Source organism: Fructilactobacillus sp. X2R6C1, assembly GCF_059901295.1.
The window spans coordinates 57,672-115,342 of sequence record NZ_JBWXUZ010000005.1; the positions used below are offsets into that span (position 1 = coordinate 57,672).

A 57,671-nucleotide genomic window follows, 5' to 3' on the forward strand; every position below is an offset into this window, starting at 1 on the left:
TGTGTTTAATGGCTTTTCGTGGCATTCCTAGTCCCTGATCAGAAATACTCATGATGATGCGGTTGTTCTGTTCGTACAGCCGACAGGTAATGACGCCACCGTCTGGTGAATATTTGATCGCATTATTCATAATGTTATCAATGACCTGGGTAAAACGGTCGGTATCGATGTCAGCCCACAGATCCTGCTTAGTAAAGTCTCGTTTAATGGAATAATTCTTCTTTTTCGGATCGTCATCGGTCTTAATGATCATGTCAAAACGATCCAAGATGTAGTTAAAGAGCTTGTTGATGTTAACTAGTTCCGTATCATACTTCTGGGTCCCAGAATCCATCCGCGATAGTGTCAAAAGGTCGTTGATCATTCGAATCATTCGGTCGGTCTCGTCCTGAGTGACCTTCAAAAATTTGGGTGCCAACTTTTTATCCTTCCAAGCGCCGTCCTGCAAGGCTTCAATGTAGGAATGCACACTGGTTAAGGGCGTTCGTAGTTCGTGTGAAACATTGGATACAAACTGCTTCCGATCGTCATCAATCTTTTGTTGCAAGGTGATGTCATGGAACACGCAAACAAGCCCATTAATAAAGCCGGATTCACGCTGAATCAACGAAAAATGAGCTGATAAAATCAGCTTATGGTCGTGATCAGAAAAGTCCAAGTTGACCTGTCCTGGGTCTTCAATCAAGTTTTTAAGGGTGAACCGGTCGCGTAAATGCAAGACATCTAGGATGGACTTACCGATGACCTGTTGCTTACTAACGCCTAGAAAACTAAGTGCCTCATCGTTAATGATGATGACGTTTCCGCGACGATCCGTGGCAACCACACCGTCGGTCATGTTATCTAAGACCGAATCCAGACGCCTTCGCTCTGACTCAGTTGACTCCTGAGACTCTTCAACCCGCACTGACAGGTTGTTAACGGCTTTCGCTAGTTGACCCAACTCGTCATTTCCGTAGACCTTAACGTGCCCCGAATAATTTCCGCGAGCAATCTGTTCCGTCTGCTTCTTCATCGCGTCGATTGGCTTCGTAATGGCCCGAGAAATAATAAACGTTAAAAGTAATCCTAGAATAATGGCGACGATCGCCGCAAACAGATAGATTAAGGTGATACTGTTGATGTTTTGATAAACCGGGTTCAGATTAGCCCGAACGTAGACGACCCCTTCCATGTTGTTTTCGTTGCCCTGACTATTAATCAAGGGTGTAATCATGGTGTAGTAACGGTTCCCATCACTGTAAGTGTTTTTCTCGATGGTTTTACCGTTATTTAAGGCATTCTTGATGTCATTGTCGGTGGTCTTTTGCCCCACTAACGACTGGTCGCTACTCTGATTGGTTCCACGGATGTTTCCCCTGGAATCCACCACCAGAATATCATCAGAATTGTTGGTATCAACGTCTTCAAGGATCGTCTGGATCTGCTTATTAGCCTTGGTTTGGTTCTTTTTGGCTAACTGCTTTTTAAGGGATGTATTAACGTAGGGCTTCAGTTGGATGGAGTCCTTAAACGTATTCAAATTTTGGTACTCGAGTTGACGCACAAAAACGGCACCCACTACTTCCAAGGTAATGATCATCATTAAGGCGAAAACTAACGCAATCTTAAAATGAATGGACCTTAAAAAGTGCCAACGTCTTTTCTTCTTCATTACATGAATACCTCTAAACTAATCAATTTGGGTTATTCTTCTTTTTCGGAATCCCGCAGGTAATAACCAACCCCACGTCTGGTTACTAACCACTTGGGGTGACTTGAATCATCTTCAATTTTTTCTCGTAAACGACGTACGGTCACGTCGACGGTTCGAACGTCACCGAAGTAATCGTAGCCCCAAACCGTCTGAAGCAAGTGCTCTCTGGTCATCACTTGACCAATGTGTTGGGCTAGGTAATGAAGAAGTTCGAATTCTCGGTGGGTAAGATCCACACCCTTTCCGCGTTTAGTAACGGAGTAAGAGTCAGGATGAATCACCAGGTCACCGATTTCGATATCGTGATTATCGTCTTTTCCTTCCCCAGCTGAGCCGGTGATGTTTTGCCGTCTCAAGTTGGCCTTAACCCGTGCCACTAATTCACGGTTGGAAAATGGCTTAGTAACGTAATCATCGGCACCGAGCTCTAGACCGAGCACCTTGTCGAGTTCAGAATCCTTGGCAGTCACCATGATAATTGGCATGTTGTGGGTCTTTCGAACTTCCTTAGCAACTTCTAAGCCATCGACCTTTGGCAACATGAGATCAAGAATAATGAGATCGGGTGTATTACTATCAACCTTATCAAGGGCCTCTTGCCCATCGTGTGCGACGTCAACGTCAAATCCTTCTTTGGTTAAACTAAATTTTTCAATGTCTGTAATTGGTTTTTCATCATCGACAACTAGAATTTTTTTCTTCATAATATTATTTGTCTCCTTTGAACTGCTGGCAGTCCCTATATCAATCAAGTTTGGGATCAAGGCTTATTTTACGCTCAATCCTAGTTAAATTGTAACACATCAAATTACTCGCTTCACGTTATTCAACAACTGTTGTTAATTAATAACAGCTCTTTTCAGTATTTCTTCCGTATCTGCAATTTCGCCTTTTTTGTAAATTAGTGTTGCATGGGGTTTTGCGGTATGCTATTATAATAAATGTACTTTTGATTTGGGCAGTTAGCTCAGCTGGCAGAGCAACGGACTCTTAATCCGTGGGTCCAGGGTTCGATCCCCTGACTGCCCATCACATATCATGATCATGGTTAACGCCATGATCTTTTTTTATATCATTAATTTCACTAAAAAAGGAAAGACCATCTTCGTTAATTGCGAAGGATCCTTCCTTTTTTATTTTTTAATTGCTAAAATCTCGGTTAAAATTGCTAAAGCAGCACAAAAGCCGGCCATCGCCAGACCAATCCAAATCAAGCTTTGATCCTCAATAAACGGAACGAGGATCAAAAACATTGCCGCCAAAAAGGCCAAGATTAACGATAGGACATGTTGCTTCTTCACGCTTAACACCTCTAATCCTTGAACACCATGGGATTACATCAATTGTTTCACGTGGAACAATTATCATTTAAAACAGTGAAACCTGTTGATAGGCAACTTCATCTAATTCTTTCAACTGATTAATCACAACTTGGACACCTTTGGTGGTAAAAGCCGCGTTTACGTATAGTTTATCCGCTCCACATGGTTGAGGCAAGTTAAAATGACCAATTTTTGGTACCATTAACTGCTTTTTCACACTCAGGTCACTGGGGCTATTATTTCCCTTGAGCCATTTGATGGTGTAGTGATGGGCTCTTAAGAACTGGTAAAACTCACGTTTCGTCATTTCCATCCTACTTACGTGTAACTCACCGTAAACGTCATCAATTGATTTAGTGATCTGATTCTGCTTTAAACTATTTCCGTAACGCAACACGATTGGTTTTACCTGCTGCTGAATCCAGCGCATTAGTCGGTCAGCACGTGGATAATTACTAAGGGAAGCAAGACGACACGTTCCCGCCACGGTTAATTGGTTAACTCCATTTTCATCAGCCACTAGTTCACTGTCTGAAAGTGAAACCATTTTGGGCTTCAATAAATTAATTACATCTAAGTAGTCAAAATAGACGTTCGCCCCATCGAAATAAACGGTCAGTGGATGCCCCCGAAAACCACCTACATCAATTACCTGCACGTTCTCACCTCCAACTAGTCCTTAATGTCGTTTAAGATCCATACTGAGATTGCCGCCAAAACCATGGTAACCGCCGCAATCGCAAAGATGTTAGCAATGGATCCGATTGCCATCACAACTAGTGGACTGGCAAGCGAAGCCACAATTTGGGGAATACAAATTTGAACGTTAAACAGTCCCATGTACACACCAATGTACTTTCCTGGAATCTCACGGGTTACAAAAGTCAACGGGTAGACCGAAACGCCAGCCCATCCAATGCCAATCAAAATAAACGCAAGCACCTGCAAGAAAACGGTGTGGGAGAATGCTGACATCAAAAAGCCGACTCCGCCAATTACCAAACTAATTGAAAAGAGCAACTTGTACTTTCGTTGGGGGATTCTTGATAGTAAAAGTGAAAAAATAACAGCTGATAAAGCATAAACGGCCGATAAAATTCCAAATAAATTACCACCGGACTGATAACCACTGCTCATCGGATTGGTTGTGTTGAAAACGTTTTTGGCAATGATACTCGTCCCGTACATCCACATGTAGGCAAAGCCAATGTAGGCAAAAAGTTGGATGATGGATACCACCCAGAAAACGCGTGGAGCATCTTTTAAAAGCATCCACGTACTCTTTTTGGCCAGTTCGCCATTCTGCTCCAGTCCATGATAGTCATTAAACTGTTTAGGGGGGTACTCATCAACCTTCATGACGGTAATAAACGTACAGAAGATTAAAACGATCACCGCAACGTAGAACGAAAAAATGACTGAATTAGGAATCATCCCTTTACTAGCGGTGTTACTGACCCCGAGCTCGGTGAAAACCCACGGCGATAAACACGCTAACACACTCCCAATGTTTAAGAAAAAACTCTGAATTGAGTAAGCAAACCCACTCTGGCGTTGATTAACCATGTCACCAATCAACATCTTGTAGGGTTGCACACACATATTGAACGCAATCATCAAAACCAACGTGATGACGGCAGCCAGTGAGATCGTAATGACGCTCGGCCAGCCAAAATCACCAACGTTTGGTAAAAGAAACAGGGTAATGGCGGAAGCAACGGTCCCAATAATGAGGTAGGGAATTCTTCTTCCCCATTTTGGCACCCAGGTTCGATCGGACCACGCTCCCACTAACGGTTGGACAAATAATCCCGCAATTGGGGGAATAATAAACAGAAGCCCTAAAAGACTCGGAGAAGTCCCGAGGGTCTGAAAAATTCTTCCCAGTTGCGAATTCATTAAGCCAAACGCCATTTGGACTCCAAGAATTCCAAAGGATAGAAACCAGATTGCGGCCGTGGTAAGTTTTGGCAACCCTTGTGTCTTTTCATTGTTATTCATTGAAAATCCTCTCAATCATTCTTAATTTTAATAAAAAGACCACTTACTCTGTAAGTGGCCCTTTACTGTACACCATCGTTTGAAGCGTATGAAATCGATGAAAACTTATTATACGATTTAATAAAGAGCAGTTTAACCGTTCCACGTGGACCCGAACGGTTCTTTTCGATAATAACTTCAACTTCGCCAACGTTATCATCGTCATTTTCAACATCGGAACGTGGATCTTGGTCATCATCGTCTGAATCGTGTTCATAATAATCCTCTCGGTATAAGAATGCAACAATGTCAGCATCCTGTTCGATTGACCCCGATTCACGGATGTCAGACAGCACCGGACGCTTGTCCTGACGCTGTTCCACCCCACGCGAAAGCTGAGATAACGCAATCACTGGCACCTGTAATTCATTGGCCAGCTTTTTAAGTTGTCTGGAAATCTCAGACACTTCCTGTTGCCGGTTTTCTTTATTACCACCCTCAATTAACTGGAGGTAGTCGACCACAATCAACCCTAAATTCCCCGTTTGTTTTGCCAAACGACGACAGTTGGCCCGAATTCCAGCCATTTTATTGCCGGGAGTATCATCAATGTAAATGTGGGCCTTAGAAAGACTACCCATCGCGATGACTAGGTTCTGCCATTCCTCTTCGGTCAACTGACCCGTTCTAAGGTGATTGGCGTCAATGCTACCTTCAGCACACAACATTCGGTTTACTAACGATTCGGCACTCATTTCCAAACTGAAAATGGCCACCGTCTTGTCGGTCTTGGTTCCCACGTTTTGTGCAATGTTTAGCGCAAAGGCGGTTTTACCAACGGCCGGTCTGGCAGCTAGAATCATCAATTCGCCGGGATGAAGTCCGGTCGTCATCTTGTCGAGCTCATGATAACCGGTCGCAAGTCCCGTAATGTCGTCGCCACCATTTTGAGAAAGTTGGTCAATCTTTGTAAATGATTCGTTTAAAACGTCCTTGATGTTCTTAAATCCCGACTGATTACGGTCCTCGGAAACATTCATAATGTCACGTTCGGCATTATCTAAGAGGTCTTCGACGTCTTCGGACTGTTCGTATCCCTGAGTGGCAATGTTAGTAGCCGTCTGAATCAAGCGCCTGAGCACGGCTTTATTTCTTACAATTTTCGCGTAGTAGACCAAGTTAGCGGCCGTTGGCACGGCGTTGGTCAGATCAATGATGTAAGGCACACCACCAACGTCTTCCAGCTGGTCACGCTGCTTCAAAAGATCGGTCACGGTCACGGCATCAATGCCCTGATCGTCATCATTTAGATCCAACATCGCCTTAAAAATTAATTGATGCGCCCGCTTATAGAAGTCATCTGGATTCAGATATTCCATCGCGTCAACTAAACCGTCGGTACTCAGAAAAATGGAACCCAAAACGGCCTTTTCGGCCTCAATATTTTGTGGTGGCGTGTGATCATTTAAAGTATCGTTGTTCATTATCGACTCTTTTCTAACTGCAACTTACGACTATTTTTCGCTGACGTGAACCCGAATTTGAGCGGAAACCTGGGGATGAACCTTAACGGGAACATCGGTGTACCCCATGGTCTTGATTGGTTCACTTAATTCAATCTTCCGTTTATCCAGTTTAATGTTGTATTGATCCAAAAGTCCCTGAGCAATCTGTTTACTGGTAATAGAACCGAACAAGCGACCGTCAGATCCGGCCTTGGCCTTCAGTTCAACGACGGTTTTGTCATTTTCAAGTTCTTTTTTTAGTTTCTTGGAATCTGCTAATTCCTCTTGCTCGTGCTCCTGTTCAACGTGTTGTTGAGCCTTTAATTCACTGATAGCCTGCTTGGTAGCTTCTTTAGCCAAGCCCTTCTTAATCAAAAAGTTGTTAGCATACCCAGATGGCATGTCCTTAACGTCGCCCCGGTTGCCCTTGCCTTTAACATCGCTTAAAAAGATTACTTTCATTTTAAATCCCTCCTTGTTTACTAATAATTTAACAGATTTAAACTAATTCTGCTATTGGTCGGTTTTATCATCGTTATTAACGATTTTATCAATGGCACCTAGCAGTGTCTTCTTAACCTCTGAAACACTTTCGTCGGGAATTTGCGTAGCTCCCGCTGATAAGTGGCCACCTCCACCAAGTGCTTCCATAATCAACTGAACGTTAATGTTACCATTACTTCGCGCCGAGATTCCAATGTTCCCGTTCGTCCGCTTAAAGACGATAAACGAGGCTTCCACTCCGTCAATCGTCAGTAGCGAATCAACGGCTTGCGCGGCAATGACCGAATCATATTCCTTATCATCTTCAGCGGTAATCAGAGCCATGTTCTCATCAATCTGTTCCATCATGGAAATCAGGTGGTTTCGGGCCATGTAATTATTGATACTTTCCTTCATAAAGTCGGCCATTTCGTCAGCGTTGGCACCGGCTGACCGCAGATAACTCGCCGCATCAAACGTTCTCGTTCCCGTTCTAATCGTAAAGGATTGGGTGTCAACCACAATCCCACTCAGCATGGCGGTCGCCTCTAACTGGTTGATTGGATCGGCGTCCTGAGACTGGTACTCAAACATCTCGGTAATCAGTTCGCAGGCTGACGAAGCGTAGGGTTCAATGTAAACCAGGATCGGATTCTCAGGAAAGTCCTCACCACGCCGGTGATGGTCGATGATGACCACGCGGTTCTTTAAGCGTTTGTAAAGATCCCCAGAAACACCCATGTCCGGTTTGGAATGATCAACCATAATCAGCAAACTGTTGTCAGTTGCCTTTTTCAACGCCTTATCTGGAGTAATAATTGACTCTTTAATGTCTGGATAATCATCAATCGCGTTTAATAACCGCTTGATGTCTGAGTGCGGTTCTTCGTCATCCATCACAATCCAACACTGCTTCCCGTTCATCTGGGCAATCCGTCTGATTCCCATGGCGGCTCCCATCGCGTCCATGTCAGGTTGAGCATGACCCTGAACGAAAATCTGATCCGATTCTTTCATTAACTCTTGTAAAGCGTGGGAAATCATCCGCGCCCGGACCCGAGTTCGTTTCTCCATTGGGTTCGTCTTTCCACCATAGTAGCGGGCCTCTTTATCCTTGGCCTTAACGACGACTTGATCTCCACCACGACCGAGGGCTAAATCAAGGTTACTCTGAGCCTGGTCGGCTAAGTTGTTCAGGTTATTATCATCGTATGAAATCCCGATACTAAGGGTCAAAGGAAGGTTCTGTTTCGAGGTATCCTCTCGAATCACGTCTAAAATCTTAAATTTATCCGCCTCAATTTGATTCAACGCGGAAACGTACAACAGAATAAAGTAATGATCGGCATCAATTCGCTTTAGAAAAATCCCGTATTCCTGCGCCCACGAGCTCAGTTCGTTGGTGATGTAGTTTCTAAGGTTCGAGACGTCCTGGTCGCTCATTGACTGCGTAATTTCGTCAAAGTTATCCAGAAAAATCTGGCCGACCGCAATTTTACCGTTTTCGTACTTCTTTTCAATCTCAGCATAGCGGGTAATGTCCATCATATAGACGGTGTTGTACTCTCTTTGAATCAACATATCGAACATGTGACCGCGCCAGGTGACCTCAATTGGCTTGGTCTGGTCAAGGTTTGCCTGAATGATGTCAAAGAGGTCTGGAGCAGAATGGTCAAGTGGATATCCGACCACCTCCGTACTATCAAAGTATGGCTGTAAATATGGATTAATCCACTCCACCACGTGGTTATCATCAAGGATTAAGATCCCAATCGGCATCTCAAGCAGTGACTCCTGTTGTCCGCGCATGATTTGATAGGACAAATCGTTGATGTACTTATCGGACTCTTCACCCACGCGGTTCATCGTGTTAATGGTATAGACAAGTCCCACACAAGCAATCAGTAAAAGAACGATTCCGATAAAGAAGTTGTAGAGAAAGGCAATTACTAGTCCCAAAATCAATGAAATTGCAATAAAAATCGTAATTTTTCTTAATCGTGTATTTTTTAAAAATGGCGGCAACGTCATTTGTGAAAAGAATTTCTTCATAGTAACTCCCATCTTTGCTCCATTATAGCTTCTATTTTATCACATTGAGGCAACCCAATAATCGGATAAAAAAAAGACCTAACTAAATTAGTTAAGTCTCAAATTCTTAATTAGTCACCAACTACGAATGGCATTAAGCCCATGATGCGGGCACGCTTGATCGCAATGGTCAACTTACGTTGGTTTTTAGCGCTTGTTCCGGTAACTCGACGAGGTAAAATCTTACCACGTTCTGATACGAAACGTCTTAACAAATCAACGTCTTTGTAATCAATGTATTCAATGTGATTAGCGGCGATAAAGTCAACCTTACGGCGACGATGGCCACCTCTTCTTTGTTGAGCCATGTGTAATTCCCTCCTAAAACATTAATCAAATCGTTCCATTAAAATGGAAGATCATCATCGGAAATATCAATCTGGTCTCCAGAGTTAGCAAACGGATCCTTCGAATTGTCGTTACCTTTGCTATTGTTAGGAGTGGCCTGACCACTCGTCTTTGGAGTTCCAAATGGATTTTCGCTAGGAGCGTGATTGCCACCGTTGTTAACTTGACCCTGACCATTTCCGTTCTGTGAACGTGGTTCAAGGAGAGTGAAGTTCTCAACGACTACTTCGGTAACATAAACCCGTTGGCCCTGCTTGTTTTCGTAATTTCGGGTCTGAATTCGACCTTCAATTCCAACCAGGGAACCCTTATGCACGAAGTTGGCAAAGTTTTCAGCTGATTTGCGCCAAATGACACAGTTGACGAAGTCAGCTTCCCGATCACCATTCGAATTAGTGAAACGACGGTCAACAGCTAGCGTAAAAGTACCCACTGCTGCGCCGTTTTGGGTGTATCGCAAATCAACGTCTCGTGTTAAGCGTCCAGTAAGAACTACTGTATTAATCATACTGAAAAACTCCTTTCATTCTAAATTATTTGTCGTCTCTTCTTACGATCATATGACGTAAGATGTCTTTGTTAAACTTAGCAAGACGGTCAAACTCGTCTAGACCTTGGTCGTTGTCGCCTTCTTCAACGTTAACAATGTGGTAAGTACCTTCATTGTAACCGCCGATTTCGTAAGCAAGACGACGTTTTTGCCAGTCTTTTGAATCGATTACGTTTGCACCGTTATCAGTCAAGATCTTATCGAAGCGGTTTACCAAGTCAGTCTTGGCAGCATCGTCGATATCTGGTCTGATGATGTAAGTAATTTCGTATTTGTTTTCCATGAATTACACCTCCTTGTGGACTGTCGGCTCTCCAGTGATTTGGAGAGCAAGGGGAGTCAATTAAAATCTAATTAAACTCACAACGATTGATTATATCATTGATTGTTTTTTACTTCAACAGGACATTCGAGACGTTGACTTGCGATACATGATTAAATACGAAGCTTTTTTTAAATCTTTTTTTTAATCACCATTATAAATTGAATTTTTTACGACCACGTAATCAACTTTTCTAATGGCATCAATGTCTTTTCCACCAGCATAAGAAATTGATGACTGCAAATCTTCCTGCATTTCTCTTAAAGTGTCGTAGATGCTACCCTTAAACGGAACCAACAGCTTCTTCCCTTCGACGTTTTTGTAAGCACCCTTTTGAAATTGCGATGCGGAACCAAAGTATTCTTTGTACTCTTTGCCGTCTTTTTCAACTTTTTTGCCGGGTGACTCTTCGTGGCCCGCAAACATCGATCCAATCATACACATTGTAGCACCAAAGCGAATTGATTTGGCGATATCACCATCAGTCCGAATCCCACCGTCAGCGATGATCGGCTTTCTGGCACCTTTCGCACAGTAACGAATGGCAGCTAACTGCCATCCTCCCGTTCCAAAGCCGGTCTTAATCTTGGTAATGCAGGCTTTCCCGGGTCCAATTCCAACCTTGGTAGCGTCCGCTCCGGCATTTTCAAGTGCCCGCACGGCTTCTGGCGTTCCAACGTTTCCAGCAATCAGGAGGGTGTCAGGCATCTGTTCTTTGACGAATTTAATCATATTGATGACCGAGTCCGAGTATCCGTGAGCAATGTCAATCGTAACGTATTCAGGAAGCTGGCTGGCTTTGACCAACTCCTTAATGAAATCATATTCGCCAGGCTTGACGCCAATGCTGATAGAGGCAAAGACCCCGTCAGCGTGCATCTTTTTAACAAAATCAAGTCGTTTTTCTGGTTGAAAACGGTGCATGACGTAAAAATAACCGTTTTTTGCGAGGCTTTCGGCTAAATCAGCATTAATGACCGTCTGCATGTTGGCTGGTACGACCGGAATCTTGAACTTACGGCCACCGAATTCCACGGAAGTATCACATTCACTTCTAGAATTGACCACACACTTATTCGGAATCAGTTGAATATCTTCGTAATCAAACACGTCCATCTTCATAACTCTCCTTGATTATTTTACGAACTATTTTGTCAAATTTAGTTTAAATGTTTCAAACACAACCAATATCATAATCGAATTGCACCATTTAATCAACATGAAAGTGCCAATTTACGAATGTTAACCATAAATTTAGGCAAAAAAATAGCACTACCGTTAACGTAGTGTTATTTTAAAGCATTATTCTTCGGATTGATCGGTAGATGAAGCTGGTTCATTGACCTTTGATTCATTCTCTTCATCCTTAGCAACGACTGCCATCGTCGCAACTTTGGCATTATCGTCGACCCGGATTAAGTGAACTCCAAGGGTGGCACGTCCGGTTTCTGAAACGTTATTAACCGCAAAACGAATCATAACACCCATGTTAGTGATTAACATGATGTCTTCATCACCCGTTACGGTACTTAATCCCACTAGGGGACCATTTTTCTTGGTAACGTTTGACGTCTTGATTCCTTTACCACCGCGACCCTTGATCGGGTAGTCGGAAGCTTTCGTGCGTTTCCCGTATCCATTTTCAGAAATGACAAACACGTCACTGTCAGGTGTCAAGATGGCCGCTCCAACCACATAGTCATTTGGTCTGAGTCGAACTCCTCTCACTCCTGAAGCGGAACGTCCCATGGACCGAACGTCATCAGCCTTAAAGCTAGCGGCGTAGCCCAAATGAGTTCCAATGATCATGTTATCGCCGTTATCCACGATGGATACGCCAATCACTTCATCATTATCGTGTAAGTGAATGGCCTTTAAACCATTCTTTCGAATGTTCAAAAAGTCAGAGACTGGGGTTCGTTTAACCGTTCCCAATTTCGTTGTAAAGAACAGGTACTTGTCCTCGTCATTATGCTGGGACGAAATACTGATAACCGTTTGAATCTTCTCATTTTGACCCAAGTTTAAGAGGTTAACAATTGGAATTCCCTTCGCGGATCGTCCGTACTCTGGGACTTCGTAAGCTTTCATACTATAAACTTTGCCAGCGTTCGTGAAGAACAGGAGTCGATCATGGGTTGCCGTTGACAGGAGATGTTCAATGAAATCGTCCTTATTGACACCCATTCCTTGAATTCCACGACCTCCACGATTTTGGGCCTTGAACTCATCGGTTGGTAGTCGTTTAATGTAACCGTTGTGGGTCAAGGTAATTACGACGTTTTCCTCTTCAATTAAATCTTCGTCCTCAATACTGGTAATTTCACCAACCAGTAATTCGGTCCGCCGTTTGTCACCAAACTTCTTCTGAATCTCAAGGAGTTCATCGTAAATAATGCCGTTGATCCGATCCCGACTGTTTAAAATGTCTTTGTAATCTTTAATGTTAGCCAGTAATTTATTGTGCTCGTCGGTAATCTTGCCACGTTCCAGTCCAGTTAATCGAACCAGCCGCATGTCTAAGATCGCTTGGGCTTGCTTGTCGTCTAAATCAAAATTACTAATCAGTTCGTTTTTGGCGATATCGCCGGTCGCGGAATTACGAATAATCTTGATGACGGCGTCAATGTTGTCAAGGGCAACCAGTAACCCTTCCAGAATGTGAGCGCGAGCTTGTGCCTTTCGCAGGTCAAACTTCGTTCTTCTGGTAATAACTTCCACCTGATACTCCAGGTAGTACTGCAGAATTTGTTTCAGACTCAAGACTTTCGGTGCACCATCAACAATCGCCAGCATGTTGAAACTAAAGGAGGTTTGCATCAGGGTTAACTTGTACAGATTGTTCAAGATAACTTCAGCTGAAGCATCCCGTTTGACATCAATCACGACCCGCATTCCGTCCTTATCGGACTCATCGTTAATGGCGGTAATGCCTTCAATTCGTTTGTCCCTTACTAGCTCCGCAATCCGTTCGATTAACTTGGCCTTATTGACCATGTACGGCAATTCAGTCGCAATAATGCGCTGCTTGCCGTTTTTTTGTTCCTCAATGTCAACCTTGGCACGAACGATGATGCTACCACGACCCGTTTCGTAGGCCTTTCTGATTCCAGATTTGCCCATGACCACTCCCCCAGTTGGGAAGTCAGGTCCAGGAAGAGCTTCCATCAGATCATTGGTGGTGGCGTCTGGATTTCTCATCAAAATGTGAATCGCACTAATTACTTCGCTTAAATTGTGAGGTGGAATGTTAGTGGCCATTCCAACCGCAATCCCAGAAGCCCCGTTTAAAAGGAGGTTCGGAATTCTAGCCGGTAAGACCACCGGTTCACGTTCGGTGCCATCGTAGTTGGGTTGAAAATCAACGGTGTCCTTGTTGATGTCTCGCAACATTTCCATCGCAATCTTGGAGAGTCGCACCTCGGTGTAACGCATGGCAGCGGCACCATCACCGTCGACGGAACCAAAGTTTCCGTGTCCGTCAACTAACATGTAACGATAACTAAATTCCTGAGCCATTCGAACCATGGCCTCATACACGGAACTGTCACCGTGAGGATGAAACTTTCCTAGAACATCCCCAACAATTCGCGCGGATTTCTTGTAAGGCTTATCCGGTGTAACTCCCAATTCGTGCATATCGTACAGAATTCGACGATGAACCGGTTTCAAACCGTCACGAACGTCAGGAAGAGCACGGGACACAATCACACTCATTGCATAATCCAAGAATGATGATCTCATCTTCTTCGATAATTCAATGTTTTGAACTCGACTTGGTTTATTATTTTCTTCATTTGCCAAGAGATTTTGCCTCCATTCCTTGTTAAATCAGTCAATTAACCTAATTGTTTCACGTGAAACAATTTATACATCCAGGTTTTCAACAAAGGTTGCGTTGTCTTCAATAAACTTCCGTCTTGGAGCCACCTTTTCACCCATTAACATGGTGAAGGCTTCTTGAGCAGCCGAAGCATCATCAGAAGTAACCCTTAGAAGCCGACGATGATCTGGATTCATGGTGGTGTCCCACAACTGCGAGGCATCCATTTCGCCTAAACCTTTGTATCGTTGAATTTGTGGTTTTGGTGAAGCCGGTAGTTGAGCTAACAACTCTTGGAGTTCCTCATCAGAATCAACGTATCGCTGGAACTTATTTCCTTGACGAACTCGGTACAACGGTGGCTGGGCAATGTAGACGTATCCAGCATCAATCATTGGACGCATGTAGTTATAAATTAAGGTTAGAAGCAAAATCTGAATGTGGGCCCCATCGACATCGGCATCAGTCATGATGATTAACTTGTGATAGTTAACCTTACTAATGTCGAAGTCACTGCCAAAGCCAGTCCCCATCGCGGTAAACAAAGAACGAATTTCTTCGTTAGCCAGAATTTTTTCCATCGTGGCCTTTTCAACGTTTAAAATCTTGCCACGAATTGGCAGGATGGCCTGCGTCAGTCTAGAACGGCCCTGTTTAGCAGAACCACCAGCCGAATCACCTTCGACGATAAACAATTCGGAGACTTTCGGGTCCTTACTGGTGTTGTTAGCCAACTTCCCGGGTAAACTATTGATTTCAAGTCCGCTTCGTTTTCTGGTTACTTCTCGAGCTCGTTTTGCGGCGGCTCGCGCTTTAGAAGCTACGGAACCCTTTTCAACAATCTGTTCGGCAATCTGAGGATGTTCCATCATGAACTTGGAAAATTCCTGACCAAAAATGTGATTCGTAGCGGTTCTCGCATCAGAGTTACCAAGTTTGGTCTTGGTCTGACCCTCAAATTGAGGATCGGGATGCTTAACCGAAACGACCGCGGTCATTCCTTCTCGAACATCGTCACCAGAAAGGTTCGGTTCGCTATCCTTAATTAAATTATTGTTTCTCCCGTAGTTATTGATAATTCGGGTCAAAGCCTGCTTGAACCCTTCTTCGTGGGTTCCACCTTCATAGGTATTGATGTTATTAGTAAACGTCAAAAGAGTGCTGTGATAATCGTTAGTGTACTGAATGGAAACTTCGACCGTGATGCCATTTTCCTGACCCTCAATGTAAATCGGATCTTTGAAAATCGGAGTGCGACCCCGATCGAGGAATTCAACGTAGTGCCGAATTCCACCTTCGTAGAAGAAATCGTGTTCCACGGGTTTTTCGGGACGATCGTCTCTAATTGTGATTCTTAACCCCTTGTTTAAAAAGGCCAGTTCTCTGACACGCGTGGTCAAAGTCTTCATGTTAAAGGTCGTGGTCTCGGTGAAGATGTCTGGATCGGGAACAAAGTGAACCTTAGTTCCGTGAGCATCTCTGGGTGCGTCCCCAATGACTTTCATTGGCGTCTTGACGTGACCCCTTTCAAAGTCCATGTAGTACCGCTTGCCACCTTTAGTAACAACAACGTCCAGTTCCTTTGACAAGGCGTTTACCACTGAGGCACCAACTCCGTGAAGTCCACCGGACACTTTGTATCCGCCACCGCCGAATTTACCACCAGCGTGGAGGATAGTGAAGACGGTCTCTAGTGCCGACTTACCGGTATCTTTTTGGGTATCCACGGGAATCCCCCGACCGTTATCAACGACCGTAATACTGTTATCTTTTTCCACGGTAACATTGATTTCGTCAGCAAAACCCGCCAACGCTTCGTCAATTCCGTTATCGATAATTTCCCAAACTAAGTGATGGAGTCCCTGTTCGTTAGTAGCTCCAATGTACATTCCGGGACGCTTTCTGACCGCTTCTAGTCCCTTTAGGACTTGGATTTGACTAGCGTCGTACTCCCCGGCCCGTTCTCTTTTTGCTTCTTTTTCTTGATCAGTCACTACAATTCCTCCTCAACTACGTTACTCGGATACAATGACTCCCTTTTCAATGTGAAAAGTCTTGGGATTGTTGATTAAATCAGATGCGACCCCACTCATACTTGTGGTGGTTAGAAAGGTTTGAACCCGATCCTGAATGGCAGTCAACAAGTGGGTCTGTCGACTTTCATCAAGTTCAGACAAAACATCATCAAGTAGTAAAACCGGGTATTCACCGGTTTCTTCTTTCATTAAATCGATCTCGGCCAACTTCGTGGATAATGCCGCCGTCCGCTGTTGACCCTGCGAGCCAAAAGTGGAGACATCCTTGCCGTTAACCATGAAGTGTAAATCGTCACGATGCGGTCCAAAGATCGTCGTTCCTTGCCTCACTTCTTTATCTCGATTGGCCTTAAATTTAGCCAGCAGACTCTGATAGATTCGTTCCACTGACGTTAAATCGGTCTTTTTTAGCGCGGTGACGTATTTAAATCGCAACGTTTCTTTTTGCTGTGAAATTTCGTAATGGATGGCCGAAGACCATTTCTGTAATTTGGCAATCAGTTGGATGCGTTGAAAAATAATCTTGGCCGCATACGCTGAAAGCTGGTCTGACAATACATCCAGGTAGACCAGATCACTCTGTTTGTGAAGTAATAGTTCACGTAAATAGGCGTTTCGTTGTTTCAAAATTCGACGGTACTGGGTCATGTTGTATAAATAGCGATTACTCATCTGGCCAAACTCCATGTCCATAAAGTGCCTTCTAATCTGAGGCGAACCCTTTACAATCGACAAATCTTCGGGAGCAAACAAAATCACGTTCAGCTGCCCGACGTAAGACGATAGCTTGGGCTGTTCAATGTGATTGACCTTAGCTCGCTTGCCATTTTTACCAAAATCAAGCTCTAGTTCAGTGGTAGTATGGTTCTTTTTAACTCGACCCCACAATTGCGCATGGTGTTCTTCCCAATTAATCAAATCACGATTGGTAGTGGTCCGATGACTTTTGGTAAGGGCGAGCGCGTAAATTGCTTCAAGTAGATTGGTTTTGCCCTGGGCGTTTTGTCCAAGTAACACGTTCACTCCATCTGAGAAATGAACGTCAGCATCTTTATAATTACGAAAATTGCGTAATTTCAATTCTTCTAGCTGCATGCTTAACCCTACTTTGTCTTAATAAAAAACATCCCTACGTCTGGAATTGAGACCGTATCACCCTGGTAGAGTTTCTTGCCACGTCGATTCTCAGGCTCATCGTTTAGATACACCATATTTTCCTTTAGGTACCACTTCGCTTTGCCACCTGATTCAACAATGTTCTCTTCTTTTAAGAGTTGCCCTAAAGTTATGTACGGAGTCGTTATGAAAATGTCTTTTTTCATGAATTCACCCACTTTCAATCTATTTCTATTATACGCTAAAATTTGGTAAAAGTACATAAATCGGGCGATTTTATGCGTTTTATGCGCGTGTACGCATTTCTAGACAAAAATGCCTCAAATGATCTAAAAAGCTCATATTCGTAAATAAATGGAAATATGAGCTTTTTTAATATTTTGAGGTCTTTGGTAAATATAATTTGGTTTCATTTTAAAGACATAAAAAAAACGACCTCAAAATGAAGGTCGTTAATAATCATTCTTAATTAAAAGGTTCGAACTGGGGTAATCAATTGGATGAAATCTTCTTTATTTTCGGTTGGAACCAGCGTGAACGGACGAAGAGCTGAGGTAAACGCAATCTCAATGTCAGTTTGCCCAAAAACTCTGAGAGCTTCCTTCATGTAATCGGGGTTAAACGAAATTTCAAGGTCATCGCCCTCTGAAGTCTTTGGCTTTAAATCCTCTTCAACGGTTCCAACGTCAGGAGAATTCCCCGAAATGGTAACGACCTGGTCGGTTGGTTTAATCGTCAACTTAATGACGTTATTTCGCGATTCATGTGACAACAGCGAAGCCCGCTCGATTGCGGCGAGCAAGTCACCGGCCGCAAACTCCATCTTAGTACTTGAAGTCTTTGGAATCAGACGCGAAGTATCCGGATAATTGCCCTCAAGTAAACGTGAGTAGAACCGGGTGTCGCCGAGGGTAAAGAGGACCTGATTCTCTGACAGGTTCATCTGGATGTTTTGATCGATTCCGTCAAGCATGTGTGAGAGTTCTTTTAAACTGTCACCTGGGATGACCACGTCAAACTTACCGTCGTCATCAGCTGGAAGACTAACTCTTCGTTGGCTTAAACGGTGACTGTCGGTTGCAACCGCAAGCAACTTATTGTTAGCAAGCGTGAAGTGCACCCCAGTCAAGATTGGCCGACTTTCCTGTTTTGAAACCGCAATGACCGTCTGGCCGATAACCTGTCTGAAAATATCAGCCGCTAAATCAACCGTATTCTCGGAATCAATTTCAGGTAGATGTGGGTAACCGTTCGCATCAAGACCGTTGATTGTAAATTCTGAGTTGCCTGACTTAATCGTGGTCTGAAAGTTGTCACCAACTTCTAATGACATGGTTTTATCGGGTAACTTTTTAACGATCTCACTAAAAAAACGAGCTGGTAAGACGATGCTACCAGTTGAGTTAATCGTGAGTTCATTATCTGGATTAGAAGCTTGAATGCTCGTTTGAATTGAAACGTCAGCGTTACTACCAGTTAGTAGAATGTCACTTTCTGATACGTCTAATTTTAAACCCGTCAAAATTGGAATGGTCGTTTTTGATGAGATTGCTCTTGATACGGTATTTAGTGCTTTGATGAAAGCATTACGGTTAATTACGAATTTCATTGCCAAATTTCCCCCTCAAAATGTGGTGCATGTTTATTTACTTAATTAAAAAGATAAAAAACAGTAGAAGCAGTAGGCACTGTTAATACTGTGGATAACTCAATGATTAGTTACGGAATAAAAGTTATCAACTGTGGATAACTTTGTGGGTAAATCAACGGTTAAATTCCCGTTTATCCACACCCGTCATTATAACATTTTTAAACCGAGCAACGCTTAGTGCTGGAGTTCCGTCTTGATGTCTGAGATTTGCTTACTCAGATCAGAGTCATTTGCGGCCATTTTACTAATCTTGTCGTAGGCGTGAATGACGGTAGTGTGATCCTTACCACCGAATTCGTCGCCAATCTTTGGAAGCGAATTGTCGGTCATTTCACGTGACAGGTACATGGCAACCTGTCTAGGAACCACGATGGCCTTGACCCGTTTGGTGCCCTTAATTTCCTTTACACTAATGTGATAGTAAGAGGCGACTTTCGAGATAATGTCTGATACGGTCAGAGCCGAGCGCGCCTTGGCCAACTTCAGCGGCCTTAGGGCGTTTGCCACTAGTTCAGTGTCAATGGGAGCGTTATTGAGTTTGGAAAAAGCCTGCACCCTTGATAACGCCCCCTCCAGTTCTCTGACGTTAGACTCAATTTGACTCGCGATGTAGCCTAATGCGTCCGCTGGAATGTTCATGTTGTCAGCTTTGGCCTTGGCCCTAAGGATAGCGGTTCGTGTCTCTAAATCGGGAGCAGTAATGTCAACGGATAGTCCCCACGCAAATCGTGATACCAACCGGTCTTTTAGTTTTGGCACTTCGTTTGGCAAACGGTCAGACGTTAGCACAATCTGCTTGTGATTGGAATATAACGCTTGAAAGGTGTTAAAAAACTCATCCTGAGTTCCTTCTTTATTACCAAAAAACTGGATGTCATCAACTAAGAGGACGTCGACGTTTCGGTAAACGTTTCTGAAATCATCCATCTTATTGTTTTGGATGGCACCGATAAAGTCGTTGGCGAATTTCTCACTTGTAACGTACATCACCCGCTGACTCGGGTCGTGTTTGATAATGTTGTTGCCAATCGCGTGCATCAAGTGGGTCTTACCTAAACCAACTCCACCATATAAGAAGAGTGGATTGTACAATTTTCCGGGTGATTCACTGACCGCTAACGCTGCGGCCTGAGCCATCTTGTTACCCTGTCCAATCACGAAGGTTTCAAAGGTGTAATTGGGCTCTAAGTGCGTGTCGGTGTAACTATATGATTTTTCGTTCTCATCTTCCGGTGTAGGAGCTGGGGTTTGCTTCTTTTTTAATTCTTCTTCTAGAACAAATTTTGGTGAAATGTTCTTGTAAGTAATGGCATAAGCGTACTCAACCAGCTGACTTTTAAGCATTTTCTCCCAGTAGTCACGGTGAAGCGAGGATGGTAATTCGAGTGTTAGGGTATCGCCCTCATATGAGATTGGGTTCACGGTGGCGATCCATGTATCATATGTCGTTCCCTCAAATTTCGGATCCGCTTTAAATTTACTTTTAATTTTGTTCCATAATTCGTTTTGATCCATTGAGAGTGACTCCTTGTGTTTAAATTATGAATGTATAATATCATTTTTAAAAAAAGTTTTCCACAGAAAAAACAGGGTGTGGACAAATGTTTCACACCTTGTTTACTGTTTATCCACAGCATTGTTAATAAATATCAAAATCACGCGAATATTTTAGGTAATTAACACGAAAATGTGGACAACTAATTATTAATGTGACGGGGATGTCAGCGTGATTATTGATTTTATCCACAGATTGTGGTTAACGTTGTTAACATGCTGTGTTTTTGTTTAAAAACGTGTTGAATTCGTGTTAATTACGGGATGAGTTATCCACAATAATCCACAAGTAAATTTTATGAAACTTTTTTGAATCGAACGGAGTGTTACCTATGAATTTAAAATCCCTATTTGAAGATTGGTCGATTTGTGATACTATAAGTTAGAAAAGCTATTGAATAAACAATTTAATATAGGCGATTAATTAGTAAGGAGGGTTAGTAATGAAAAGAACTTACCAACCAAAGAAACGTCGTAGAAACCGCGTTCATGGATTTAGAAAACGTATGAGCACTGGCAAAGGTCGCAAAGTGTTAGCACATCGACGTCAAAAAGGTAGAAAAGTATTATCGGCATAGGCCACTGACCATTCAGTGGTCTTTTTCATTATTTTTTGAAAATACTTGGAGATTATTCATGAGAAAATCGTACCGTGTCAAAAAAGAAGCTGACTTTCAAAGGGTTTTCGAAAAACATGATTCGGTTGCTAATCGACAATTTGTCGTGTATCAACTGGAAAAGCCGGGACAAAAACACTTCCGCATCGGGATTTCCGTTGGAAAGAAGATTGGAAATGCCGTGCATCGCAACTGGGTTAAACGTAGAATTCGCCAGTCGATCACCGAATTAAAGCCAGACCTAAAAACGGACGTTGATTTTTTAATCATTGCGAGACCGAGAGCGGATGCGATGTCACAAAAAGACGTTAAGGCAAGTCTAATTCATGTTTTAAAGTTAGCTCATTTACTAGATTCTGATTATAGCGAGGAATAAAATTGAAAAAACTTAAACGAATCGCTACTACACTTGCGATTGCCAGTATTGGTCTGGTGCTCACGGCATGTAGTAACGCCCCAATTACTAGTCATAGTAAAGGAATTTGGGATGGCTTAGTTGTCTTGAATTTCTCAAGAGTGATTATTTGGTTATCAAAGTTCTTTGGCGATAACTATGGAATTGGAATTATCCTCTTCACCATTTTGGTTAGAATTATTCTTCTTCCATTAATGATGTATCAGACCAAGAGTATGAAGAAGACCCAGGAAATTCAGCCCCAATTGAAGGCCCTGCAAAAGAAGTACTCCAGTAAAGATTCAGAGACCATGGAAAAACTGCAGACCGAGCAGCAAAAGCTCTATAAGGAAGCAGGAATTAATCCATGGGCCGGCTGTTTGCCAATGGTAGTCCAGTTGCCAGTGATCTTCGCCTTGTATCAAGCCATCTGGCGAACTCACATTCTTCGAACTGGTCACTTCTTGTGGTTACAGCTGGGAACTCCAGATCCGTACTACATTCTGCCAGTTTTGGCCGCCGTGTTCACGTTCTTTAGTTCGTGGTTGTCAATGAAGGGTCAACCCGAATCAAACGGAATGACCACGATGATGACGATTGGGATGCCAATCATTATCTTCTTCACCGCGTTAAACGTGCCATCAGCTTTGTCACTATACTGGGTGGTAACCAACGCGTTCCAAGTAGTTCAAACGTTATTGATTCAGAACCCTTGGAAGATTAATCGTGAACGTGAAGAAAAAGAACGTGAAAAGCGTCAACACGATCGCGCCGTTAAAAAGGCCATTCGAAAGGCCAAGCAGAGTAAACATCACAAATAGATTACTAAACAAAAAGCAGACGTTGGTCTGCTTTTTTTATTTTTGTGACAAATGTAATATTACATCTCTAAAATCCTATTCCAACAGCTATTTAATTTGTGCTAAGATTAATAGCGTTAGACGTTTACAAAAATAGGAGAACAATAATGACGAAATACACCGGAGCCACCATCGAAGAAGCCGTTAAAAATGGCTTAAAATCACTTGATACTAATCGAAATAATGTTGAAATTAAAGTTATTAAAACCGCAAGTAAGGGATTTTTCGGACTTTTTAAACATCCCGCAGAAGTTGAAATGGAATTGAAATCATCTGCTCCAGACCCAAAACCAGCAGGTGGCAAGTTAAAAATTAAAAGAGAAGCGAGCACAGCGGTTGCTAATCCAGTTCAAACAGAGGATCGTCACGCTAGAAACGTTGAAGCTATTAGTGGACTAATTAAATATTTACAAGCAATTACTGATCAGATGGGGATTGAGGCCGAACTAAGTTATGAGATGCCCAACAATCGGCACGTGATCATTAATTTTGATACGCCCAAAGAGGGGCTTTTGATTGGCAAACACGGTCGGACCATCAATGCCTTACAGGAATTAAGTGGGATTTATTTAAATAATATGGGGATTAGCTACCTTGAAGTTGAGCTGGATACGGCTAATTATCGCAGTCGGAGACTTCAGATCCTTACCAGTCTAGCTGAGCGAACCGCAAGAGAGGTCGCTGCCACCGGCAAGCCGGTCTATCTGGACCCGATGCCATCTTTTGAGCGCAAACAGATTCACGTGACGCTGGAAGATAACCCCTACGTGATGACATATTCGGCAGGACGGGAACCCCATCGTTCAATCGTAGTAGCTCCACGGTAAAATGATTGACAAAATAAAACTTTCGTCCTATTATGTGTAGGATTGTAAATTCGAATAGGTAAAGTAGTGAAAGTACTTTATCCACGCAACGGGCGTGGTTTAAGTACTTTTTTTATGCGATTAAAAATGAGAAAGGAGTTTTCAAATGGCACTGACAACGACTGATTACGATACCATTGCGGCAATTTCGACCCCACCTGGTGAAGGTGGCATTTCGATTGTTCGGGTTAGTGGATCGGATGCAATGAAAGTGGCTGAAAAGATTTATCGGGGCAAGAACCTCGAAAAGGTGGCGTCAAACACGATTAACTATGGTCACATTGTTGATCCAGCAGACCACAACAGTGAAGTTGATGAAGTGATGGTATCGGTCATGAGAGCGCCTAAGACGTATACCAAGGAAGATATCATTGAGATTAACTGTCACGGTGGGATTGTGGCAACCAACAAGATTTTGCAGTTGGTTTTAAGTAACGGTGCCAGAATGGCAGAACCCGGTGAATTCACTAAGCGGGCCTTTTTAAACGGACGTCTGGACCTTTCACAATCGGAAGCCGTCATGGATCTGATTGAGGCGAAGACTGACGAATCGATGAAAGCGGCTTTAAATCAGCTCGATGGGAACCTGTCTCATTTAATTAAGCACCTGCGTCAAGACATCTTAGACGTGCTGGCTCAGGTCGAAGTCAACATTGACTACCCGGAGTACGATGACGTGGAGACGATGACGTCGAAGCTTTTAATGGATAAGTCCAAGGAACTAAAGGCGCAGATTGACCAATTGCTAAAGACGGCTAAACAAGGAAAAGTCTTACGAGACGGTTTAAACACCGCTATCATTGGACGTCCCAACGTGGGTAAGTCGAGTTTATTGAACCGTCTCTTACACGAAGAAAAGGCGATTGTAACCGACGTGCCGGGGACTACGCGGGATGTTTTAGACGAATACGTGAACGTTTCTGGCGTTCCCTTGCACCTAGTTGATACCGCTGGGATTCGTGATACTAACGATAAAGTTGAAAAAATTGGAGTCGATCGTTCTAGAAAAGCCATCAAGCAGGCTGATTTGGTACTACTAGTGTTAAACGCTAGTGAACCGTTGACTGACGAAGATCGGGAACTTTTGGATCTGACGCAGCACAGCAAGCGGATTATCCTATTGAATAAAACGGATTTACCAGAAAAAATTGATGTTGATGAGTTAAAGAACCGCTATCATGCTGATAACGTGATTAAGACCCAAGCCGTAAAGGATAACGGAACCAAATCCTTAGAGGATACGATTTCGAAGATGTTCTTTACTGGTGGCATTAAGAGTTCTCAAAACGACGTCATGGTTACTAATGCCAGGCATATTAGTCTCTTACAACAGGCCAGTGATTCCCTTCAGTCCGTTGAAAATGGGTTAAATAACGGGATGCCCGTTGATTTAGTTCAGATTGACATGACGAACGCTTGGGATTTACTTGGTGAAATTACCGGTGATAGTTACGATGGCGAATTACTGGATCAATTATTTAGTCAGTTCTGTTTGGGTAAATAAGACTTTGACTCAATGGAGGTTTTTAAATGAATAAAATGATACAGCAAGAAGTGAAGCAGACCTACAATGGTGGCGATTACGACGTCATCGTCGTTGGAGCTGGCCACGCTGGCTGTGAAGCCGCACTAGCCGCTGCCCGCATGGGTCAAAAAACACTGCTTGTGACAATTAATCTTGATATGGTGGCGTTTATGCCATGTAATCCGTCGGTTGGTGGCCCCGCTAAGGGAACGGTCGTAAGAGAAATCGACGCCCTTGGTGGTGAGATGGGGAAAAACATCGACAAGACCTACATTCAGATGCGGATGTTAAACACCGGGAAAGGTCCCGCCGTCAGAGCTTTACGGGCGCAAGCTGATAAGCACGCCTACCACCATGAAATGAAAAACACCCTGGAAAAAGAGCCCAATTTGACGCTCCGCCAGGGAATCGTAGAACGTCTGATCGTGAAAGACGGTCAGGTTGAGGGTGTGGTTACCAATACGGGTGCCAAATATCACTCCAAAGCCGTGGTCATCTGTGCTGGTACGGCCGCTCGTGGTAAGATCATTATTGGTGAACTGATGTATTCCTCGGGCCCAAACAACTCAATTCCAGCCATTCATCTTTCAGAAAACCTGGAAGATTTGGGCTTTGAACTAAAACGATTTAAGACGGGAACGCCACCGCGTGTCAACGGTGATACCATTCACTACGATGAAGCGGAGGAGCAACCGGGCGACGAAACGCCCCATCATTTCAGTTACACCACTCCGTATGCCGATTATTTACCGGTTTCAAAGCAAATTTCGTGCTGGTTGACGTACACTAATGAAGAAACCCATCAGATTATCAAGGATAATTTGGATCGCGCACCGATGTTTACTGGGGTCATCGAAGGGGTCGGTCCCCGTTACTGTCCATCAATTGAGGACAAGGTCGTTCGTTTTGCGGACAAAAAGCGCCACCAGGTCTTCTTGGAACCAGAGGGACGCCATAATGAGGAGTGGTACGTTGATGGGATGTCAACCTCTCTTCCAGAAGAAGTTCAACAACAGATGTTACATTCTGTGAAAGGTCTTGAAGACGCGAAGATGATGCGTCCTGGTTATGCGATCGAGTATGACATTATCTCTCCATATCAATTGAAGCCAACGCTTGAAACCAAGAAAGTTAGTGGATTATTTAGCGCGGGTCAAACCAACGGAACCTCGGGATACGAAGAGGCCGCGGGACAAGGCTTGATCGCTGGAATTAATGCCGCTCTTAAAATTCAGGGGAAAGACCCGTTGATTTTGCAGCGAGACCAAGGATACATTGGCGTTCTAATCGATGACCTGGTTACGAAGGGAACTAACGAACCGTACCGTCTCCTGACGAGTCGGGCTGAATATCGACTCCTGCTTAGAAACGACAATGCTGACATGCGGCTGACGCCAATTGGTCACCAGTTGGGTCTGATTTCAGATGAACGTTATGACAAGTTTGTTGAAAAACGTAATGCCGTTGAGGATGAAATCAAGCGTTTGAACACCGTACGGATTAAACCAAGTGAAAAGGTCAACCAGTTCGTTGAAGCTCAGGGTGATAAACCGTTAAAAGACGGGATCATCGCAGCCCAGTTCTTACGTCGGCCGTACGTAAATTACGAAAAGTTACTTGATTTTATTTCGGGACCCGACGAAAAATTGGATCCAGAAGTGGTGGAACAGGTCGAAATCAGAACGAAGTACGCTGGCTACATCAAAAAAGAAGAAGATAAGGTCGCCCGCATGAAGAAGATGGAGTCAAAGAAGATTCCTGATAAGATTGATTACTCCGTAATTGATGGGATCGCAACTGAGGGTCGCCAAAAATTGGAGAAAATCCAACCGGAGACGATCGCACAGGCCGCCCGAATCAGTGGGGTCAATCCTTCTGACATTGCCATTCTCTCCGTTTACATTCAACAGGGAAAAATTGCGAAGAAAAAATAAGATCAAGCTGGACTACGTGAATAGTCCGGCTTTTTGTTATTTCTAAGTTAAGTTTTTAACAATTTTTATGATAAACTATTGCAATCAATATGTAAGCGCTTTATACTATTAACAATAAACGATACAAAAAAATGGCAAAGGGGATCATTTTTATGCGATATGGAAGTATTGAAGCAGGTGGAACAAAGTTCGTTTGTGCGGTTGGTGATGACGATTTCAATATTGTTGATAGTGTTCACATTCCAACTACGACACCAGAAGAAACGTTAGCAAAGGTCGTTGAGTATTTTAAGAAGTTTGATCACATTGATGCATTTGGGATTGCATCATTTGGACCAATCGACGTTCGAAAAGACTCTGACAAATACGGTTGGATTATTAAAACCCCTAAAAAGGGTTGGAGTAACGTCAATTTTGTTGGAACCATGAAACGTGAATTTGGGGTTCCAATTTACTGGACGACCGACGTTAACGGTTCAGCTTACGGTGAATACATCAAACGTAAACAGGCTAATAAAAATATTGAAGCCGTTAGTTACATCACTGATGGAACTGGGATTGGTGCTGGAACCGTCATCAAAGATGAATTCTTAGGGGTTCGTGGAACTCCTGAATTTGGTCACATTCGAGTTAAGAGACACCAAGATGACATGAACTTTCCTGGGATTTGTCCTTATCATGGTGACTGTCTTGAAGGGGTTGCTTCTGGTCCTACTTTTGAAGCTCGAAACAACATTAAGGGTCAAGATACCCCGCCAGATGATCCAGTTTGGAACATCATTGCGTACTACATTGCCCAAGGGGTTATCAGTTTAACGGTTAACTTCCGTCCCGACCAAATTGTGCTTGGTGGAGGTGTATGTACTCCTCAATTTGTTCAAAAGGTTAGAGACCAATTCAATCTGTTATTTGATAACTATTTAGACGTTGGTCCTCTTGATGAATACATTAGTCGTCCAGTCGTACCACACAACGGTTCCGCTACTTTTGGTGATTTCGTATTAGCTAAAAAGGCTTTAGACGAATCAAAGAAATAATTAATTAAATTGTTTGAAAGGGATGCCTGCGGGTGTCTCTTTTTTTGTGTAAATTGGCATTTATGGTATCTTAAAAATAAGGAGGATTAATCATGATGTTTATTAGTAGGTCACAAATTAGTTTTAGAGTAGATGCTGAAACAAAAAACAATTTGATGCTCCAAATGAACGTTTAACTAAAGCAATTAAAAGTAATGATTATAAGAAGTTTGATAATCCTGGTGAAGGGTTGAAGTGGCTAAATGAGTGAAAATTCATATGTTTATAAACTTGCTATTGAAAACAAGTTTAAAAAACATCATTTTAGCTAAATCTATATACAACTATTTCTCGCAATGATATGATATACATAATGAAAGCGGTTGCAAATAGGGAGGCAGTAAAATGAGTAAAAAAGTTGTTGTGATTGGATCTACCAACGTTGATAAGGTTCTAAACGTTGACAAATATGCGTTACCTGGTGAAACCTTGGCGGTGAAGAATCACCAAGAATCTCATGGTGGCGGAAAGGGTGCCAATCAGGCAATTGCTGCGGCAAGATCTGGCGCCGATACCACTTTTATCACTAAGTTAGGTGATGACGAAGACGCTAAGTTCATGATTGAAGGATTTAAAAAGGACGGGATGAACCTTGATTCCGTGATTACTACGAAGGAGCAACAGACTGGACAAGCTTACATTACCGTTGATAGTACTGGTCAAAACTCGATCTATGTCTATGGTGGAGCCAACATGGCCATGACACCGGAGGACGTTGACCAACACGAAGACGCCATTAAGAATGCGGACCGTGCGATTGCGCAACTAGAAATTCCAGTACCAACGATTATCGAAGCATTTAAGATTGCGAAGAAAAATGAGGTTCAGACCATTTTGAACCCAGCACCAGCCAAGAAGTTACCAGAAGAATTACTTCAATTGACTGACATTATTACCCCTAATGAGACTGAAGCAGAGGCCCTCACTGGGATTAAGGTGATTGACGACGATTCCATGATGAAGAACGCGGAGTACTTCTTTAAACTAGGCATTAGAATGGTCATCATTACCGTTGGTGACAAGGGTTCGTTCTACGCAACCCCAGCCAGTCATGCCTTCATTCCAGCCTTCAAGGTCAAAGCTGTTGACACGACTGCTGCTGGTGATACTTTCATTGGAGCCTTGGCATCACGATTAGATTTAAACAGTGCTAACATCAAGGATGCAATGTTGTACGCCAACCACGCCTCATCACTGACGGTTCAAGTGGCTGGAGCGCAGAACTCCATTCCTTATGAAAAAGACGTCTTGGATGTCATCAGCAAAACTTCCAAGACCAAAGAAGTGATCGAAAAAGAGAAGAAACAAGCTGCTGAATACGCCGCTGCTCAAGTTCCAAATCACATTGTGCTAGGACTTGGATCTGGTAGTACGGCTGCCTACTTCGTCAAATCCATTAACGAACGAATCAAAAAAGAAGGCTTAGACGTTCAATGTGTCGCCACTTCGGTTGGTACCGAAAAGTTAGCCGAAAGTCTTGGCATGCCGATGCTTGACGTTAATACCATTGATCGGGTGGACTTGACGGTTGATGGCGCCGACGCCGTTGACGACAAGCTCAACGGAATCAAGGGTGGTGGAGCTGCCTTACTCTTTGAGAAATTGGTCGCAACCATGTCAGACAAGAACGTTTGGATCGTTGATTCGACCAAGTACCACAAGACCTTGGCTGGCCAAAAGTTGCCGGTTGAAGTCATTCCGTTCGGTGGGATGGGTGTCTTCCGATACTTAAACGAAGCTGGATACAAGCCAGAGTTCCGCTTCAGAGATGACGGTGATATTCTTCAAACTGACTCAGGAAACTACCTAATCGACATTACAATTCCAGAAGATGCTGACTTACAAAAGTTAGCTCACAACTTGAAGAACTACACCGGAGTTGTTGAACACGGTCTGTTCTTAAATATTTGTGATCAGTTAATTATCGGTGGCGATAAGGTGAAAGTAATTGATCGTCCGAAAAAAGAAGAAGCTAAGAAATAGTTGATAAGTAAATTTCCGGATTGGCGATAAAGCTGGTTCGGTTTTTTATTTTGATTTTAAAGGTATAATGATTAGAAAATGGGTTGAGGTGATGTTTAATGACAATTAACGTTATTTTAAGTAGTTCAAGAAAGGTTAGTCTGGGACGTCGGATCTTTAAGTACTTACGTAATCGACAGGGTGATTTTGAGCGGATTAATGATGCTGATTTCAATTTTATTAGTTTGGCGGACTACGATTTGCCGTTTTTCTACGAAGATGTTGCGCCAATGGACAATCAAAATCGAAGTTTAAAACCTAATGAACAAAAATGGGTGGATGACATGCGAAACGCGGATGGTTATCTCTTTTTGGTTCCTGAATATAATCATTCGTTTCCAGCTGTACTAAAGAATGCGCTCGACTTTTTGGCGTTTGAAGCCAAGGGCAAACCGGCCAAGATTATTACCTATTCTAATAATTCACGAGGTGGCCAATCTTCCTATCCAGCTTTGTTACCAACGCTTGGACAACTGGGCCTATTTACCCTGCCAAAGCCAACTTTAATTCGAAAGGTCGATAAAAATTTTGCTGACGATGGGAGCTTTTTAAAAGACGCTCCCGGTAAAACTGTGGACATAAAGAAATTAAATCGGGCTTTTTCCGAAATCGCGTTTTACAGTCAGTTATTTAAGGACCATCCCTTTAAATATGATGCCAGTATTTATGATAAATAAACAAAGTTAAGATAGTTTCACATGAAACAATTTGCCAAAGCTCCTGTCACTACTGGCTTGAAGTGACGTGGTACACTTATTAACATAAAAATAAATTGAAATGAGGAAATTCAAATATGAAAGCAGTTGCAGTATTTTGTGGTGCGGCTCCTGGCAATGATCCAGCATACCAAGAAGCCACCAAAAAATTGGCAAAATGGTTGGTTAACCATGACTTAGCGTTAGTTTATGGTGGTGGCGGTGTTGGTCTCATGGGATTGCTTGCCAAGACAGTTTTAGAACTTGGTGGAGTAGTTCACGGCATCATGCCAAAAGAGTTAGTTGAGCGTGGGGCCAGCATGGACGGGCTGACTAGTTTGGACGTAGTGCCTAATATGGATATTCGCAAACAAAAAATGTTGACTCAATCGGATGGTTGTATCGCACTTCCAGGTGGTCCTGGGACTCTAGAAGAGATTTCTGAAGCTTTTTCATGGGCTCGAATTGGCGACAATGATGATCCATGTGTGTTGTATAACGTTCAGGGATACTACGATCCGCTTAAACAAATGTTTGATGAAATGACCGAAAAGGAATTTTTGACGGTGGAAGATCGCAAAAAGTTACTTTTTTCGGATTCGTTGTCTGAAATCTATGAATTTATGACCACATACACAGCACCAAAGATTAGAACCTACACAAAATAAGATACGAAAAACATCCTCACTTTTTTGGAAGGGGGATGTTTTTTGAGTTTTATTCAATTATTAATAATAAATAATGTGTATATCATGTTTTCATTGTTTACATAATGCCTTACTATTGATTTAAGGGGATGGACATTATGATAAGAAGAAAAGCTGAAAGTAATATACGCGATGATAAAGATACTTTAGCAAATATTCAAGCTAGAAATGATGCTCTTAACGGCAAAACTAATAAAATTGGAAATATTGATGATTTTGATAAGTGGGCAGACAACTTATGATGAAGAGGTGAGTCGCTTGAATACAGAATAAAGTAGGTTACTGGGATTGTACCACTAGCAATAGTGGTTCTTATTATCTCGTGTGCGACCATTAATTGTGCTAAGGCATACGCGATAATAAAAAAGCTAACCGCAAAGATTAACTTTTTACCCAAATAACACATAAATCTGCGCGGGAAGAGATGGTAACGACATCTCTTCCTTTTTTATTACTCTTCAATTCTATTTCTAATTTATAAATCTGTCAATTATTTTATTATTTGGCATGAAATAATCATCAAAATAGTTTCACGTGAAACAGAAAATAATTTTATCTACCAAAATTTTCTTAAGGACAACTCGTACTTATTGGTGTTGTCTTTTTTGTTTGCTCTAATTACACTGATTACTAATATTCGTTAATTAATTAATATATTGGAAAACAAAGAATATATTGAGTGCATATTTAAATAAAATACGAACAATTAAAAGATATTTATTGAAAATTGTATGTATCATGATATGATTAATTTGTCTGGTACAACAATTTTTTGGGAGGGACTCGTAATGAAACTCAAGCAAGCTTTGAAATGGATCACAGCAGGTGCTGCCATTACATTTTTGTCGGTTGGATTAGTTGCATGTGGGAAACAATCTAGTAACTACAAACCAAAGAAATTGACGGTTGGTTTTACGCCGTCAGTGAACGCTGGGCAGGCCAATGCCGAAGCCAAGCCGCTCGCCAAACAGTTAGAAAAACAGCTCCATATCCCGGTCACGGTCAAGGTTTCAACTGACGGGAATTCACTTATTCAGGCCATGGGTTCAAAGACGTTGGATGTTTCTGAAATGAATCCTGGGGACTTTGTCTTAGCGCAAAAGAATTACAAGGTGGTTCCCCTCGTTCAAGCGACGCGCCAAGCACGCGATCCGAAGACTTTGCAACTTACTAACAAGTCATCAGATCACTTTTATTCCACAATTGTTGTCAGAAAAGATAGTGGTATCAACAACATTAACGATTTAAAGGGCAAAAAGATTGCCACTGGTACTACGAATTCAACGGCGGGTTATATTTACCCGGTCGTTGAACTTATGAAACACGGAATTAATATCAACAAGGATGGCATCAAGACCGACGTTATTAATGGTTATGATCAAGCTGTACTGTCCGTTTTAAACAAGAACAACGATGCTGCCTTTACTTTCCAAGGAGCTCAAACCTTAGTCCAAAAGGACAATCCGAACGTTATGAAGGATACCAAGGTTATTTACACGACTAAGGCTATTCCAAATGACGTGGTTGCTTGTCGAAGTGACATGTCGAAGTCGTGGCAGAAGAAGATTGCCAAAGCCTACGAGAACATGGCGAAGACTAAAGAAGGTCATGACGTTATCTTTAAGATTTATCAAGAAGAGGGCTACGTTCCGTACAAGAAGTCAGAATTTAAGCAACTTCATTCATACATGGACAAAGCCAACAAGATTAGTAAAACCAAAGAATAGGCGAGAGGGATTAAATTGAGCGATTCGGATATTTTACAAGTTAATCATGTTACCAAAACTTATCCTAGTGGTATTAAAGGATTAGATGATATTAGTTTTAACGTCAAACGCGGTGAATTCATCGCTGTCGTTGGACTTTCAGGTGCGGGGAAAAGCACCCTGTTTCGTTCCCTTAATCGGATGCAAGATATCAGCGACGGCAAAATTATCATCAACGGGACTGATATTTCTAAATTGAAGGGGAAAGCGCTCCGTCACTTTCGCCGAAAAATTGGAATGATTTTTCAAAGTTTCAACTTAGTGAACCGGCTTACGGTTCAAAAAAACGTTTTAAGTGGAAGAGTTGGTTACTATCCAGTATGGAAAACACTTCTCGGTTTGTATAGTAGAGAAGACAAGGAAAAGGCGGTTCGATCACTGGACCATGTTAACATGCTCAAAAAATTATACGATCGAGCGGACTCCCTTTCTGGAGGACAGATGCAGCGGGTCGCCATCGCACGAACAATGATGCAAGAACCTGATTTGGTTCTGGCTGATGAACCCGTTGCTTCCCTCGATCCCAAGACTAGTCACGGAGTTATGCAGGATTTGAAGAATTTAAACGTCAAGGATCACGATACTGTTCTGGTGAACCTCCATTCAGTTGAACTAGCACTTGAATTTGCGGACCGAATTATTGGAATTCGGGATGGAAAATTAGTGTTTGACAAGCCAGCGGCTGATTCTACTCCAGAAGATTTGAAGGCGATTTACGAAGGAGGCAATAGCTAATGCACACTAGCGACATGCCGAAGATGTCCTTTGTCAAAAAGTATCACGTTAAGGGCATCATTGTAATTGCCATTTTGATCGTTTTGTTTATTTACTCCATGAAAATTTGTGGGGTTGATCCCAGCTTGTTTATCTCGAACATCGCCCAGTTTGGGGTTCTGATTGGTCAAATGAGTAACCCGGATTGGTCGTACTTTAGTTTTATCTGGGACCCACTGGTTCAGACCGTTCAGATGGCAATCCTTGGAACTACGATTGGAACCGTCTTTGCGATTCCAGCTGCATTTCTGGCCGCGCGGAATCTTGATCACAGTAAGGTTATTCACGGCACGTCTCGGTTCGTACTGGACATCGTCAGAACGTTACCGTCACTTCTGTTGGCAGCTATCTTAGTTGCCATCTTTGGGATTGGTCCAACGACTGGAACCATCACGCTAGCCATCTTCTCATTTGGGATGATTTCCAAACTGTTCTATGAAGTACTAGAGACGGTCGACATGGGGCCAGCTGAAGCCATGAAAGCTTCCGGTGCCCGCATCCTTCAGATTATTCGTTTGGCCATTATTCCCCAGATTGCAGGTCAATTTTGTAGTTTCTTCCTGTACACGTTGGAAGTGAACGTTCGTTCTTCAACCGTCTTAGGATACGTTGGTGCTGGAGGACTTGGGTTGTATCTTCAACAAACCATCGATGAATTTAACTACTCCGAGACGGCGGTTGTGATTCTGGCAACCTTCGTAACGGTTCTGGTGATTGACATCCTTAGTAATTACTTGAGGAGGAAACTACAGTGACCATTCCAAAAATTAACGAAAAACAAAAACGATGGGACCGCTACAGCTGGACCATTTGGGCAATTGTCATTATTTTGATCTATGGCTGGTGTTTTTCAGACATGAAATTTAGTCAGATTCAGGAATCAGCTGGCACGGTTTCTAAGTCCATCTTCATGGGACTAATTCACCCTGATTGGTCCTATATTTACAACGGCAGTGGTGAAGATTTAGTGTCCCAATTAATTATGACGCTTGCCATTGCCTTTTTGGGAACCATCATTGCCGCTGTCATCAGTGTTCCGTTTGCGTTCTTCGCTGCTCATAGTAAGAGTAGTAAGTATAACGTAACGTCTAAGGTGGGAACCTTCCTTTTGACGGTCATTCGAGCTTTTCCTGAAATTGTTTTAGCGATTATGTTCATTAAAGCGGTGGGACCTGGTAGTTTTGCCGGAGTCATGGCCCTTGGGATTCACTCCATCGGAATGCTAGGGAAACTCTTCTCAGAATCCATTGAGGAAATGAATCATAGTTCGGAGTATTCCATCGTGGCGGCTGGCGGCAGCAAACCACAGGTTTTCGCATTATCGACGTGGCCGACCATCCTACCGGCTTTGATTTCATACACTTTGTACAGCTTTGAAATTTCAGTTCGAGCTGCCTCAATCCTTGGTTTGGTTGGTGCTGGCGGAATTGGGGCGCCAATGATTATGGCGTTGAACACGCGCAATTGGTCCAGAGTGGGGATCATCTTATTGGGGATCGTCATCATGGTCATGGTGATTGATGGCTGTTCCGGTTACATTAGAAAGAAATTAATTTAATTAATAGTGTAAAATACCAGCTAATTCCAAACGGGAGTTAGTTGGTATTTTTTTCGTTTATAGTATAATTTACCTAAGTAACGAATTTAATTGAGAGAAGAGTGTCTATATGCGATTTCTTAAGTCATTAGGTAAGTTTATCTTGGCACCATTGCTTTCGGCTTTGATTGTTTTCGGTAGTTTTCCTGAATTGTTTGCGGTTATAAACATTAAGACTAGCCTCACCCTTAGTCCCGCCATGTTTTGGATTATTTTAATCTACGGAATGGTGGTGTATGCTGTGGTTTACGCTTTGTTTTATAACGTTCTGTTTAAAAAGGGTAAGCCAAGTTCAACTAAGTACAGTAAGTACGCGTCAGTCGGAATGCTTATCATCAACTTGCTTTATGTGGTTTCCGCGTTGCTGCTTGGTTTGATCATGATCGGGATGAAAATGCCACAGTTTATCGATCCAATTGTAAGTAGCATCACGATTATTGGTCTGCCGATTTTATTAATTCTGAACTTAATCGATTTCTTGTGTTATCCAACCAAGAAAACGTACGTAATTAATGGAATTTTCTTTGCGTTTGCCACTATTGTTTATGTAATGTTGTGGTGGAACTAAACATCAATATTGAATAACGAAATATTTTGATTGAGCTAATCAGTGATGATTGGCTTTTTATTTTTAATGGCATATTTTGATTATTTTATTAATTTAGTACAATAGACGTATAAGTGTTATCTACAAAAAATATCATTTAATAAAAAGAGGTCATTTGATTTTGAAAAGTAAAAAACATCAATTACTGACGCTGAGCGTAATATTTTCGCTGGTGTTTTTAATCATGCCGCTGATCTTCAATCCTAGTACGGTCGATGCTAGTAACAAACAGCCGCCCATTTCACAGAATGAAATTAACATAAAGGCCAAAAGTGCCATTGCCGTTGATGCCACCAGCGGCCAGATCATTTATAGCAAAAACGCTAACCAAGAGTTGCCGATCGCATCCGTTAGTAAACTTATTACTACATATATTGTGTTAAACCAAATAAAAGCAAAAAAGATCTCGTGGGACAGTAAGGTTAAAATTAGCGCTGGAGTTGCTAATTTGAGTCAGAAGGATGATTTTACTAACGTTCCGTTGAAAGCTGGTCAATCATACACGGTTAAACAACTGTACGACGCGAGTCTGGTTTGTTCTGCTAACGGTGCTGCCATGGCACTTGGCGAATATTTGGCAGGTCCTAACCACGACTTCGGTAAAATGATGAATCAAGAAGTCAAAAAATTGGGAATTAAGAACGGGCAATTCTATAACGCATGTGGATTGGCTAATCACGATTTAGGCGCGCTAAAGAATCCTAAATTAAGTGATGACGCTGAGAATACGATGTCAGCTAAGGAATTAGCTCAATTGTCACAGAAATTAATTACTCAATACCCGCAAATCTTAAAGACTACCTCAATGACCACATTGGAATGGGATGGAAAGACGCACAAGAACACTAACTTACTTCTGGGCCAAACTAATCCATTCAAGATTGACGGATTAAAGACGGGAACCAGTAATACCGCTGGCGAGAATTTTGTGGGAACCGGTACCAGTAACAACGATCGGGTCATCACCGTGGTTTTAGGGGCACCAAAGGAGCAGCGCTTTGCCCAAACCCAATTAATGCTCAATCAAATCAGTCAAAGTTTGGAACCAATTACGATTGGTGACAACGTGATTAAAAATAAAACTGTCAACGTTGTTAACGGACAAAATCCTAAAACTAAAATTGGCTTGACGGCACCTCAAACGTACTGGTTACCGCAAGGTGAAAAATTAAAGACAGACTTTGTCTCTACCAACCACTCTGGGGTTTTCAAAACGCCACTTGCTCCAATTACGAAGGGCGAGAGGGTTGGAACGGTTAACATCCAGGCGTCTCAAAATGAATTAGACTTATTACCAAACAGTTCCATGAGTGTCCCCGTCGTTTACAAATCGACCAATCCAGTAAATGTGATGAAGATGGTCATGGGCGCGATTGAATTACTGGTTATCCTTCTGTTGTTAGTCTACTTAATTCTGCAAATCAGGAAGTTTAATCGACATCGTCGCTAGTAATTAAAATTATGAAGTTTTCATTAATCGACTGCAAAAAGTGTTGTCGGACGTGCTAATATGCATTATACTAGTAAATGTAATTGAGTTTTGCTTGCGAGCGGCTAGCTCAACTTGTTAGAGCAACGAATTCTTTATTCGTGAGATTGAGGTTCAAGTCCTTGGCTGCTCATATAAATATAAAAAAATGATTGCCTGGTGGGGCAATCATTTTTTTATGGATTTTATTTAAATTGACATCTAATTATTTATTCCATATAATAAAAACGAGAAGAAATCTCTAACTTTTTTCTCATCGCAAGTTGGATGCGATTATCATAGGTGAGTTAGTCCACTATGATTGGCTTTTTTATTATTACGTCTGCTGTGGCGATTTTAATTGCTGACAGTATTAAAAACACACCGTAACTGCTAGAAGACTAGTGGTTATGGTGTGTTTTGGTTTTAACTGTATTTTTCAACGTTCTTTTTGATAAAGTTGGCGGAAGCTTGGAGTTTGTCTTTCTCTTCATCGGTTAAATCAAGTGGGACATCTTCAATGATGCCGTCTCTTCCAACTACAACTGGATAGGAGAAGTATACGCCATAGTCGGAACGGTAGTTTGAGACTGGCAAAACGGTGCGGGCATCAGAGAGAACGGTGTTGGCGAGCCGTACTGCAGCACTGGCCACCCCATAACTGGTGTAGCCTTTACCTTGCATTACTCTAAAACCGCCGTGGCGTGCTTCCTGATCTAAAGTGTCGAGATCAAGATGACGACTTTGGGCTAATTTTTCAATTGGTTGATCAAGAGCCCGAACGGTCGACCATGCGGTAAACTGGGAGTTACCGTGCTCACCAAGATTGTAACCAGTGACCGAGCGTGAATCAATCCCTAGTTTTTCGCCAACGGCACGTTTCATTCTGGCGGAATCTAGGAGTGTTCCCGTTCCAATGACGTGCTTTTTCGGTAAACCAGTAATTTGTTGGTACAACTGGGTAATCACGTCAACTGGATTGGTAATGGCAATCAAAACGCCATTAAAACCGGAATCACGAATCTTAGGTGCGACCTCTTTGACCTGTTCGATGTTGTAGGATAATTCGGCAAAACGATTGTCACTGTCGTTATTTGACAGTTTAATCTTACCAAGGGCTGAGATAACAACGTCAGCGTCCCTTAAAGCGTTGTAATCATTCACAATGATATTGGTGTGAAAGGGTAAATTAGGCATGCCCTCCCGAAAATCAATTGCGTCAGCGTTGACCTTGGCGTCGTTTTTATCAATCATTACTAAGTCATCGGCGAACCCACTTACAACGATGTAATTTGCCACCGTTGATCCCACGTGACCGTCACCAATGACTCCAATTTTTCTAGTCATAATATGCCTCCCATTAATTATTTGGTTTCAGTTTAACAGATTGAGGTTGATTGGGAGTAAAAAAAGTTGGATTGACATTTATACGTTTATCACATACAATAATAGTGTAATAAAAAAGGAAGAGATGTGTGAGATCTCTTCCAAGCGCGTATTTCAGGTGCGTTAATTTGGGTAAGCTAATCAGTGATGATTAGCTTTTTTTATTATCGCATATGCTTTGGCAAGGTAGAAAATGGCTTTTGAAATTGTCATTACTATCTGTGACGTGGCATATGCTAATAATATCCAAATAACGCACACCTCTCGATCTGTTCATCATACTCCTCCTTATTCAGGATGTTTTGGGAAGCAATGTAACACATCTGTACGCTGAGGCATTTGAGCCTGTATATCAATTCTACAGGATAAAACAATTCAAAACACTTAACTCCTTAAGTAATATTGTGTGGTTTAATCGTTGATATAATGAAGGAAAAACTTTTTAAATTTTTTGGCTTCTTTAATTTGATTAAAAAATATCATTCGGCAAAATAAAGAAGCTAGCATATTCGTATCTAAATATGCTAGTTCTTTACTTCCTAAATTTTATCAAACGCCTTTTTCAAATCGTCTAGTAAATCTTCTTTATCCTCAATCCCAACTGACAAGCGAATTAGACCGTCAGAAATCCCGTCCTTTAAACGTTCTGCTCTTGGAACGGAATCGTGGGTCATGACCGCAGGAACCTCAATCAAGCTTTCAACACCACCAAGACTTTCGGCCAAGGTGATAATTTGAAGATTTTCGACAAACGTCTTCGCTGAAAGTCCTGGTTGGAGTTCAAACGAAATCATGGGACCAAAGTTACGCATCTGTTTCTTTGCCACTTCGTAGTTCGGATTGTCAGGATCACCGGGATAGTAAACCTTCGCCACTTTTGGTTCATTTTTGAGAAAATCAAGAATGGCGTTCGTGTTGTCTTGGTGAACCCGCATGCGAGCACCAAGCGTCTTAATGCCACGTTGAACCAACCAACTGTCATCTGGTCCAAGCGTACTACCGATGGAATTCTGCAGGAAGGCCAACTGTTCGGCAATCTGGTCATCGTTAGTAACGGCAACGCCCGCCACGACGTCACTGTGTCCGCCGAGATACTTGGTGGCGGAGTGCACCACCACGTCTGCACCCAAATCCAACGGGCTCTGATTATAAGGGGTCGCAAAGGTGTTATCAACGATGGTTTTGGCACCGTGTTTTTTCGCCATTTCGGATAATTTATGAATGTCGGCTACCGTCAGCAGTGGGTTCGTAGGAGTCTCAAAGTAAATGGCCTTGGTGTTGGGCTGAAAAGCAGCCTTGACGGCGTCTACATCTTGCATGTCAACGGCCGTAAACTCTAGTCCAAAACGTTTCATTACTTGATTAATTAGACGAATCGTCCCACCATACAGGTCTTGGCCGACAATGATGTGATCACCCTTGGAGTACATCGAGAGGATGGTGTTGATGGCAGCAGTCCCCGAACTAAAGGCAAAACCAGCGGTTCCGTTTTCGAGTTCTGCCATCTGGGTTTCAAGGGCGTACCGGGTCGGATTGCCCGTCCGTGAGTATTCCCAGCGTGGATTCCCGCCAAGCTTAGTTTGTTTGAAAGTTGAGGCGCGATAGACCGGGACGGAAACGGCTCCCGTTTCCTTGTCACCAGTGATCCCTCCGTGAATTAATTTTGTATCAATGTGCAAATTAAAAACCTCCTTGAATGTGACTATTAGGATTGATTATAGACTAGTGGTGAAAGTTAGAAAAGAAATGGCATTATAGAATTTAATTTTGTAAAATCGGTTTTATCGTTTCGTGACATGTGTTAGACTTTCCCTATTCAATTAACGTTAGGGGTAGTTTATCATCATAAAAAAATTAGAAAACAAGAAAATCGTATACTGTCTTTTAGCGATTATTGTTGTTATTGGATTAGTGATTCTGTTTAAAGATTATTTTCCACAGATTCGGATGTTTTTTGATCCGAGTCAGAGGGGCGTGGCCGTTAAAGAAATTCATGAACATGGGTTTATCGATGCGGCTCTATTTTTAATTGTTTTAACGTTTGCGACGTTGTTACCGTTTGTTCCTTATCAAGTAATCTGTGTGTTAGCCGGCATTTGTTTTGGAAACGTTCTGGGCTTTTTTATTAATTTAATTGGATTAACCCTTGGTGGACTATGCAGTGTTAAGTTGATTAAGTCCGTTCGTAATATCGCAAGTAATTATCGAGATAAAGAATTGAGTTTTAGTAACGTTAAGCATCCCTTTATCATTCTATGTATTGGTTATGCCATCCCATTCTTCCCCGTTTATTTAATTAGTTACGCGGCTTCACGGTTCAAAATATCACGCAAACTACTGGTTCTAGCGGTCGTGATTGGGTCAATTCCACAGTCAATTATTTATATCGTTGGTGGGATGTACATCATTAACGGGAGTTTGAAGCGAATTGTCGGCGTCCTAGTTGGTGCCATCCTGTTTATTATTGTTTTACACATGGTCATTAATCACTTTACAAATAAAGATAGTTCTAAGAATAAGCATCAAGAAACAGCGAAAGATAGTCAAAGCAAATCGAACTAGATTAATTAGGCAATCCATCCGGGTTGTCTTTTTTTACGTTCAAAATTTGGCTTCTGGTAATGATAATGGTGTTATAATCAAGCCGTTCAATTGTTTGTAACAAAAAACTAAATAACGAGGGTTGCTTCCGATACGCCTCGCTAAAAACAATGAGGAGATGTTCATAATGTTACATGCATTAGCAAAAAGTCGATGGTTTGACCTAGTTGGAGTCGCAATCGTGGTGATTGCGTCGATTGCGAGTGGTTATCTGACGGAGAATCTGGCAGACGTCACGCACTGGGGCTCCTGGGCGGTCTTTGTTCCGTTTGGAATTATTTCGATCGTAAACGCCGTCCTCTCCATTTATTCAACGCGTTTAACTGGGAGAATGAATAACCTCGGCAACGTGATTGGCATCATTAACGTAGTTCTGTCCGGCTTTATTGATTACGTTTTAGGTAATAAAGCGGCGGTCGTTACCTATCCGGTGACTTTCATCATCTACACGTTTGCGATTAATAAGTGGATGAAGACCGCTAAGTACAAGGCGACCAAACCGTATACGGGAATCAAGAAGTGGGTCGTCATGACCAGCATTTTACTTTTGAGTCTGGTATTTTCGTTTGAAGCCAATCTGGTTGGTTGGCCTAACGGTTACACGCATTTGTTATTCTGGATTGTCGTGATTGCGTTTGATTTGTCGCTGACTGCGAACATTTTAAACGCCATGAAACTGACCGTTCAGTGGAAATACTGGTTCGTCTATAATCTGATCCAGTTACTAAAAGCCATCGTGCAGGGCAACTTCGCAAACGTTGGCAAATACATTTATTACATTATCAACTCGATTTGTGCGCTTGATTTCTGGGAGAAGCCAATCTTGAAGCCAGCGAAAATTAAATAATTAAGTAAAGGGAATCCATTTATTGGGATTCCCTTTTTTATACATAATTAAAGTTTATTCCATCACAATATTGGGGAATTTTTTTGGCTTTTGACTCTACTAGAAACACAAGGGTTTGAAAGAATAATTTCTTAGATAATTATGATTTTGATGTGTTATAACTTGAATTTTTTTAGAAGACGAGTATAACAATCTGTAAGCGGTTACAGATCAAACCAATCATTTCGAAAATTCCAATCCTGTTTTATAGAAAAGAGTTTAAAAAATCAATTGTTGATTAATGAAATCAGCTTTTTCTTTGATCATAATTGCTCAATAATTAACAATTTTACATTATGGGAGGGTTTACTTATGAAGATTGAAGCAGCGGTCGTTAATAAGAAAAATGGCAAGTTCGAAATTAAAGATGATGTCGAATTAGCCAAAATGCAACCAGATGATTTACAAGTTCACATGGTTGCAACTGGAATTTGTCACTCAGATGAAGCCTTGAGAAAGGGCACGGCTGAGATTGGTTATCCGATTATTCTGGGTCATGAAGGTTCTGGGATTGTCGAAAAGGTTGGTTCGGAAGTAAAAGACTTTAAGCCCGGCGATCACGTCGTTCTGTCATTTTATGGTTGTGGAAACTGCATTAACTGTTTAAGGGGAATTCCCACTCAATGTTTAAACTATGCGGCCAATAACCTATCGGGGGTTCGTCCCGACGGCAGTGCGCACTTTACCGAAAATGGGCACGATGTTGCCGACATGTTTGACCAATCATCGTTTACCACGACCACGGTGGTTCGTGAACGAAACGCCGTTAAGGTCTCAAAGGACCTCGATTTGAGAAAGTTAGGACCATTAGGTTGTGGCTACGTGACTGGTAGCGGAACGGTCTTTAATACTTTAAAGCCCGAACCCGGCTCAACGATTGCGGTCTTTGGAACTGGAGCCGTTGGGTTAGCTGCCATGATGGCTGGTCGCATTTCCGGATGTACCAGTGTAATTGCCGTTGACATCGTTCCTTCCCGTTTGAAGTTGGCCAAGGAACTCGGCGCCACTGATGCCATCAACAGTAAAGACGAGGATCCCGTTGAAGCCATCAAGAAATTAACTAATGGGCACGGAGTTGACTACGCCGTTGATACCACTGGTGTTAAACAGGTCATGGAAAGTTCGATTCAAGCCTTGGCTCAAGGCGGAACAACGGCTACGATTGCCGTAACCGACCAGCACATTAACTTGGATACTTGGAACGACCTTTGTACCAGTGATCGCAAGGTTGTCGGTGTTAACATGGGTGATTCGATCCCGCAAGTCGACGTTCCACGTTTAATTCGTTTTTACCAATTAGGCATGTTCGACTTTGATAAGACCGAGAAGTTCTACCCATTTGATGAAATCAACGAAGCCAATGCTGATTCCATCAGCGGAAAGACGATTAAACCGGTATTAGTAATTGATAAGGACTACCAACCCGGCAAATAAGGTTGATTAAATCACTTTAACATGATTGTTGAAATTAAATGTTATTGAAAGGAAGCATCATATTATGGCTGAATTAAAACATTACCAAATGTACATTAACGGAGAATTTAAAGATTCAGATTCAGGAAAAGTATTAACGGTACTCAATCCAGCGACGGGACAGGCAATCTCAACCGTTCCTAGTGCTAGTAAGGAAGAGACGAAAGCGGCCATCGATGCCGCAGCTAAAGCCGAAGAATCATGGAAGAAGGTTCCAGCTGCCACTCGTGGTCAGTATTTGCACGCGGTCGCAAACGAAGTTCGCAAACAAAAAGACCATTTGATTTACATGCTTCAAGAAGAACAGGGCAAGATTAAGTCACTTGCCACCACTGAGATCCTATTCTCAGCCGATTACTTTGACTACATGGGAAGTGCCAGTCGAACCTATGAGGGAGAAATCCTTCAATCTGATAACGAAGACGAAAGTATCATGATTGAAAAGCAACCAATTGGCGTTGCGGCCGGCATCTTACCATGGAACTTCCCGTTCTTCTTAATTGCCAGAAAGATGGGTCCAGCACTAGTCACCGGGAATACCATTGTGATGAAACCAAGTTCTGACACCCCTAACTTAGCGCTTGAATTCGCTAAGATCGTTGAAAAAGTTGGCATTCCTAAGGGCGTTGTTAACATTGTCACGGGACCAGGTTCGGTCGTTGGCGACGAATTATCAAAGAACAAAAAGGTTGGCATTATCAGTCTGACTGGTTCGGTTGAGTCAGGGAAACGAGTCATGACGAGTGCCGCTACCCATTTGGCCAAAGTGTCACTTGAACTTGGTGGAAAAGCTCCCGCCATTGTATGTAAAGACGCTGATATTGACCTGGCGGTTCAATCCATCATTGATTCCCGAGTTGATAATAACGGTCAGATCTGTAATAACTGTGAACGAGTATACGTCCAAGAAGACGTGGCCGACGAATTTATCAAGAAATTATCGAAGAAAATGTCAGAAATTACGGTTGGCGATCCGATGAAGGACGAAAACGTTGGGATGGGTCCGTTGATTAATCAAGGAGCTTTGGATAAAGTTTCGAAAATGGTTGACCGAGCCGTTGAAGCTGGCGGTAAGGTTACCGCTGGTGGTCACAAGTTGAACATCGAAGGTGGCTTTTACTACGAACCAACGGTCATCACGAACGTCAAACAGGATTCTGAGATTATTCAGGATGAAATCTTTGGACCGGTTCTCCCAATTGTGACCTTCAAGACCTTAAGTGATGCCATCAAGATGGCTAACGATAGTGACTTTGGCCTTACTTCATCAATCTTTACCGAGAATCTGGATAACGCTCATCGAGCCGCAAATGAACTCGAAGACGGTGAAACCTACATTAACCGTTACAACTTCGAAGCCATTAATGGTTCACATTCTGGTTGGAAAGAATCTGGAATTGGTGGCGACGATGGTAAACATGGAATTGATGAATTCTTAAACACCCACACCATTTACTTGCAGGGACACCCCGATAAGGCAAAATGATAATCAATATTAATAAATAGAAACGGGATGAACTCATAGAGTTAGACCAAAAGTCGACTTTATGGGTTCATTTGTTTTAGTTCTGTTTCTTCTTCATAAATTGTCAAAGTGGCGAAAGATTGATAAGATTTAGGCACTAATTAAAAGACAACCGAGGAATAATTAATGAAATTACGTGCTTTAGAGAAAACTGATTTACCCAAGCTCCACGAACTTTTTAATGATAAACGCGCCATGGACTACTGGTTCACCGAACCGTATCTTTCTGTGTCGTCCCTTAACGAAAGATACGAGCGTGAAAACAACGACCCCGCTATTCGCAATTTTGCGATTGACGTCAAAGGCAAGTTCGCTGGAATCGTGGCGTTGATTGATATTAATCCACGCGATCGAAACGCTGAGATTGAGATTGCGCTTGGTGACGAATTCGTTGGCAACGGCATTGCCCAGGCGGCGTTTGACGCTTGTGTGAACTATGGATTTGAGACGTTAAACCTCCACAAGATTTTCTTGTACGTTGACGTGCAAAACAAGCCCGCCGTTCATATTTACGAAAAGTTTGGGTTTAAGATTGAGGGAACCTTAAAAGACCAGTTTTACGTCAACGGAAGTTACCATGACGTGTACTGGATGGCAAAATTTGAAGATGAATCGGTTTAAGACAGCCAATCTTTGGTTGTTTTTTCTTTTCGACAAAACGCTTTACTTGCATTCAAGTCCAAGTAAAGGTGTAAATTATGGGTAGTCAATAAATAACAAATAAGGAGAGTTATTATGGAATACTTTACATTAAATGACGGCAACCAAATGCCCGCAACTGGTTTTGGGACCTTTCAAATCACCAACCCCGAAGAGGCCGAACAATCGGTTATCGACGCCATCGCCTCGGGTTATCGTTTAATCGATACGGCCCAATACTACCAAAACGAGGAAGCCGTGGGTCGGGGGCTAAAAAAGTCTGGCGTAAAACGCGAGGATTTATTTGTCACCTCTAAAGTCTGGTTCACTGACAGTGGTTACGACAAAACCATGAACATGTTTGAAACCAGCCTCAAGAAATTGGGACTGGATTACCTTGATTTATACCTGATTCATCAACCCTACGGCGATACCTTTGGTTCATGGCGAGCCCTTGAAGAACTTCAAAAAGCGGGCAAAATTAAGTCCATTGGGGTTTCCAATTTCTACGATGATCAGATTACCAATTTGGCATTATTTAACGACGTTAAGCCCGCCATCAACCAGATTGAGATTAATCCGTGGGAACAACAAAAGACCGCCGTCGACTATCTGGAATCATTTGATGTTCGTCCAGAAGCTTGGGCCCCATTTGCGGAGGGCAAACACGCCATTTTTAACAATGAAACCCTGAAAGCAATCGGTGACAAGTACAAAAAGAGTGTCGGTCAGGTCATCTTACGTTGGGAATTTCAACGTGGAATCGTGACCCTGGCTAAATCAACTCATAAGAATCGGATGGAAGAAAACATCGATATCTTCGACTTTGAATTAAGTGACGATGATATGAAGGAGATCGCCAAGTTGGACAAGGGTGAAAGCCAATTCTTTGATCACCGTGATCCAAAGACCATTCAAAATTTCGTTAAATAATGAGAATGCGAAAGGCATAATTTATGAAGAAAATTTTAATTATTGGAGCGACCGGAAACGTCGGTCAAGAGGTCAGAAAGAACCTGTTGGAAAAGACCGATGATTTTTTGACACTCTTTTCAAGAAGTGCAGGTCAAAGGTTTAGTGATGATGATCGTGAACGAGCCGTAAGTGGCGACGTAAATGATTTATCTGACCTTGAAAAAGTAGTGCATGGTCAGGATGAAGTGTTTGTGGCGCTTAGTGGCAACTTACCGGAAATGGCCAGGAACGTTGTGTCCGCCATGGATGATGAAAACGTCAAACGCCTAGTCTTCATTACGTCAATGGGCATTTATAATGAAGTCCCTGAAGAAATTTCGGCAAGTGGAAACCTGAAAAATAATCCGCGACTGGCACCGTATCGTGAGGCGGCCGATGTGATTGAAAGTTCTGATTTAGATTACACGTTAATTCGACCGGGATGGTTTGATAACGGCAGTAGTGAATACGAAATTACGTATAAAGGTCAAGATGTTAGCGGTAATCGGGTAGCCGTTGCCAGTATTGCTGACCTAGCGACGCGCCTGCTTCAAGATGACCAGCTGGATGTAAGAGAAAGTTTAGGAATTAATCGAAAAGCTTAGTTAAATGAATGTGAGGAATTGAAATGAAAGCAACGGAATTTATCAAACCGGGCGATGTTGAACTCGTTGACACGCCCAAACCCAAGATTGAAAAACCAACCGATGCCATTATCAAGGTGGTACGGGCCAGCGTTTGTGGATCCGACCTCTGGTGGTATCGTGGCATTGACGAACGAAAACGCGATACCTTTGTGGGCCACGAAGCCATTGGAATTGTGGATTCAGTTGGATCAGACGTCAAGGACGTTCAACCCGGAGATTTTGTGATTGCCCCATTTACCCATGGTTGTGGTCACTGTGCCGCTTGTTTGGCGGGTTTTGACGGTAACTGTATGAATCAGGAAAAGGGTGCCAACATTGGTTATCAAGCCCAGTACTTCAGATACATCAACGCGAACTGGGGACTCGTCAAGATTCCGGGTCAACCATCGGACTATTCGGACGAAATGTTGAAGTCACTGGTTACCCTTTCTGACGTCATGGCAACGGGTTATCACGCCGCTGCCAGCGCCGAAGTGAAGGACGGTGACACCGTTGTCGTCATGGGTGACGGGGCCGTTGGCCTCTGTGGTGTAATTGCGGCCAAGTTGCGTGGTGCAAAGCGTATCATTGCCATGAGTCGTCATGAGGATCGCCAAAAGTTAGCCAAGGAATTTGGCGCAACGGATATTGTTCCTGAACGTGGAGATGAAGCGGTTAAGCACGTGATGGAACTGACCAATGGTGCTGGCGCTGATGCCATTTTGGAATGTGTTGGAACCGAACAGTCGGTTGATACCGCAACTAAGGTCGCTAGACCAGGTGCTGTCGTTGGTCGAGTGGGCATTCCCCAAAAGGCCGAAATGAACACCAACAACTTGTTCTATAACAACACGGGTCTCCGTGGCGGCATTGCACCCGTTACCACTTACGACCGTGATGTATTACTGCAGGCGGTTCTTGATGGCAAGATTAATCCCGGAAAAGTCTTTACCAAGGAATTTGATTTAGATCACGTCAAGGATGCTTATGCCGCCATGGATAAGCGGGAAGCCATTAAATCGTTGTTGATTGTTGATAAGGATTAATTATGTTTGACTGAACAATAGTTTAATGAAATTAGAATGACTAGTTTTCCAAAAAAATGAGCCCTTACTCGATTTGAGTAAGGGCTTATTTGGTATATTCACTTACACATCCTGGTCGGTTGGACGAACCAAGACTTCGTTAATATCAACGTTTTCTGGTTGACTCATCATGAAGACCGCGATTTCCGCGATGTTTTCGGGACTCAACCAGCCATGCTTGTCAGCTTCAATCTGTTTTTTAATCTTGTCATCGTTGATGGTGTTCATCAGGTTCGTGTCGACAAAGCCGGGTGAGACAATCCCAGTCCGAATTCCATTTTGGTGTTGTTCCTGACGGAGACCTTCCATGACGGCTTTGACGGCGTACTTGGAACCGTTATAAACGGCGGAATTAGGGTAAACTACGTGACCAGCGACGGAATCGGTGGCCATGATTAAACCTTGACCCTGTTGTTTCATTTGTGGGACCGCCGCCACAATCCCGTTTAAAACGCCCATGATGTTGGTGTCAATGGCTTTTTTCCAATCGGCTAAACGATCCGGGTCATCGACAGGTCCCTGTGGCATAATGCCAGCGTTGTTATACATGACGTCTAGCTGGCCGTACTTGTCGATTGCCATGCCGGTCAGTTCCTGAACGTCTTCTTTCTTAGTAACATCCGTAATTTTGTAAGAAAAGTTTTTTGGATTATCAACTTCGGTGGAAAGCTCTTCAAGTTGTTCCTCGTTTCTAGCACCGACGACCACTTTGGCTCCCCGAGACAAAGCTAACTTGGCGGTGGCAGCTCCCATCCCAGAACTACCACCGGTGATAACTACAACTTTATTTTCGATTGTCATAATAAAACCCCTCTTCCAACTTATGACTTCCAATACGAGATCATTTAACGCTAAATTTAGTCCTGATTCAAGTAAATGGGTTTCAAAATTGATTAAGATTCTGTGACAAAAAACTCCTACTCATTGAGTAGGAGTCAAATCAAAGTTTTATTAGATGTTTTGGTCGGTTGGGCGAACCAGGACTTCGTTAATGTCAACATTTTCTGGTTGACTCATCATGAAGACGGCAATTTCTGCGATGTCGTCAGGTTCTAACCAGCCATACTTGGTGTTGTTATTTTGTTCAATACTCCTTTGGATTTTATCGTCGTGAACGGTTGACATCAGGTTGGTATCAACAGCGCCGGGTGACACAATCCCGGTCTTGATGCCGTTTTGGTGTTGTTCCTGACGCAACCCTTCCATGATGGCTTTGACGGCGTACTTGGAACCATTGTAGACGGCTGACCCAGGGTAAACCACGTGACCAGCGACCGAGTCGGTGGCCATGATTAAACCATGACCTTGCTTCTTCATTTGAGGAACCGCGGACACAATGCCGTTCAATACTCCCATAATATTGGTATTTAAAATATCCTGCCATTCGCTCAATTTAGCTGGATCGTCAACCATTCCCTGCGGCATGATGCCAGCGTTGTTATAAATTACGTCGAGCTTGCCAAACTTTTTGATGGCTAAATCGACTAAGGATTGCACCTCGTCTTTTTTCGTAACGTCAGTTTGTTGGTAGGCAAAGTTTTCGGGATGGTCAACTTCATCGGCCATTCGTTCTAATTTTTCTTCATTTCGTGATCCAACGACCACTTTGGCACCTCTTTTGAGGGCCAACTTAGCGGTTGCTTCTCCCATTCCAGAAGAGCCACCGGTGATGACAACTACTTTATCTTTAACAGACATCATAACAACTCCCTTCTTAATACAGGTAAAGGGTAAACCCTCATATGGCGTAAACGTCAAGAAAGGCGACTTGATGAAACTTTTCCGTCTTTCATGTAACGTTTTGAGACATTAAACCTGTTCAAATGAGAATTAAAGCCTAGACTATTGGTATACTAAATTGATGAACGGGCGTGACTTACATGGCAGCAAACGAGGTTTTTGTATTTATTTGTACGATTTTGGTGTTCTTCATGACACCAGGACTGGCGTTTTTCTACGCCGGGATGGTTTCAAGAAAAAACGTGGTGAACACCCTGATGTCGGTTTTCATCATGTGCAGCATCCCCGTTCTTTTGTGGGTCATCATTGGCTACTCGCTCTCGTTTTCGGGGAACTACTTCAACGTTATCGGTGGGATGCATGATTTCATGTTACATAATTTCAACTTTACCGCCCCAGCAACTGCCGGTCCCATCTCCAACGGTTCATACATGCTGTTTCAGATGATGTTTGCCATCATTACGCCAGCCCTTTGGATTGGTGGAATCGTTGGCCGGATGAAGTTTAAGTTCCTAATCCTGTTCACGATTGCCTGGTGTATCTTGATTTACTATCCACTCGTTCACATCGTATGGGGTGGGGGATTTTTACAACAGATGGGAGTCTTGGACTTTGCTGGTGGAACGGTCATTCACATTAACGCTGGGATTACCGCCCTGGTTCTGGCCATCATGCTTGGACGACACAAGCGCGGCAAAAACGACAAGGCTTATAACCTGACCTGGGTCTTTTTGGGAACGGTCATCTTGTGGCTTGGTTGGTACGGTTTTAACTGTGGGTCGGCACTCGCCATTAATCACATTGCGTTTCAGGCGATGCTGACGACCACGATTGCTACGGCAACCTCGATGTTAACGTGGATTATTTTGGACGTCTTCATCCTAGGCGCACCATCCCTGATGGGCGCATGTACCGGAACTTTGTGTGGCCTGGTTGCCATCACTCCGGCCTGTGGGTTTGTTGGAATTGGAAGTGCGATTGCGATTGGCATCATTGCCACGTTATGTAGTTACACCTTCATTAAATACTTAAAGCCCCGCTTGCACGTCGACGATACGTTAGATGCGTTCGGTTGTCATGGGGTATCTGGAATTGTTGGTAGTCTTTTGACCGGACTGTTCGCTAGTAAGGCAATTAATCCGCAGGTGAAGTTTAGTGGCATCTTTGCTGGTGGTTCACTTCATCAGTTTTGGATTCAGCTGCTGGCAACTGGTTTCAGTATCGTGTTTGTGACCGTCATGGTTTTCTTGATTGTGTTAGTGCTAAAGCACGTTACGAAGATGCGAGTTACTCCAGAAGAAGAGGCTAAGGGACTAGACCTGAGCGAGCATAAGGAACGAATTGATTGTGATGCGATTAATCGCTAGGATAACATGAAAGAAAATAATTTTATGTAGCTTGCCTATTAAGTAAAAAAGCTCCTTCCTAAAGTGAAAGGAGCTTTTCTCTAGTCTTTAGTTCCAGAAAAATAGTTAAGTAAAAAGTCAATTAATTTTTCAATCAAATGAGTTAATAAATTAATTATTACTGGAATAATGACTGATAGTAAGAGATACATCAAATCACCGACGAGTATAGTTAGTATTGTGGTGTAAATACTCGCCTTAATTAGTGTATCATTGACTAAATAATAATATTAGATATAATTAAAACAGTAAGAGATACACAAGTCACCAGTTTGTGGTGAACTGATGATTGAGCTTATCAGCTAAAGCTGGTGGGCTCTTTTTTGTCTTACTATCGAAGCTAATGCCAATTGAATTACCACGTTTTTGATTTTATTTTTTTCATTTTAAAACCAACATTGTTAATATTGTCTATTCAGTTTGATTATTCTAGCTCTATATACTTCACTTGAAATTGTGGGAATAAAATCCTAATACCTGAATAATTGAGTCTTCCGTAAACACCAATGTTTTTTTGCCCTAACGATCCTACGTAATAATCTAAGTTTCCTGACCCTTGATCATCTGATAAATTTTTTAATGTCTCATATTTATGGCGTTTTATGTAGTTATAAGTGGCTAAATTCTTGCTAAACTTTTTAATTTTAGTATTTGATAAAGTTATTGCTCTCATTTGAATGCTTACTGCTGCATGGTCAGCAAATAAAAGGTCAAAAGCAAGAAAACCAATCGATAAAATGATAATGAGTGATGTTGATATAAGAATTGTTTTAGCTTTCATTTTGTAGTCCCCTCAATTTATTATTTTTAGTGATAATATTTTATCACGAAATATTATTTATGTAACATAACACCTATGAAAACGGATGAGCTGATTTTATTTGTTGTAATTTCAATTTTCTCGGTGTTTTTGGTTGCTTTTAGTAATATTAATTCAAATCCAATTAATATTTTTAGCAAGGACTTAATGAGCATGGATATGGGGTCAAAGATTGCTCATCATGGAGAGTCAAAAGAAACGACATCACAATTGGCCTAAAACTGCATGGTATCGAAATTAGAAAAAGTGCTATTAGATATTATAGGTAGGCATTTATGTGATTTTCTGTTTCTCATTATAATGATGATACAATTGTCACAGGAGCCTTTATAACTCTAAAAAACAAAAATCGAGGTAGATATCTATGTCAAAAGAAGATGATCTTTTAAAGGCCGCCTTAAACGGTGGAACGTTTGACTTTCGTGACCCGTCGTTTAAACCAATCTTTGATATTCATTTTAAAAATGCTGAATTATTGAAACAGTTTAACAGTGAACCAGATCCAGTTAAGCAACAGGAAATCTTGGCTAAGATTACTGGCAGAGAAGTACCGGAAAACGTGATTGTCTTTCCACCACTTCAGACTGATTTTGGTCGCAACATTTTCTTAAAATCAGGAGTCTTAATCAACACTGATTGTCTGTTTGACGATGCTGGTGGAATTTATCTCGACGAAAACGTTTTGATTGGACCACGAGTTTCACTGATTACGCTTAACCACGATACGCGACCAGACCACCGGAATTTGATTACTACTGGTGCCATTCACATTCACAAAAATGCTTGGCTTGGAACTGGTGTCATTGTTCTTCCAGGTGTTACCATTGGTGAGAATGCCATTATCGGTGCTGGCTCGGTTGTCAATAAGAATGTTCCTGCCAATTCAACTTACGTAGGCGATCCGGCCAAACCAATTAAGCGGCATGACTAAGAGTAAAATTGGTTTTAGCGTTTTTGAAACGTGGAATGATTTGAGATAATAAAACTGTGAGTATTAACAATATAAATGCCAAAGCCCCTAACTAATGCGATAGTTAGAGGCTTTTTGTGGCGTATCAGTTTTTTATTACTATTTGTTTTATCCCTGGCTAGGGAAATTAAAGATCTGACCTACTAGTTGTTCTATGATTAGTAAGTCGTATTGAGTTAATTTTTCAATGAATTTAATATTTCTATCACTGTTACTAGACCAATCATAACTTGCTAGTTGACTAGTTATAACCTGACCATGTGTTTTGTATCCATTTAAATTAAAATTACCAGCATAGTTCCGAATTGTACTCGTAATTGGACAAACAACAACAAAACGAGTTGCGTCATTAAAGGCTTTGGTACTGATTACTAGGCCAGGACGTCTTTTTTTAATTTCGTTTCCTCTACTGGGATCAAAATCAATCCAAACAACGTCTCCTTGATTTGGACAATACGATTGATTATTCAAATCATTTCACGTCCCTCTAGTTGACTTTTATTATTAATGGGAGACTGGTAAAGTTTTCCGTTGGCATATTTTTTGTCGCCATAAATTTGTTTTATTTTTGGGACCAACATAAGTGCTCCCTGTTGATCTTTAGTTAGAAAGTATTCTTGTCCCAAAGCTAATCCATATTCTTTTTGAGTCTCACTATTGAAGTTAATACCAATTGAGTTTCCGCGTTTTCTGATTTTAACTTTTTCCATCAACATCATCTCCTTAATTACATTGTATCACATGTAACACCGAAGAACATAAGAGTACATAGTTTTTCTTTTTTTATTGTTAATTAAACTTTTTAATATATTTAGAACCTCTTAATTGGTTTTGAATTTTTGGTATTTTATTTCTCATTATTGGTGACTGTTGTTCGTTTTTGGAGGATTTATAGGATGGTTTGTTCCTGAAATTGTTGATGTATTTAAATAAATTAAATGAAGTGCCAGACATAGAATTTTAACTTTATCTGGCACTTCATTTTATTTTTACGGTTTTTGTTAAATAGTTTTACCTCATCTCAATCACTATCTTGCCAGTAGCGTGGTGTGATTCCAGTAGTTTATATCCCGCTAGCACGTCACTAAACGGGAAGACCTTATCAATAATCGGCCTTAACTGCTGGTCTTCAATCATTTGGGTTAAAATGTCTAGTTGAGGTCCACTGGGATGCATGATGAAGAAGGTGTATTCAACGTGATGTTTTTTAGCTAAAAGTCGCAGTGGACCACTAGCAATCCCAAACAAAATTGATTTAAACCAGCCGAGATGGTGTTCCATTCCAAATTTAAAGGTTGGAATTCCGTTGATTGTGATTAGCTTGCCACCTGGTTTTAAGATTTTAAAGGTATCTTTGAGGGTCCTGCCGCCACGACTGTCAAAGGCAATGTCGTAATCGCTTAACACCTCGGAAAAATCCGTCGTATGATAATCAATCACCTGGTCAGCACCTAAAGAGCGCATTAACGCCACGTTCTTTTGACTCGTGGTCGTCGCAACGAAGGCACCCCGCGCTTTGGCAATCTGAATTGCCATGGTACCAACGCCACCGGATCCGGCTTGAATGAAGACTTTTTGGCCCTTTTTCAGTTTGCCAATTTCAATTAAAGCCTGGTAGCTCGTTAATCCAGTTAGGGGAACGGAACTGGCATCTACTAGACTCAAGTTACTAGGCGTTTTAGCGATGTCGTTCTCGTCAATCGCGATAAATTCGGTTAAAGTGCCACTTTGATAATCATCAGGACGTCCGTACACTTGGTCACCCAATTTGAATTTAGTTACCTTTTTACCGATTTTGACCACCGTACCGGAGAAGTCGTTTCCGACGGTAATCGGTAATTTGTACGGCATGATGATTTTTACCTTACCGGATTGAATCGTGTAGTCGATTGGGTTAAGTGACGAGGCCGCGATTGACACCAAGACCTCGTTGTCATTAATTTGAGGAACGGAAATGGTGTCCTTTACAAAGGGCGTCTGGTATTTTAGCAGTTGCAGAGCGGTCATTTGTTTGGGGATGTTAGTCATATTAGGCACCTCTTACATAAATTTGGGGATCAAACGATCCATCAGTCGAGTTGGTAAAACGGCATTGAAGAAAGCGGTTGGCTTCGCACCAAACCCAATGAGATATCGTGGTCTGGGCTTTTTGGCTAAAACGACTTTTTGAATTGTTTTGGCAATCAAAGTGGGTTGTGACGCTAATTTTGAAGCATAAATTTTATTAGTTTTATTGGCCATTTCTTTAGCGGCTGCTTCGTACTTGGTTCCCTTAGAGGAATTAACCAGCTTGTTCATAGCGATTTTGGACCAGTTACTTTTTACAACCCCCGGTTCAATTAGGACCACCTGGATGCCAAACCTTCTTACTTCCATTCGAAGTGAATCACTTAAAGTTTCAAGTGCATGTTTGGATGCGAAGTACCAGCCGGCGAGTGGACTACTGAACCTACCCGCCATTGAAGAAATGTTGATGATTTTGCCCGCGTGTTGTTTTTCCATGTAGGGTAAAACTAGTTTGGTTAGGGCAATTAACCCGAAGACGTTGACGTCAAATTGGCGTTTGGCTTCTTCATCGCTGACGTTTTCGATGGTGCCAAAAGAACCATAACCGGCACCGTTGATCAAGATGTCAATCTTGCCGGCGGTTTGGATAACTTGATGAACACCTTTTTGCATCGAATCTTGGTTGGTAACGTCCATGTTAATTGGTGTAACCCCGAAAGCCTTTAATGGTTCCATTGCGTCCGTTTTTCTGGCAGCTCCAAAAACTTGATAACCGGAGTTTGCCAGTCGTTTAGCGGTTTGATATCCCATTCCGGAGCTAGCTCCTGTGATTAAGATTGTTTTCATTAGTTACCTCCTAAATGATATAAGTTTCGTTGATTAAGTTACACGAGTATATTATAATACAACTGTTGCATTTGCAACTATTAACCAAAAAAAGGTGATTATTAATGGAAAAGAAGATTGACAGAAGAGTTCGAAAGACCCAGAAAGCCATCCAGGACAGCTTTCGTGAACTATTGCAGGAGAAACCTAGTTTAGATCAAATTTCGGTGAAAATGATTTGCGATCAAGCCGACATTACGAGAAAAGCCTTTTACGACCACTATTCTGACAAGTCGGCGCTGGTTTTGGACTTTATGAATTCGTATTTCAAAGAGTTGAGGTTGACCTGTCAGAATGTCGACGACACGAAAGTCCAAGAAAAGATTGAACTTTGGATTAATTTCTTCACTCAGGATCGTAACTTCTTTCGTAATCTATTAAAAAGTCAAGATTCGTATCAGTTCAGAAAAGAATTCAACGATTTTACCAGGGAACAACTGGCGTTTGTCACTAAAGACATCAGTCAAACGGAACTAGATTTCATTTGCTACGGAATTGATGGCATCATCGAAGAGCTAGTTTTATCAGACGAGCAGGTTAATAAGGGTAAACTGGCTAAAAGGGTGAAGGCGATTTTAGTGCCATATCTGAGTCAAGATAAATAGGAGGATGCTGCGATGAAAAAGATTTTAGTGGTTGAGACTAACACGACTAATTTTCCCAATAGTAATCGACTGACTGGCTTATGGTTGGGGGAATCAGCTGAATTTGTGGCGGAAGTTCAAGAGGTTGGATACGACGTGGATTATCTTAGTCCGAAGGGAAGGTACGTCCCGATTGATCCGAGAAGTATGAAGTCGTCGTACGTTGATGCTGATACTCTAAGGATGTATCAAGATCGCGACTATCAGAATCATGGATTGGCTAACACTCTGAAACCAGTCGACATCAACCCCGAAGACTATTTGGCGATTTACTATACTGGTGGCCACGGAGTAATGTGGGATTTCCCCGATGACCCGCAGTTACAAAAAATCAGTTTGGAAATCTACAATAACGGTGGATACATCTGTTCGGTGTGTCATGGCATTGCGGGAATCCTTAACATTAAGTTGCCAGATGGGAAATATCTCATTTCTAATAAAAAGATTACTGGTTTTACGACTGCTGAGGAAGTTTTAAGTGGCAACTATAAAAGAGTGCCATTCTTAAATGAGAAGGTTGCCAAAGAGCATGGGGCCCATTTTGAAAAGGTACGACCATTTAAAAGCCATGTCGTAAAAGACGGACGCTTAATTACGGGACAAAATCCGCAATCACCGAAAGCGGTGGCAAAGGAGCTT

The 57,671-nt window shown here is 42.2% G+C and carries 56 protein-coding genes and 2 tRNA genes (2 of these 58 cut by a window edge); 31 read left to right on the forward strand and 27 right to left on the reverse strand.

All coding sequences use genetic code 11. The annotated features are described in order from the left end of the window. Together walK and yycF are read right to left on the reverse strand one after the other, a co-directional pair. Positions 1–1,654 carry the 5' portion of a cell wall metabolism sensor histidine kinase WalK gene (gene walK, locus AC6UDF_RS06180; RefSeq protein WP_500694192.1) on the reverse strand. It extends 206 nt beyond the left edge of the window, so 1,654 of the gene's 1,860 nt are visible here — the first part of the coding sequence; it begins with the start codon at positions 1,652–1,654; the stop codon falls past the left edge of the window. 32 nt (positions 1,655–1,686) lie between these two features. Continuing rightward, a complete protein-coding gene (gene yycF, locus AC6UDF_RS06185) occupies positions 1,687–2,400 on the reverse strand; it encodes a response regulator YycF (RefSeq protein ID WP_039143559.1) in 714 nt (237 codons plus the stop codon). A gap of 252 nt (positions 2,401–2,652) precedes the next feature. Here yycF and AC6UDF_RS06190 point away from each other — a divergent pair. Next, positions 2,653–2,725, forward strand: a tRNA-Lys gene (locus tag AC6UDF_RS06190). 104 nt (positions 2,726–2,829) lie between these two features. Here AC6UDF_RS06190 and AC6UDF_RS06195 read toward each other — a convergent pair. From AC6UDF_RS06195 to dnaA, 16 genes are all read right to left on the reverse strand, one after another. Continuing rightward, positions 2,830–2,997, reverse strand: a complete 168-nt coding sequence (locus tag AC6UDF_RS06195) for a hypothetical protein (RefSeq protein ID WP_500694193.1) — start codon at positions 2,995–2,997, stop codon at positions 2,830–2,832. 67 nt (positions 2,998–3,064) lie between these two features. Beyond that, complete coding sequence (locus tag AC6UDF_RS06200; protein WP_500724085.1) at positions 3,065–3,676, reverse strand: hypothetical protein; 612 nt, start codon at positions 3,674–3,676, stop codon at positions 3,065–3,067. Between the two features lie 14 nt (positions 3,677–3,690). Further along, entirely contained in the window at positions 3,691–5,019 is a 1,329-nt protein-coding gene (locus AC6UDF_RS06205) for an MFS transporter (protein WP_500724086.1), read from the reverse strand. A 62-nt stretch (positions 5,020–5,081) separates the two neighbouring features. Continuing rightward, the gene (gene dnaB / locus AC6UDF_RS06210) at positions 5,082–6,482 is read right to left on the reverse strand and encodes a replicative DNA helicase (protein ID WP_500695952.1); all 1,401 of its coding nucleotides are present in this window, start codon (positions 6,480–6,482) and stop codon (positions 5,082–5,084) included. Positions 6,483–6,512: 30 nt separating this feature from the next. After that, complete coding sequence (rplI, locus tag AC6UDF_RS06215) at positions 6,513–6,965, reverse strand: 50S ribosomal protein L9 (protein WP_500694197.1); 453 nt, start codon at positions 6,963–6,965, stop codon at positions 6,513–6,515. Between the two features lie 51 nt (positions 6,966–7,016). Continuing rightward, a complete protein-coding gene (locus AC6UDF_RS06220) occupies positions 7,017–9,038 on the reverse strand; it encodes a DHH family phosphoesterase (RefSeq protein WP_500695951.1) in 2,022 nt (673 codons plus the stop codon). 110 nt (positions 9,039–9,148) lie between these two features. Next, positions 9,149–9,385, reverse strand: coding sequence for a 30S ribosomal protein S18 (rpsR, locus tag AC6UDF_RS06225; RefSeq protein ID WP_010022194.1), 237 nt, complete (start codon positions 9,383–9,385; stop codon positions 9,149–9,151). Between the two features lie 38 nt (positions 9,386–9,423). Then, on the reverse strand, positions 9,424–9,933 hold the full coding sequence (ssb, locus tag AC6UDF_RS06230; protein ID WP_500694199.1) for a single-stranded DNA-binding protein: 510 nt from the start codon (positions 9,931–9,933) through the stop codon (positions 9,424–9,426). A 25-nt stretch (positions 9,934–9,958) separates the two neighbouring features. Further along, a complete protein-coding gene (gene rpsF / locus AC6UDF_RS06235; protein ID WP_500694200.1) occupies positions 9,959–10,258 on the reverse strand; it encodes a 30S ribosomal protein S6 in 300 nt (99 codons plus the stop codon). Between the two features lie 183 nt (positions 10,259–10,441). Then, complete coding sequence (locus tag AC6UDF_RS06240; protein ID WP_500724089.1) at positions 10,442–11,413, reverse strand: GMP reductase; 972 nt, start codon at positions 11,411–11,413, stop codon at positions 10,442–10,444. Positions 11,414–11,599: 186 nt separating this feature from the next. Then, positions 11,600–14,041 carry a DNA gyrase subunit A gene (gene gyrA, locus AC6UDF_RS06245; protein ID WP_500724141.1) on the reverse strand — a complete coding sequence of 814 codons (2,442 nt, stop codon included), beginning with the start codon at positions 14,039–14,041 and terminating at the stop codon, positions 11,600–11,602. Between the two features lie 123 nt (positions 14,042–14,164). Then, the gene (gene gyrB, locus AC6UDF_RS06250; protein ID WP_500694202.1) at positions 14,165–16,114 is read right to left on the reverse strand and encodes a DNA topoisomerase (ATP-hydrolyzing) subunit B; all 1,950 of its coding nucleotides are present in this window, start codon (positions 16,112–16,114) and stop codon (positions 14,165–14,167) included. Between the two features lie 21 nt (positions 16,115–16,135). Continuing rightward, positions 16,136–17,251, reverse strand: a complete 1,116-nt coding sequence (gene recF / locus AC6UDF_RS06255; RefSeq protein WP_500724091.1) for a DNA replication/repair protein RecF — start codon at positions 17,249–17,251, stop codon at positions 16,136–16,138. 8 nt (positions 17,252–17,259) lie between these two features. After that, positions 17,260–17,478, reverse strand: a complete 219-nt coding sequence (yaaA, locus tag AC6UDF_RS06260; RefSeq protein WP_500694205.1) for a S4 domain-containing protein YaaA — start codon at positions 17,476–17,478, stop codon at positions 17,260–17,262. Between the two features lie 263 nt (positions 17,479–17,741). Next, positions 17,742–18,881 (reverse strand): DNA polymerase III subunit beta, encoded by a 1,140-nt coding sequence (dnaN, locus tag AC6UDF_RS06265; protein WP_500694206.1) that lies wholly within the window; start codon positions 18,879–18,881, stop codon positions 17,742–17,744. 216 nt (positions 18,882–19,097) lie between these two features. Next, the gene (dnaA, locus tag AC6UDF_RS06270; protein ID WP_500694207.1) at positions 19,098–20,438 is read right to left on the reverse strand and encodes a chromosomal replication initiator protein DnaA; all 1,341 of its coding nucleotides are present in this window, start codon (positions 20,436–20,438) and stop codon (positions 19,098–19,100) included. A 482-nt stretch (positions 20,439–20,920) separates the two neighbouring features. Here dnaA and rpmH point away from each other — a divergent pair, with 482 nt between their 5' ends. From rpmH to AC6UDF_RS06360, 18 genes are all read left to right on the forward strand, one after another. Then, positions 20,921–21,055, forward strand: coding sequence for a 50S ribosomal protein L34 (gene rpmH, locus AC6UDF_RS06275; protein ID WP_500694208.1), 135 nt, complete (start codon positions 20,921–20,923; stop codon positions 21,053–21,055). Positions 21,056–21,113: 58 nt separating this feature from the next. Beyond that, positions 21,114–21,470: a ribonuclease P protein component gene (gene rnpA / locus AC6UDF_RS06280; RefSeq protein ID WP_500694209.1), complete on the forward strand. Its 357-nt coding sequence runs from the start codon at positions 21,114–21,116 to the stop codon at positions 21,468–21,470. Positions 21,471–21,472: 2 nt separating this feature from the next. Continuing rightward, positions 21,473–22,309, forward strand: a complete 837-nt coding sequence (locus tag AC6UDF_RS06285; protein WP_500694210.1) for a YidC/Oxa1 family membrane protein insertase — start codon at positions 21,473–21,475, stop codon at positions 22,307–22,309. Positions 22,310–22,455: 146 nt separating this feature from the next. Then, positions 22,456–23,175 carry an RNA-binding cell elongation regulator Jag/EloR gene (gene jag, locus AC6UDF_RS06290; RefSeq protein ID WP_500694211.1) on the forward strand — a complete coding sequence of 240 codons (720 nt, stop codon included), beginning with the start codon at positions 22,456–22,458 and terminating at the stop codon, positions 23,173–23,175. A gap of 145 nt (positions 23,176–23,320) precedes the next feature. Then, a complete protein-coding gene (gene mnmE, locus AC6UDF_RS06295; protein ID WP_500694212.1) occupies positions 23,321–24,718 on the forward strand; it encodes a tRNA uridine-5-carboxymethylaminomethyl(34) synthesis GTPase MnmE in 1,398 nt (465 codons plus the stop codon). Positions 24,719–24,744: 26 nt separating this feature from the next. Next, positions 24,745–26,673, forward strand: a complete 1,929-nt coding sequence (mnmG, locus tag AC6UDF_RS06300) for a tRNA uridine-5-carboxymethylaminomethyl(34) synthesis enzyme MnmG (protein WP_500724093.1) — start codon at positions 24,745–24,747, stop codon at positions 26,671–26,673. 152 nt (positions 26,674–26,825) lie between these two features. Further along, complete coding sequence (locus AC6UDF_RS06305; protein WP_500694214.1) at positions 26,826–27,710, forward strand: ROK family protein; 885 nt, start codon at positions 26,826–26,828, stop codon at positions 27,708–27,710. A gap of 384 nt (positions 27,711–28,094) precedes the next feature. Then, positions 28,095–29,732 carry a ribokinase gene (rbsK, locus tag AC6UDF_RS06310; protein WP_500694215.1) on the forward strand — a complete coding sequence of 546 codons (1,638 nt, stop codon included), beginning with the start codon at positions 28,095–28,097 and terminating at the stop codon, positions 29,730–29,732. A 98-nt stretch (positions 29,733–29,830) separates the two neighbouring features. Next, entirely contained in the window at positions 29,831–30,448 is a 618-nt protein-coding gene (locus AC6UDF_RS06315) for an NADPH-dependent FMN reductase (protein WP_500694216.1), read from the forward strand. Positions 30,449–30,564: 116 nt separating this feature from the next. Further along, positions 30,565–31,134: an LOG family protein gene (locus AC6UDF_RS06320; protein WP_500694217.1), complete on the forward strand. Its 570-nt coding sequence runs from the start codon at positions 30,565–30,567 to the stop codon at positions 31,132–31,134. A 137-nt stretch (positions 31,135–31,271) separates the two neighbouring features. Beyond that, positions 31,272–31,415 carry a hypothetical protein gene (locus AC6UDF_RS06325; protein WP_500694218.1) on the forward strand — a complete coding sequence of 48 codons (144 nt, stop codon included), beginning with the start codon at positions 31,272–31,274 and terminating at the stop codon, positions 31,413–31,415. A gap of 546 nt (positions 31,416–31,961) precedes the next feature. After that, complete coding sequence (locus tag AC6UDF_RS06330) at positions 31,962–32,900, forward strand: phosphate/phosphite/phosphonate ABC transporter substrate-binding protein (protein WP_500694219.1); 939 nt, start codon at positions 31,962–31,964, stop codon at positions 32,898–32,900. Between the two features lie 9 nt (positions 32,901–32,909). Beyond that, positions 32,910–33,674, forward strand: a complete 765-nt coding sequence (gene phnC / locus AC6UDF_RS06335; RefSeq protein ID WP_500694281.1) for a phosphonate ABC transporter ATP-binding protein — start codon at positions 32,910–32,912, stop codon at positions 33,672–33,674. Next, positions 33,674–34,468: a phosphonate ABC transporter, permease protein PhnE gene (gene phnE, locus AC6UDF_RS06340; RefSeq protein WP_500694220.1), complete on the forward strand. Its 795-nt coding sequence runs from the start codon at positions 33,674–33,676 to the stop codon at positions 34,466–34,468. The genes phnC and phnE (AC6UDF_RS06340) overlap by 1 nt, the downstream gene beginning before the upstream one ends. Further along, on the forward strand, positions 34,465–35,271 hold the full coding sequence (gene phnE / locus AC6UDF_RS06345) for a phosphonate ABC transporter, permease protein PhnE (RefSeq protein WP_500724095.1): 807 nt from the start codon (positions 34,465–34,467) through the stop codon (positions 35,269–35,271). The genes phnE (AC6UDF_RS06340) and phnE (AC6UDF_RS06345) overlap by 4 nt, the downstream gene beginning before the upstream one ends. 109 nt (positions 35,272–35,380) lie before the next feature. Then, positions 35,381–35,878: a hypothetical protein gene (locus AC6UDF_RS06350; RefSeq protein ID WP_500724097.1), complete on the forward strand. Its 498-nt coding sequence runs from the start codon at positions 35,381–35,383 to the stop codon at positions 35,876–35,878. Between the two features lie 160 nt (positions 35,879–36,038). Continuing rightward, entirely contained in the window at positions 36,039–37,367 is a 1,329-nt protein-coding gene (locus tag AC6UDF_RS06355; protein WP_500724099.1) for a D-alanyl-D-alanine carboxypeptidase family protein, read from the forward strand. A gap of 98 nt (positions 37,368–37,465) precedes the next feature. Then, positions 37,466–37,539: transfer RNA gene (locus AC6UDF_RS06360), tRNA-Lys, on the forward strand. 272 nt (positions 37,540–37,811) lie between these two features. Here the strand turns inward: AC6UDF_RS06360 and AC6UDF_RS06365 are convergent. Together AC6UDF_RS06365 and AC6UDF_RS06370 are read right to left on the reverse strand one after the other, a co-directional pair. Beyond that, on the reverse strand, positions 37,812–38,732 hold the full coding sequence (locus AC6UDF_RS06365; protein ID WP_500694224.1) for an L-lactate dehydrogenase: 921 nt from the start codon (positions 38,730–38,732) through the stop codon (positions 37,812–37,814). A gap of 578 nt (positions 38,733–39,310) precedes the next feature. Next, positions 39,311–40,450: a trans-sulfuration enzyme family protein gene (locus AC6UDF_RS06370; protein ID WP_500694225.1), complete on the reverse strand. Its 1,140-nt coding sequence runs from the start codon at positions 40,448–40,450 to the stop codon at positions 39,311–39,313. A 232-nt stretch (positions 40,451–40,682) separates the two neighbouring features. On the opposite strand from AC6UDF_RS06370, the gene AC6UDF_RS06375 reads away from it, so the two are divergent. The 8 genes from AC6UDF_RS06375 to AC6UDF_RS06410 all read left to right on the forward strand — a co-directional run bounded on the left by AC6UDF_RS06375 (position 40,683) and on the right by AC6UDF_RS06410 (position 48,521). Then, positions 40,683–41,333, forward strand: a complete 651-nt coding sequence (locus AC6UDF_RS06375; protein ID WP_500709642.1) for a TVP38/TMEM64 family protein — start codon at positions 40,683–40,685, stop codon at positions 41,331–41,333. Between the two features lie 166 nt (positions 41,334–41,499). Further along, positions 41,500–42,219 carry a nicotinamide mononucleotide transporter gene (locus tag AC6UDF_RS06380; RefSeq protein ID WP_500694227.1) on the forward strand — a complete coding sequence of 240 codons (720 nt, stop codon included), beginning with the start codon at positions 41,500–41,502 and terminating at the stop codon, positions 42,217–42,219. A gap of 351 nt (positions 42,220–42,570) precedes the next feature. Beyond that, entirely contained in the window at positions 42,571–43,692 is a 1,122-nt protein-coding gene (locus AC6UDF_RS06385) for an NAD(P)-dependent alcohol dehydrogenase (RefSeq protein WP_500694228.1), read from the forward strand. Positions 43,693–43,756: 64 nt separating this feature from the next. Beyond that, positions 43,757–45,217, forward strand: coding sequence for an aldehyde dehydrogenase (gene aldA / locus AC6UDF_RS06390; RefSeq protein WP_500694229.1), 1,461 nt, complete (start codon positions 43,757–43,759; stop codon positions 45,215–45,217). A 165-nt stretch (positions 45,218–45,382) separates the two neighbouring features. Continuing rightward, the gene (locus AC6UDF_RS06395; RefSeq protein ID WP_500694230.1) at positions 45,383–45,877 is read left to right on the forward strand and encodes a GNAT family N-acetyltransferase; all 495 of its coding nucleotides are present in this window, start codon (positions 45,383–45,385) and stop codon (positions 45,875–45,877) included. A 114-nt stretch (positions 45,878–45,991) separates the two neighbouring features. Continuing rightward, entirely contained in the window at positions 45,992–46,828 is an 837-nt protein-coding gene (locus AC6UDF_RS06400) for an aldo/keto reductase (RefSeq protein WP_500694231.1), read from the forward strand. Between the two features lie 23 nt (positions 46,829–46,851). Continuing rightward, positions 46,852–47,454, forward strand: a complete 603-nt coding sequence (locus AC6UDF_RS06405) for an NAD(P)H-binding protein (protein ID WP_500694232.1) — start codon at positions 46,852–46,854, stop codon at positions 47,452–47,454. A 23-nt stretch (positions 47,455–47,477) separates the two neighbouring features. After that, a complete protein-coding gene (locus AC6UDF_RS06410) occupies positions 47,478–48,521 on the forward strand; it encodes a zinc-dependent alcohol dehydrogenase family protein (RefSeq protein ID WP_500694233.1) in 1,044 nt (347 codons plus the stop codon). A gap of 102 nt (positions 48,522–48,623) precedes the next feature. On the opposite strand, the gene AC6UDF_RS06415 is transcribed toward AC6UDF_RS06410, so the two are convergent. Next, positions 48,624–49,361: an SDR family oxidoreductase gene (locus AC6UDF_RS06415; protein ID WP_500694234.1), complete on the reverse strand. Its 738-nt coding sequence runs from the start codon at positions 49,359–49,361 to the stop codon at positions 48,624–48,626. A gap of 150 nt (positions 49,362–49,511) precedes the next feature. After that, positions 49,512–50,258, reverse strand: coding sequence for an SDR family oxidoreductase (locus tag AC6UDF_RS06420; protein WP_500694235.1), 747 nt, complete (start codon positions 50,256–50,258; stop codon positions 49,512–49,514). A 182-nt stretch (positions 50,259–50,440) separates the two neighbouring features. On the opposite strand from AC6UDF_RS06420, the gene AC6UDF_RS06425 reads away from it, so the two are divergent. Next, positions 50,441–51,667, forward strand: coding sequence for an ammonium transporter (locus AC6UDF_RS06425; RefSeq protein WP_500695913.1), 1,227 nt, complete (start codon positions 50,441–50,443; stop codon positions 51,665–51,667). A 463-nt stretch (positions 51,668–52,130) separates the two neighbouring features. On the opposite strand, the gene AC6UDF_RS06430 is transcribed toward AC6UDF_RS06425, so the two are convergent. Further along, positions 52,131–52,487, reverse strand: coding sequence for a hypothetical protein (locus AC6UDF_RS06430; RefSeq protein ID WP_500699731.1), 357 nt, complete (start codon positions 52,485–52,487; stop codon positions 52,131–52,133). A 403-nt stretch (positions 52,488–52,890) separates the two neighbouring features. On the opposite strand from AC6UDF_RS06430, the gene AC6UDF_RS06435 reads away from it, so the two are divergent. Further along, the gene (locus AC6UDF_RS06435; RefSeq protein WP_500699732.1) at positions 52,891–53,457 is read left to right on the forward strand and encodes an LbetaH domain-containing protein; all 567 of its coding nucleotides are present in this window, start codon (positions 52,891–52,893) and stop codon (positions 53,455–53,457) included. Positions 53,458–53,604: 147 nt separating this feature from the next. On the opposite strand, the gene AC6UDF_RS06440 is transcribed toward AC6UDF_RS06435, so the two are convergent. From AC6UDF_RS06440 to AC6UDF_RS06455, 4 genes are all read right to left on the reverse strand, one after another. Then, positions 53,605–53,967, reverse strand: a complete 363-nt coding sequence (locus AC6UDF_RS06440) for a type II toxin-antitoxin system PemK/MazF family toxin (protein ID WP_500699733.1) — start codon at positions 53,965–53,967, stop codon at positions 53,605–53,607. Further along, positions 53,964–54,206: a hypothetical protein gene (locus AC6UDF_RS06445; protein ID WP_500694239.1), complete on the reverse strand. Its 243-nt coding sequence runs from the start codon at positions 54,204–54,206 to the stop codon at positions 53,964–53,966. The genes AC6UDF_RS06440 and AC6UDF_RS06445 overlap by 4 nt, the downstream gene beginning before the upstream one ends. 301 nt (positions 54,207–54,507) lie before the next feature. Beyond that, a complete protein-coding gene (locus AC6UDF_RS06450) occupies positions 54,508–55,524 on the reverse strand; it encodes an NADP-dependent oxidoreductase (protein WP_500724101.1) in 1,017 nt (338 codons plus the stop codon). A 12-nt stretch (positions 55,525–55,536) separates the two neighbouring features. After that, complete coding sequence (locus AC6UDF_RS06455; protein WP_500724103.1) at positions 55,537–56,349, reverse strand: oxidoreductase; 813 nt, start codon at positions 56,347–56,349, stop codon at positions 55,537–55,539. 104 nt (positions 56,350–56,453) lie between these two features. Here AC6UDF_RS06455 and AC6UDF_RS06460 point away from each other — a divergent pair, with 104 nt between their 5' ends. Further along, the gene (locus AC6UDF_RS06460; protein ID WP_500707547.1) at positions 56,454–56,993 is read left to right on the forward strand and encodes a TetR/AcrR family transcriptional regulator; all 540 of its coding nucleotides are present in this window, start codon (positions 56,454–56,456) and stop codon (positions 56,991–56,993) included. A gap of 12 nt (positions 56,994–57,005) precedes the next feature. Next, positions 57,006–57,671, forward strand: the 5' portion of a protein-coding gene (locus tag AC6UDF_RS06465) for a type 1 glutamine amidotransferase domain-containing protein (RefSeq protein ID WP_500724105.1). It continues 30 nt past the right edge of the window; 666 of the gene's 696 nt are visible here — the first part of the coding sequence; its start codon is at positions 57,006–57,008; its stop codon lies beyond the right edge, outside the window.

Coding starts and splice junctions, on each gene's coding strand:
- yycF (WP_039143559.1), bottom strand. CDS start 2,400: ATGAAGAAAAAAATTCTAGTTGTCGATGATGAAAAACCAATTACAGAC.
- AC6UDF_RS06205 (WP_500724086.1), bottom strand. CDS start 5,019: ATGAATAACAATGAAAAGACACAAGGGTTGCCAAAACTTACCACGGCC.
- dnaB (WP_500695952.1), bottom strand. CDS start 6,482: ATGAACAACGATACTTTAAATGATCACACGCCACCACAAAATATTGAG.
- rplI (WP_500694197.1), bottom strand. CDS start 6,965: ATGAAAGTAATCTTTTTAAGCGATGTTAAAGGCAAGGGCAACCGGGGC.
- AC6UDF_RS06220 (WP_500695951.1), bottom strand. CDS start 9,038: ATGAAGAAATTCTTTTCACAAATGACGTTGCCGCCATTTTTAAAAAAT.
- rpsR (WP_010022194.1), bottom strand. CDS start 9,385: ATGGCTCAACAAAGAAGAGGTGGCCATCGTCGCCGTAAGGTTGACTTT.
- ssb (WP_500694199.1), bottom strand. CDS start 9,933: ATGATTAATACAGTAGTTCTTACTGGACGCTTAACACGAGACGTTGAT.
- rpsF (WP_500694200.1), bottom strand. CDS start 10,258: ATGGAAAACAAATACGAAATTACTTACATCATCAGACCAGATATCGAC.
- AC6UDF_RS06240 (WP_500724089.1), bottom strand. CDS start 11,413: ATGGACGTGTTTGATTACGAAGATATTCAACTGATTCCGAATAAGTGT.
- gyrA (WP_500724141.1), bottom strand. CDS start 14,041: ATGAGATCATCATTCTTGGATTATGCAATGAGTGTGATTGTGTCCCGT.
- recF (WP_500724091.1), bottom strand. CDS start 17,251: ATGCAGCTAGAAGAATTGAAATTACGCAATTTTCGTAATTATAAAGAT.
- yaaA (WP_500694205.1), bottom strand. CDS start 17,478: ATGAAAAAAGACATTTTCATAACGACTCCGTACATAACTTTAGGGCAA.
- dnaN (WP_500694206.1), bottom strand. CDS start 18,881: ATGAAATTCGTAATTAACCGTAATGCTTTCATCAAAGCACTAAATACC.
- dnaA (WP_500694207.1), bottom strand. CDS start 20,438: ATGGATCAAAACGAATTATGGAACAAAATTAAAAGTAAATTTAAAGCG.
- rpmH (WP_500694208.1), top strand. CDS start 20,921: ATGAAAAGAACTTACCAACCAAAGAAACGTCGTAGAAACCGCGTTCAT.
- rnpA (WP_500694209.1), top strand. CDS start 21,114: ATGAGAAAATCGTACCGTGTCAAAAAAGAAGCTGACTTTCAAAGGGTT.
- jag (WP_500694211.1), top strand. CDS start 22,456: ATGACGAAATACACCGGAGCCACCATCGAAGAAGCCGTTAAAAATGGC.
- mnmE (WP_500694212.1), top strand. CDS start 23,321: ATGGCACTGACAACGACTGATTACGATACCATTGCGGCAATTTCGACC.
- mnmG (WP_500724093.1), top strand. CDS start 24,745: ATGAATAAAATGATACAGCAAGAAGTGAAGCAGACCTACAATGGTGGC.
- AC6UDF_RS06305 (WP_500694214.1), top strand. CDS start 26,826: ATGCGATATGGAAGTATTGAAGCAGGTGGAACAAAGTTCGTTTGTGCG.
- rbsK (WP_500694215.1), top strand. CDS start 28,095: ATGAGTAAAAAAGTTGTTGTGATTGGATCTACCAACGTTGATAAGGTT.
- AC6UDF_RS06315 (WP_500694216.1), top strand. CDS start 29,831: ATGACAATTAACGTTATTTTAAGTAGTTCAAGAAAGGTTAGTCTGGGA.
- AC6UDF_RS06320 (WP_500694217.1), top strand. CDS start 30,565: ATGAAAGCAGTTGCAGTATTTTGTGGTGCGGCTCCTGGCAATGATCCA.
- AC6UDF_RS06325 (WP_500694218.1), top strand. CDS start 31,272: ATGATAAGAAGAAAAGCTGAAAGTAATATACGCGATGATAAAGATACT.
- AC6UDF_RS06330 (WP_500694219.1), top strand. CDS start 31,962: ATGAAACTCAAGCAAGCTTTGAAATGGATCACAGCAGGTGCTGCCATT.
- phnE (WP_500694220.1), top strand. CDS start 33,674: ATGCACACTAGCGACATGCCGAAGATGTCCTTTGTCAAAAAGTATCAC.
- AC6UDF_RS06350 (WP_500724097.1), top strand. CDS start 35,381: ATGCGATTTCTTAAGTCATTAGGTAAGTTTATCTTGGCACCATTGCTT.
- AC6UDF_RS06365 (WP_500694224.1), bottom strand. CDS start 38,732: ATGACTAGAAAAATTGGAGTCATTGGTGACGGTCACGTGGGATCAACG.
- AC6UDF_RS06380 (WP_500694227.1), top strand. CDS start 41,500: ATGTTACATGCATTAGCAAAAAGTCGATGGTTTGACCTAGTTGGAGTC.
- AC6UDF_RS06385 (WP_500694228.1), top strand. CDS start 42,571: ATGAAGATTGAAGCAGCGGTCGTTAATAAGAAAAATGGCAAGTTCGAA.
- aldA (WP_500694229.1), top strand. CDS start 43,757: ATGGCTGAATTAAAACATTACCAAATGTACATTAACGGAGAATTTAAA.
- AC6UDF_RS06395 (WP_500694230.1), top strand. CDS start 45,383: ATGAAATTACGTGCTTTAGAGAAAACTGATTTACCCAAGCTCCACGAA.
- AC6UDF_RS06400 (WP_500694231.1), top strand. CDS start 45,992: ATGGAATACTTTACATTAAATGACGGCAACCAAATGCCCGCAACTGGT.
- AC6UDF_RS06405 (WP_500694232.1), top strand. CDS start 46,852: ATGAAGAAAATTTTAATTATTGGAGCGACCGGAAACGTCGGTCAAGAG.
- AC6UDF_RS06410 (WP_500694233.1), top strand. CDS start 47,478: ATGAAAGCAACGGAATTTATCAAACCGGGCGATGTTGAACTCGTTGAC.
- AC6UDF_RS06415 (WP_500694234.1), bottom strand. CDS start 49,361: ATGACAATCGAAAATAAAGTTGTAGTTATCACCGGTGGTAGTTCTGGG.
- AC6UDF_RS06420 (WP_500694235.1), bottom strand. CDS start 50,258: ATGTCTGTTAAAGATAAAGTAGTTGTCATCACCGGTGGCTCTTCTGGA.
- AC6UDF_RS06425 (WP_500695913.1), top strand. CDS start 50,441: ATGGCAGCAAACGAGGTTTTTGTATTTATTTGTACGATTTTGGTGTTC.
- AC6UDF_RS06430 (WP_500699731.1), bottom strand. CDS start 52,487: ATGAAAGCTAAAACAATTCTTATATCAACATCACTCATTATCATTTTA.
- AC6UDF_RS06435 (WP_500699732.1), top strand. CDS start 52,891: ATGTCAAAAGAAGATGATCTTTTAAAGGCCGCCTTAAACGGTGGAACG.
- AC6UDF_RS06445 (WP_500694239.1), bottom strand. CDS start 54,206: ATGGAAAAAGTTAAAATCAGAAAACGCGGAAACTCAATTGGTATTAAC.
- AC6UDF_RS06450 (WP_500724101.1), bottom strand. CDS start 55,524: ATGACTAACATCCCCAAACAAATGACCGCTCTGCAACTGCTAAAATAC.
- AC6UDF_RS06455 (WP_500724103.1), bottom strand. CDS start 56,349: ATGAAAACAATCTTAATCACAGGAGCTAGCTCCGGAATGGGATATCAA.
- AC6UDF_RS06460 (WP_500707547.1), top strand. CDS start 56,454: ATGGAAAAGAAGATTGACAGAAGAGTTCGAAAGACCCAGAAAGCCATC.